Below are 55,827 nucleotides of genomic sequence, written 5' to 3'. Positions count from 1 at the left end.
GCGCGAGCGCTGACGGACCTGGAACTGGAGTACCTGGATTACGTCGCGTTGCACTACATGGAGCTCGCGGTGAAGTATCGCGCTACGGCCGGCTGATCGGGCCTGGACCGTCGCGGCACCGGCGCGCGCTGAATCCCCGGCCACCGCCCCAGGAAACCGCCCCAGGAACCAGAACCTTGTCGCCCTCGCGCCCGCGCATCCGGCCTCGAATCGCTCTGCCGCTGCTTTTGGTGGTGGCGCTGGCGGTGCTGCTGGCGTGGCTGCTCTGGTTCTGGCAGCCACCGGACGATGGCGCCGACGCAATCGTGCAACGCGGGCCGGATGTCGCTGATGCCCCCACCGGTGGTGACTTCGCGCTGGAGGGGCGCGATGGCTCGGTGGCGCTGTCGGACTTTCGCGGCAAGGTGGTGCTGCTTTACTTCGGCTACACCTCGTGCCCGGACATTTGTCCGACGAACCTCGCAATCATGGCCTATGCACTGAAGCAGCTCACGCCGGCGGAGCGTGCGCGGGTGCAGGTGCTCTTCGTCAGCGTGGATCCGGCGCGGGACACCCCGGAGCGCCTCGCCGAATATGCCGCGTACTTCGACCCGGGCATCCTCGGCATCACCGGCAGTGACGCCGAGGTCGCCGCCGCGGCGGCGCGCTACGGCGCCGCCTATCGGCGCGTCGAGGAGCCCGACTCGGCGATGGGCTACCTGGTGGACCACTCCGCGTTCACTTACGTGATCGACCAGCAGGGCCGCTGGGTGGAGACGCTGCCGCACGCCACGGCGTCAGAGGAGATCCTTCGCATCGTGCGCCGGCTGTTGCGCGGCGAGGGTTGACATGCCGGCCCCGGGCGGCAGTCGGGTCCGTCACCGCTCGAACAGGAACTTCCCGTTGCCGGATCGATCCATATCGGCAGCCACCGACCGGCGCATGACATTGACCCATATCGCTATTTACTGATATACATGAAAGGCTTTAACCATCGGTCAGTTTCGGCATCCAGCCGAGCACGGGCCAGACGACACACAACGACTATCGACTCGGAAGGTGCCATGAAGATTTCGCTGATTTCAGCACTCGCCGCCACCGCGCTGTTCGCGGGCGGAACCACGCTCGCAGCAGAAGAGATCGGCGGCGTTGGCGGCAACGCGGAAAAAGGCAAAGAGAAGGCCAACCAGATCTGTCAGGCCTGCCACGGCATGGACGGCAACGGCATCCCCGGCCAACCGGTGTGGCCGAAGCTCGCCGGTCAGCATCCGCGCTACATCTACAAGCAGCTCATGAACTTCAAGAACAATGAGCGCTACAACATCCAGATGACGCCGATGGCCATGCCGCTCACCGAGGACGACGTCAAGAACGTCGCTGTCTACTTCGCGTCGCTGCCGCAGAAGCCCGGCACCGCCGATGCGGATCTGGTGCAGAAGGGCGAGCAGATCTACCGTTCCGGCAACCCCGCCACCGGCGTGCCCGCGTGCAGCGGCTGCCACGGCCCCACCGGCGTGGGCAGTGACCTGGCCAGGTTCCCGCGCATCTCCGGGCAGTACTCGGAGTACATCGCGCAGACGCTGAAGCTCTTCCGCGCGTCGGAGCGCGCGAACGATCCCAACGGCATGATGCGCGGCGTCGCCGCCCACATGACCGACGACGAGATCGCCGCGGTGGCTTCCTACGTGGAAGGTCTGAGCCGCTGAGGACCGCCCGGGGCGGGCGCCAGATAGACGGCGAAAGAATGCTGTGTGGATCGGGCTGAGGAACGAAGCCCGACACCGCACGCGACTTCGTGGTAGCGGCATGCTCGGTGCCGCGACCGGCGCTAAGGCGGCACACCATGCCCCGAGTCACTGCCAGGCGGCAGGCAACCTCGCGGCCGTCGTCGCGCCACAAAAGGCAGTGGTGCTCCCACGCCAGCTCGAAATCGGTATCGGCATCGCAATCGATCCCAAACCCGACGCCTTGCTCATGGCATCGCGCCGGGGCTGCTAGTCCTGCACATAGAAATAGTCCCAGGTCCCGGCACCGAGTTGCTCCAGCGCCTGCAATAGCGCTGACAGCGGCCGCGCCTCGCCAGGAAAGACCTCCTCGATCAGCACGAAGCTGCGTCCGGCCCCGGCATGGCGCCCCCAGCGCCACCGGTGCGTGGGCTGTGCCGAGCCGCAGGTATCGCAGCGCAACGGCAGGTCTGCATCGCAGCACAGCCCGCGCGGGTCGTCTGCCCCCGGCTCGGGCGCCGGCAGATGCTCGCGCCAGGCATGCAGCGCCGCGGAGCAGGTCGGGCAGCGTGGTGGCCGGGTATTGCGGCCCCAACGCAGCCGCGGCTCCATGGTGGCCGGCGGCACGTGCAGCCAGGGACCGTGCGTGGCCTCGGGCGCACCGGCGCCGTCGAACTGCACCGCGCAACCGGTAAAGCCCACCAGAGCTCCCAGCGCCGGGCCTGCGTCGAAGCTGGCCACGGCGTCACGCCGTGGGCCGACCAGGCCGAGCTCCGTCAATAGCCCTACGATTGTCGGTTGAGCCACCGCCTGTAGCGGATCGACGGTCGTCAGCACCAGCCGTCCCGTGTGCAGGGAACCTAGAGCAGGTATCATCTCATCCTCGCAAGGTCTTGACGTCGCTACGACGATCCACCGCGGCCATTGCCTGGTCGCTGGCGTTCGCCGAACACGGAGGCGTGCGCTGGCCAGGTCTTCCCGAGTGGCGGTGTGCGGCGGAGGCCCCGACTCCGTCGTGCGCTCGGCAGTGGAGGCTGGCGTCGCCGCTCGCCACAGCCGCAGGAGCCCCGGATGCGCGCGTCCGAAGCATTCCCGATTGTTGCCGCCCTGTTCCGGTCCGCGCTCCGGTCCGCGCTCCGGTCCGCGCTCCGGTCCGCGCTTTGGGCCGGTCTGCTGGTCGCCGCCACCGGCGCGTTGGTCCCCGTCGCGCACGCCGAGTCGTTCGCGTCGGTGATCAAGGGCAACGATGCCCGTGACCTCGCGACCTGGGGGCGGCGCTTCGAGCACGGCGAGGGCGTGGAGCAGGACATCGATTACGCCATCCGCCTGTATTGCAAGGCTGCCGCAAAGGGCGATGCCGCTGCACAATACTACCTGGGCTGGATCTACGCGATGGGGCGCGCCGGCGAGCGCGACGACGACCTGGCCGCGGCCTGGTTCTATCGGGCCGCGCAGAAGAACGACTTGCACGCCAAGCGCATGCTCGATCGCCTCGGCTACAAGGGCAGGCCCCGGCAGGAGGCCGTCTGTTTGCTCTCCGACGGCGGTCGCGCCGGCGCCAACGGCGCCGTCGTCGGTGGCTCGGGCCGCCATGCCGGCCGCGGCGGCGTGCGTCATGTCGCCATCACCCGCGAGTATCCTGCCAGGGGCCGCGTTGTGCGCATGGTTAGGCGGCTGGCGCCGCAATATCGGCTGAACCCCAACCTGGTGCTGGCGCTGATCGAGGTGGAGTCCGACTTCGATCCGCACGCGCGCTCGCCGAAAAACGGCCAGGGGCTCATGCAACTCGTGCCGGAGACCGCCGAGCGCTTCGGCGTGCGTGATGTCTGGGACCCGGAGCAGAACCTCCGCGGCGGCATGGCCTACCTGCACTGGCTGATGCGCTATTTCGATGGCGATCTGGAACTCGTGCTCGCTGCCTATAACGCCGGTGAAGGCGCCGTGGAGCGCCATGGCGGCGTCCCACCTTATGCGGAGACGCAGCGCTACGTTCGGCGTATCATCAAGCGCTTGAACTGAGCACTCCCGGGACCCGCCGGCCGTCGCCGGCGATGTATCCGGCATCCACTGAAGGCAGGTGTCCTCCAGGCACATGTCCGCATTCGCGAGTCATCTCAGGCACTTCCACTTGCCGCGCGCTATGCCGTTGCTGCTGGCCGGCCTGCTCTGCGGCGGGCAGGTCGCCGGCGTGGTGGATGCGCCCGCGCCTCTGAGCCAACCGGCAGAAGCGCCCGCGGTGCCACGCAGCATGAACGCCCACTACCTGGACGCCGACGTCCAGCAGTGGCGCAGCATCTTCGAGAGCTCCGGGCGGGAGGTGTTCGACCGGCGCTTTCAGGTGGTGGCGGCGCTGGACGTGCGCCCCGGCATGCGAGTGGCCGATGTCGGCGCGGGCACCGGGCTCTACACGATGCTCTTCGCCCGTGCCGTCGGCGCGTCCGGCAAGGTGTACGCAGTGGACATCTCGCCCACCTTCGTGGCCTCCATTAAGGACCGCGCCGCCGAATATCACGTGGACAACGTGGTGGGCATCGTCAACGACGAGCACAGCACCGAACTGCCGCCGGGCAGTGTGGACCTCGTGTTCCTCGCGGACACCTACCACCATTTCGCCTATCCGCGCAGCATGCTCACCTCCATCCACACCGCACTCGTGCCCGGCGGTGTGCTGGCCATCGTCGACTTCCGCCGTCAGCCGGGCCTGAGCAATCCCTGGGTGCTGGGCCATGTGCGCGCCGGTCGCGAGCAGGTGATCGAAGAGGTGCAGCATGCGGGCTTCGAGTACCTGGATGAGCCGGTGAAGCTGCGCGCCAACTACTTTCTGCGCTTCCGCAAGTTGGGAGACTGACCACCGGTATGACACCCGAGTTCTGGCATCAGCGCTGGCAGCAGGGCGAAATCGGCTGGCACAGCGACGACATCAATCGCCACTTGGCCGAGCACTGGCCCGCGCTCGGTGTCCCCGCGACGGGACGGGTGCTGGTGCCGCTCTGCGGCAAAAGCCTGGACATGCTCTGGCTCGCGGGCCGTGGTCACCAGGTGCTCGGCGTGGAGCTGAGCCCTATTGCCGTTGCCGCGTTCTTCGAGGACAACGGCCTCAGTGCGCAGGTGACGGACCTGGCGCCATGGCCTTTCGTGCGCTGGGCGGTGGACGAGCTGGAGCTGTTGGCTGGCGACTTCTTCGACCTGTCCCCCGAGCTATTGCAGGGTGCCGGCGGTGCCGGCGGTGCCGGCATCGATGCCGTCTATGATCGCGCGTCGCTCATCGCCTTGCCGCCGGCGCTGCGCCCGGCCTACGCCAGGAACCTCGCCGCGCTGTTGCGTGCAGCAGGCGGCACCGCGGCGGTGCCGGTGTCGTTGTTGATCACGCTGGATTACGATCAAGCGTGCATGCCCGGGCCGCCTTTTGCGGTGGCGGAAGCGGAGGTGCAGACCCTGTTCGGGGCTGATTTCCGCATCGAGCTGGTCGCGGATTTTGACGCGCTGGCTGAGAACCCCAGATTCGGGGAGCGTGGCCTCGATCGGCTTAGGGAGCATGTCTATCGCCTGGAACTGCACGATCACCTGTCCGTGAGTCCAGGGTGATGGATCGGGGCGATAAGGAACGGTTCAAAAAGGAACTGAAACGTCGCGGAAGTAGGGTGGATGAAGCGAAGCGCATCCACCACTGAAACTGAAGCGTCACTAAGTCTTGCCAAGGGCACGCTTCTCCCCGGCAAGTGCACGCCGACAAGCACCCGGCCAAACCCACCAGCCGGAGCCACCAGCATGAAACCACTCCCGAAGCCGCCTCGCAGGTCCGCTCGCTCGTCGATAATCCGGTGCGTTGTCCCGGTGCCGAGCATCGCTTTGACCTTGGCGCTTATGTTGATCCTCGGTCTCGGCGGGTGCGCGTCCGACCGCGGCGCGCGCACGGCGCACGATGACGACGATGCGGCGGCATCCGGCCCGACCGTCTACGGGCAGGTGGGTGCATCGGTGGACAGCGTCACAGTGCACGACATTCGGGTGCATTGAGCCGCGCCGCGATCCAGGGCACCTGGCGAGCTCGCCGCGGTGTCGGGCCTCCTGGCGTCGGCCCGACCTACGGGCGCCGGGTGGGTCGGCGGAGCGCAGGGCGGTCGCTACTGCGGCAACCCGCGCAGGCCGGGCAGCAGCTTGTTCTCGATGAGTCGGGTGCCCAGCCCCCCGACGGAGCCACGCAGCAGCGGATTGTCCGTGACCGCGGTGGCATGCCAGCGCTCCGCGGCCTCGGCGAAGGTCGTGACACGAAAGCGTTCCGGGTGGGCCGCCAGGAAGGCGCAGAGCCGCTCCAGCCGTGACTGCCGGACGCTGTCCGGCCGGTAGCGCAGGCAGCAATCGTGGCCATTGGGCAGCGCCATGCGGAAGTCGTGGGGATGCAGCAACACCACGACCGGCCCGATGCGGCGGCGATGGGCGGCGTTCAGCACTGCCCGCATCTCCGCGAACGCCGAGCCGGTGGCGGTGAGTAACAGCAGGCGATTGCCGGGTAGGGGGGCGCGGTAGGTGGTGACGGGCACCTCCGTGACGCCGTCAATGCGCTGCAAGCCGGCGTAGAAGCGCAGCTCCGGCTCCGCCGGGTCGCTGAGGCCGACACCGATGTTGGAGGCAAGCCGGATGCCGGCGCGGCGCATGCCCGCGTACAGCACGCGGCCCACGTTCAGGTTGCCGGAGCGAAAGGCGATGGGGCGTTTGCCCGCGAGCCGTTCCAGGATGCCGGCGCCGTCTTCGAGCCAGGCACCGATTTCCTTCTCCGCACGGTCCGTGAAGATGTCCCGTGGCTGCGGCTCGCGGGAAAGCGCCTCTCGCCACGCGGAAAACTTGAAATACAGCCAGACCGGATGGAGGTGTAGTTGCACATCCTGTCCACGGGCCTGTATGCGGCGGATGATGTCCGCCATGGGCTCGTCGCCGAAGTGATAGGTATTGAATACCTCGGTGAAGAAGGTGCCCTTGAGCCCGTGGCGGTCGAGGCAGTCGAGCAGGAAGCCCAAGCCGTGGGAGTGGCCGCCGGCGACACCGTCGATCCATTCAGTGCCGAGCGGTGCACGGTCGGGATGCGTGAGTGAATTGTTGACCGTGAACTCGACGTCCACGGTGAGGCAAACATCGATGGGTTGATCCGTCACCAGGGCTTTCTGCGGCAAATAGGAATACGACAGCGCGCGCTGCGGCATCGCAATGACAAGCAGCTATGCTAACGCAAAGCACTCGGACTTGCCGCGCTCCGGCAGGGGTGCGGTGCGCAGTTGCTCGTGGTTGCCGAGGCTTGATGCCCCGGGTCCCCGGATCCGGGGGCGGGCGGCGGCAGGCCCGATGAGTGACGCGCGGGCGGTGCGCCGCCATCTGGTGCGGCGTGACTCAGGCCAAGGCGCCCTCGCGTGCCTGCACGATGCAGCCCGTTCTGCGCCTGCGCTGCGGCAGTGGACCCGGGCGAGCCGCCGCTCTCAGCGCTTCCGGAGTTGTCGGCTGCATCGGCGCGCAGCGACGGCGATCCGGCACCAGGCGTTGCTCGAAGGCCTGTCGTTTCAGCTCCTGCTCGTCGGCGACCCCGGTGCGGCGCAGAATGTCGTGGCGCTGCGCGTGGACGTCTGCCGCGCTGATGTTTAGGGTCTCGCAGATGACCGAGATGGGCTTGCCAAGCGCCAGCAATTGCACCACGCGCAGTTGCTCCGGCGACGCGACGGCATCGCGCAGCCGAATCTCCTCGGGCGTGCCGCCGGCAATGACGTGTGCCACCACATGTTCTGCCAGGGCCTGGCTCAGGTGGCGTCGGCCCGCGAGCGTCTGCGCCAACGCCGTGGCGATTGCTTCCGGCGACGCCTTGGCACTGATGACGCTATGTGCCCCCGACCGCAGCAGGCGCACACCATAGACGCTCTCGCAGGGCGCACACACGGCCAACACCGGCGGTGCGGCGGGCCGCCTTGCGAGACACCGCAGGGCGGTGGTGGCGGGGTCGTCGGGCGCGGCGATGCCGATGACGACAGCATCGAAAGTGTCGTCCGCCAACACGGCTTCCCAGTTGTCCGTGCGCGCGTGGACGATGCCGGCGAGCTCGAGGCCGGCATCTGTGGCAACGCGCGCGATGCCGTGGGCGAAGATGGGCCGGTCGTCGATAATCAGGAGCCTGTGCATGGGGGGAGCACCTCAGAGTCGAACAGCATCGTCAAGGTTGGATCTATTCGGGGGCGCCTTGCGCAGTGGGTACGCCGCGTCGTTGATACGCCGAGCCGGACAGGCCGCCGCAAGCCGTCAAGTCGCTGCATCCGTATGTCGGCCTGCGGCGTGGGTGTCAGCCTCTTGCTGGCAGTATGTCGCGTCGGCAAAAAGTCGGACACGGCCGCCGTTGGTAGTTCAGGGTAAGAACTCGGCGGTGTCCCAACTAGGAATCCGGCTGACGCACAGATATGCGCGGCGTTCCGGATTGTGGCCGGGCGCCGGCTCGGTGCGGAGTGGCCTGCGTCAGCCTTTGCGGCGCACGAAGTCCTTGAGACGCTGGCGTTTGCGGACCTGGCGCGCTGTCAATGGGTTGCGGCGGCCCTCGTAGGGGTTCTCCCCGGAGCGCAGCTCCAGGCGCAGCGGTGTGCCCGCGAGGTCCAGCGCTCCGCGGAAGCGATTGACCAGGTAACGCCGATAGGCCGCCGGCAGGGCGTCGGTCTGATTACCGTGGATGACGATGATGGGCGGATTGCGGCCGCCTTGGTGGGCGTAGCGCAGCTTGATGCGGCGCCCGCGCACCAGCGGCGGCTGGTGCGCCTGCACCGCCTGCTCCAGCAGCCGCGTCAGCAGCGGTGTCGGCAAGTCACGCATGGCGTTGGCGTAGGCGCTGTCAGCGGCGTCCAGCAGCAGGCCCACGCCGCTGCCGTGCAGGGCCGAAATGCGATGCACCGCGGCGAAGTCCAGGAAGCCGAGCCGGCGCCGGTAGTCGTCGTTGATACGGCTGCGCTGCTCCGGGTCCAGTCCATCCCACTTGTTGACTGCCACCACCAGGGCGCGGCCGGCCTCCACTACGTGGCCGGCGAGCGTGGCGTCCTGCTCGCCGATGCCGAGCCGGGCATCCAGCACCAGGATGACCACGTTGCATGCCTCGATGGCCTGCAGGGTCTTGATGACGCTGAACTTCTCCACGGCGTCCGTGACCCTCGCCCGGCGCCGCACGCCGGCGGTGTCGATGAGGGTGTAGCGGCGCTCGCCGAGGTCGAAGGGGATGGACACGCTGTCGCGCGTGGTGCCGGGGCTGTCGAAGGTCACCACGCGCTCCTCGCCGAGGATGCGATTGATGAGCGTGGACTTCCCGGCGTTGGGGCGGCCCACCACCGCGATGCGCACGCGGTCCTCGTCGGCTTCTCCCGCCGCCTCCGCGGCCGGTGGCAGTAGTTTGCAGACCCGATCCATCAGCGCCTTGACGCCGCGGCCCTGGGCGGCGGCGATGAGCCGCGGCTCACCGAGACCCAGGCTGTGGAACTCGGCGCCGGCCAGATCCTCCGCCAGGTGATCGATCTTGTTCACCACCGCCGTCAGGGGCTTGCCGGTGCGACGCAGCGCGGCCGCGATATCCAGATCGCCCGCGGTGACGCCGTCGTGGGCATCGAGCAGGAACAACAGGTGGTCCGCCTCGTCGATGGCTTGCTGCACCTGGCGTTCCATGAGCGCCTCGACGCCGTCGCCGCCGCTGATGCCGCCGGTGTCCACCACTACGTAGCGGGCCGGGCCGACTCTGCCGATGCCGTACTGGCGATCGCGGGTCAGGCCCGGGAAGTCCGCCACCAGGGCGTCGCGGGTGCGCGTGAGGCGGTTGAACAGCGTCGACTTGCCGACGTTGGGTCGGCCGACCAGCGCAATGACCGGCAGCATAGCGGCGTGCTCAGGGGGAGGTCGGGTAGGGCGGTTCCGCGTCGGCCGGCGGCGCTTCGCTCGATGGCGCCGGCGGCGGCAGACCCGGGTTCACCACCGGCGAGAGGTCCGGCAACTGATCGGCACCGAGCTGCGGTGCCCGCTGCGCGGCCGCCCCGCCGGCGGCAGAGCCGGTTGGGCGCAGCGCCGCGACGACACCGTTGTTGGCGTAGACGTAGACGACACCGCCGGACACCACCGGCTGATGCCCGATCTGGGCCTTGGTGACGCGCGTGAAGCCCAGCAGCGCCCCGTCGCGGCGTGAGAGCAGATGCACATAGCCGTCCAGGTCGGCGACGACCAGGAAGTCGCCCACCAGCGCGGGCGCGGTCACCTTGCGATACCGGAGCTTCTCCTGACGCCAGAGACCAGCGCCGTCCGCCGGGTTGGCGGCCCAGATGTTGTCGTCGGAATCGGTGATGTAGAGCGCGTCCCGGTCGGCGGCGAGACCCGCTTGCGCGGAGAGCTCGCGGCGCCACAGCACATCGCCAGTGGTGACATCGACGGCGGCCAGGTCGCCGTTGTAGGTGGCGACATAGGCGGTGTTGCCCTCCACGACCGGATCGGCGTCCAGGTCCGCGATGCGGTCCAGCTCGCTGCGCCCGCGCGGTGGCGTGATGACGGCCTCCCACAGCGGCAGCCCGCGCTCCAGCTCCAACTCCGCGAGCCGGCCGCCGGAGACGCCGACGATGGCCCCGTCGGGTGTGGCGACCGGCGAGCTGGCGCCGTGCAGGGTCAGCACCGGGGCCGGGAAATTGTAGCGCCAGCGCTCCTCGCCGCTCGCGAGGTCGAAGCCGTAGACGGTGTCGTCCACGGTGTGCACTAAAACCAGGTCGCGGATGATACGCGGGATGGACACCACCTCGCTGTCGAGCCGGGCGTGCCATTTCTGGGCGCCGTCACGGGTGGACAGCGCCAGCAGGTCGCCGTCGGTGGAGCCGACTACCAAGGTGTCACCCTGCACGTCGGGGCCGCCGCTCAAGGGCAAGCGGGTCTTGCGCTCCCACACCACCCGTCCGTCCGCGGGCGACAGCGCCGCGACGACGCCTGAGGGGTCCGCCGCGAACACGCGGCCGTTCGCCACCGCCGGCTGCAGGCGCAGCTCGCGACCGTCGGTGCCCTTGCCGATGCGCGTCGTCCATAGCACCCGTGGCGTGGCGCGCTGGACCAGCTTCTTGTCGAGGCGGGTGGGTGGCGTCGGGTCGCGCTCGCCGCCGAGCCCGGGCAGGCTGCCGCAGCCGCCGAGCAGGAGGGTCGCCGTGGTCAGCGCCATGGCGGCGGCAAGTGCCAGTGCCCGACCGCGCCCCGGACGCCGGGCCTGTTGCGGGATGCTGTCCCGGTGCACGCGCGACTGCCTCATGATGCCCCGTCCGCCGGCAGATCCTGGAGCTTCAGCTCGATGAGGCGGACATTGCCGGCGCCCTCGCTCAGCGCCTGCCGATAAGCCGCGCGAGCGTCCTCGACACGGCCCTCGGCGGCGGCGATGTCGCCGCGCAGCGCCGCGAAGTCGCCGGCGAAGGCCTTGTCTCCGGCATGCTTGTCAATGGTGGCGGCGGCGGCCTTGAGGTCGCCCTGATCCAGTTGCACGCGCGCCAGCCGCAGCGCCGCCAGGCTCGCCAGTGCCGGGACGGGTGCATCGTCGATGGCCGCCTTCAGGGTCTTGGCGGCGGCGGCTTCATCGCCTGCGTCCACGGCCAGCCTGGCGGCGGTGAGTTGGGCGAACATGGCGTAGGGCGTGGAGCCATAGTCATCGACGATGGCCTTCACCTCTTTCTCTGCCTGCTCGGTCTTGCCGGCGTTGGCGGACATCTGCAACTGCTCGAAGGCCATGCTCGCATGCTGGCCGACCGCGGTGCGATGCTGCACCCAGGTGCGCCAGCCGAGCACGGCGCCGAGACCGATGACGACGCCGGCGACCACCGACACGCCGTTGGTCTTCCACCATTTCTTGATGGCTTCGACCTTTTCTTCGTCTGTGTCCAGATCTGCCATGACTGCTCCGTCGTGGTTGGGTGCTGTCGGTGCTGTTGCCGGTGCAGGGTGCCCGGCTGACCTGATTGCCCGTTTGACCAGCGCGGGCGTGCGTGGAACGCGGCGGCTGGAGAAGTATTCGGTGCCGGTCGGGTTGGCAATAGCGTACCGCGACTTTCGGTGGGTTACGCGAGCGACCCGTCGGGTTACGCTGCGCTAACCCGACCTACCGCTGGCCGTATCCGTGCGCAATACGCCGATATTTGGGCCGTCGCGCAAGGTCGTGACCAGCTCGTCGAAGCTGAGCGCGCGCTGCTCGCCCTGGCCGCGCAGTGGCTTGCAGCCGAGGGTGCCGCCCGCCAGCTCCTCGTCGCCGAGGATCAACGCCAGCCGCGCGCCGCTCTTGTCCGCTTTCTTGAACTGGCTCTTGAAGCTGCCACCGCCGCAGTGGGTGACGAGCTTGAGTCCGGGCACCGCGTCGCGCAATCGCTCGGCGATGGCCGGCGCCGCGGCCGCGGCGGCATCGCCGAGGGCAACCAGGTAGGCATCCGGACCCGTCTCCACGGTGCTGGTGTCGATGAGGTCGAGCAGCCGCTCGACCCCGAGCGCGAAGCCCACGGCCGGGGTGTCGCGCCCGCCGAGCTGCGCCACGAGCCCGTCGTAGCGGCCGCCGGCACAGACCGTGCCCTGGGCGCCGAGGGCGTCGGTGATCCACTCGAACACGGTGCGATTGTAATAGTCCAGCCCGCGCACCAGGCGCGGATTGACGCTGTAGCCGATGCCGGCCGCGTCGAGCCCGGCGCACAGTTGCTCGAAGTGTGCGCGGCTCGCCTCACCGAGGTAATCCAGCAGGCTCGGGGCGGCGGCGATGATCTCTGCCAGGTCCGGGTTCTTGGAGTCCAGCACCCGCAGCGGGTTGGTGTCGAGCCGGCGGCGGCTGTCGGCGTCCAGTTGTGCCTCGTGGGCGCGCAGGTGCGCCACCAGGGCGGATCGATAGCGCGCGCGCTCGTCGGCGTCGCCGAGGCTGTTCAGCTCCAGGCGCAGGCCGGTGAGGCCGAGCGCCTGCCACAGCCGGCGGGTCATGGCGATGACCTCGAGGTCGATGTCCGGCCCGGTGAGACCGAAGACCTCGACGCCGATCTGGTGGAACTGCCGGTAGCGGCCGCGCTGCGGGCGCTCGCGCCGGAACATGGGCCCGCGATACCAGATGCGCTGCGGCTGGTCCAGCAGGCCGTGCTCGATAGCCGCACGCACGCAGCTCGCGGTGCCTTCCGGGCGCAGCGCCAGCCGGTCGCCGCCGCGGTCCTCGAAGGCGTACATCTCCTTCTCGACGATGTCCGTGACCTCGCCGATGGAGCGCTTGAAGAGCTCGACGGGCTCCAGCAGCGGCGTACGCATTTCGCGATAGCCGTAGCCCTCGACGACCGCGCGGGCGTGGTCTTCCAGGTGCTGCCAGAACGGGGCGCGCTCGGGCAGTACATCGTGCATGCCGCGGATGGCTTGCAGTCGCTCGGCCATGGGTTATCGGGTTCCGTGGTCAGTCAGAAGGCGGGTGTTCGTCGGGGCCTGTGCTCGGGGCCGCGGGTCAGAGCTCCATCACCTGTGGCGCATCCGGAAACCGCTTGCGCAGGACATCGGCGAGGGTCTTGGCCGCGGCCTTGTCGCCGAGCTTGCGCTCGACGCGATAGGCCAGCAGCAGCGCCGCGGGCGTCGGCTGCGCGACGCGGCCGTAGCGCGCTAGGTAGTCACGCGCCGTCTGCGCGTCATCGCGCTCGTAGCTGAGCCGGGCCATGGCCAGCAGCGCGGGTGGATAGTTGGCGTTGCGTGACAGCGACTCACGCAGGTAGCGCTCGGCGTCGGTGGGGTGGTTGGCGCGCTGCGAGCAGTCGGAGGCGTTCATCAGGGCCACCTCCGGCGTCTTATACAGCGGGTTGGCGACCGCCCGCTGGAACAGGTCGATGGCCGCCTTGTAGCGCTGGTCCGCGCACAGCATCGTGCCCTGTGCATTCAGGAACTCGGGGTTGTCGGGCTCCAGGGCCAGCGCCTCGCCGAAGTGGTGCTCGGCTTCCACCTGCTTGCCGAGGCGGCGGTAAATGATCGCAAGCATATAGTGTGCGTTCGCGCTGTGCCTGTCCTCGTCCAGCGCCCGCAGGCCACGCTCCAGGGCCGCGTCGAGCTGGCCCCGCTGATAGTAGGCAGCGGCCATGTTCACGTACAGGTCGGCGGGGCTGCTCTTCGGCTCCACGCCCATGCCCGTCGCCTCGCGCTTGGCCTCGCCGGCTGCACAGCCGGCCAGCAGGACCGCGCAGAGCGCCAGACAGACCAATGGGCCGAGCAGTGGGCGGGCGCCGCGGGTGAGGGCGATCATGGTCGTGCCGGTTGCACTGCCGTGCCGCGCGGAGTTTTCGCCCCTGCCACGATGGGCCCCGGCGGTGCGACGAGCCGCCGGCTGCGGTCCTGCACGCGGCCCACGAGCTGCCCGCAGGCGGCGGCGATCTCCTCACCACGGGTCTTGCGCGTGGTGGCCACCAGGCCGGCGCGCAGCAGGCGCTGGCGGAAGGCCTCCACGCGCTCGGGCGGGGTGGTGTCGAACCCGCTGCCGGGGAAAGGGTTGAACGGAATCAGGTTGACCTTGGAGGGCGTGCCTTCCAGCAGGCGGATCAGGGCCTTGGCCTGGGCGATGCTGTCGTTGACGCCGTCCAGCATCACGTACTCCCAGGTGATGCGCCGGCGCGAGTCCCCGCGCAGATAGGCGCGGCAGGCCGGGATCAGCTCCTCGAGCGGGTACTTACGGTTGATGGGCACCAGCTCGTCGCGCAGCGCGTTGTCCGGCGCGTGCAGGGAAACCGCCAGCGAGATGTCGCTGACTTCCGCGAGGCGATAGATATTCGGCACGATGCCGGAGGTGGACAGGGTCACGCGGTACTTCGACAGCATGTAGGCGAGGTCGTCGCGCATGACATCGGTGGCGGCGACCACGGCATCGAAGTTGGCGAGCGGCTCGCCCATGCCCATCAGCACGATGTTGCTCGGGGTCTTGCCCAGCCGCTGCATCGCGTGGCGCACCTGGGCCACGATCTCGCCGGTGCCGAGGTTGCGGTTGAAGCCCTGCCGGGCGGTGGCGCAGAAGCGGCAGTCCAGCGCACAGCCCACCTGCGAGGAGACGCAGAGCGTGGTGCGCCGCTCCTCGGGGATGAACACGGTCTCCACGCGCTGGCCGTCGTCCAGCTCCAGCAGCCACTTGACCGTGCCGTCGGCGGACGGCTGCTCGGCGGCGACGGCGAGCTTGCCGATGCGCACGGTCTCGGCGAGCTGCGTGCGCAGTGCCTTCGGCAGGTCCGTCATGGCATCGAAGTCGTCGACGCCATGCTTGTGCACCCACTTGAACAGGTTGCGGCCGTGGAACGGCTTGCAGCCGAGCGACTGCGCCAGGGCTTCGCAGCCGCGCAGGTCGAGGTTCAGCAGATCGAGGCGCGCATGGGCGGCCATTGGGTGCTCCGAAGGATCGAAGGAATCGAGCGTGGACTGACACGGCCGCGTCGGATGCGCAGACCGCCGCCGTGGTCACCGGGCTGCCCATGGTGCGCGGGAGGGTTGCCGTGCGTCAGCTCACGTAAACGATACAGTATAAAGTTGGGTGGAGATCGGCGTCCATCTGCCGACGATGTCGCCGTGTTGCGAGCGGCGGGCCTGAGCCGATCCATGCCCGATCCATGCCCGATCCATTCGCCTTTTTCCGTGGACGCGGGTAACCTGCGCCGCCCGCGCCCACGACACTGTGTGGAGTCAAGTTTCATGGCCGTCTTCGATGTCTTCAACGGTGATGCCGACGGCATCTGCGCATTGCAGCAACTGCATCTGAGCGAGCCGCGGGAATCGGTGCTGGTCACCGGTGTGAAGCGCGACATCGCCCTGGTGCAGCGGGTGGACGCCGCGCCCGGCGACGCCGTCACGGTGCTCGACATCTCCTTCGACAAGAACCGCGCCGCCTGCGTCGCGCTGCTGGAGCGGGGCGTGTCCGTGCGCTACTTCGACCATCACTTCGCGGGCGAGATCCCGGCGCACCCGAACCTCGAGGTGCACATCGAGACCTTGCCCGACAAGGGCACCAGCCTACTCGTGGACGACGATCTGGGCGGTGCCCACCGCGCCTGGGCCGTGGTCGGCACCTATGGCGACAATTTCGACGAGGCCGCGGCTCGTGCCGCGGCGCCCTTGGGGCTCGCCGACGCCGACCTCGCCCTGCTGCGCGAGCTGGGCATCCTGATCAACTACAACGGCTATGGCGCCACAGTGGCGGACCTGCATTTCCCGCCGGCGGAGCTGTTCCGCAGCCTCGCGCCCTACGCCGATCCGCTGGTATTCGCCCGCGAGGACCCGGCCTTCGCGCGTCTGCGCGAAGGCTACCGCGACGACATGGCCCGCGCCGAGGCGGCCGAGATCGTCCAGCCCGGGCCGCGCCACCGTTACGTGATCCTGCCCGCGGAGCCCTGGGCGCGCCGCGTCGGTGGCGTCTATGCCAATGCGCTGGCGCAGGCACAGCCCGAGCTCGCCCATGCCTTGCTGACCCGGCTGCCGGCGGGCGGCTTCGTCATCAGCGTGCGCGCGCCGCTGGTGACGCGCGATGGCGCCGACGCGCTGTGCCGGCAGTTCGAGACCGGCGGCGGACGCAAAGCCGCTGCCGGCATCAATCACCTGCCGGAGTCGGCGCTCGATGACTTCATTGCGGCCTTCGTTGCCGCGTTCTAGGGCCATGCCGGCGCGGTCAGCGCCCGCTGCACCGCGGGTATCACGGCCATGAGCGCAGGCGTGCCGAGGCCACGCTCGCCGCTGCGCCGGCTCGCGGCGAAATTCCTGGACGCCCTGGCGGGCTCGTATCGCTTCAACGCCGCCTGGCGTGAGGCCAACCGCGACCTCGTCTGCGGCCAGCAGACGCCGCGTCTGCGCGGGCTCGCCTACGCGCCGCCACCGGCGCGCTACGGCTGCCCCGACGCGGGCGGCGTCGAGGCCCTGCACGCGGCCCGTGCCGACGGTGCCCGGCCCCTGTTCATCACGGCGCGCTTTCGCTCCGGTTCCACGCTGTTGTGGAACATCTTTCGGCACACGCCGGGTGTCACCGCCTTCTATGAGCCGTTGAACGAGCGACAGTGGTTCCGGGGCGGCGGCGCGCGGCCGGATGCCACCGACCCGACGCACCTGCACGCCGAGCGCTATGGGGCCGAATACGCGGGATTCGACGACCTGGCGCGCTGGTTCGACCCCGACTGGACCTGGCAGGAGCTGCACATGGATGCGCAGAGCTGCGACCGGCGCCTGGCGCGCTACCTGGCGGAGCTGATCCGCCGCGCGCCGCGGCGGCCGGTGCTGCAGTGCAACCGGCTGGACTTCCGACTGCCCTGGCTGCGCCGGGTCTTTCTGCACGCCGACATCCTGCACCTGTACCGCAATCCGCGCGAGCAGTGGCTGTCCGTGCAGCGCAGCTCCACCGGCTGCCCGCCCGGCAAGCGGCTCGTCCCGGACGAGCCGGATGACTACTTCTATACCCTGGAATGGGCGCGCGACCTGCGCCGCGTGTTTCCCTGCGTCGATCCGGCCCAGCACGAGCACGCATACGCGGTGCACTATCTGCTCTGGCGGCTCTCCTACCTGTTCGGGCTGTGCCACGCGGACGTCAGCATCGCCTACGAGGACCTCATGTACGACGTCGCCGCGACACTGGGGCCCGTGTTCGCGCGCTTCGGCATCGACGACGCCCGACTGGCCGGCGACGGCTACGCCGATCTGGTCAAGGCGCCGGAGCCCGTGCGCTGGCCACGCTATGCCGATGCCGCCTGGTTCGAGGCCATCGAGTCCGACTGCGAGCGCGAGCTGGCGCGGTTCCTGAGCGATTGAAGCCCGGGCCTGAAGCCCGCGCGGGGCGCTCCGGTGCTGGGCACGGCGGCCCCGCAACCACTCCTGGTTGCGGCACCGTCGCGGCACCGGAAGTCCTGCTGCCACCCGGTGCCGGGAGAGGACCGAGTTTTCGGCTGGACGCAATGCCGGCTCGCGGTCAGAATGACGCGCACATCCGGATTGACGCATCGCATCGTGAACCCAGGCCCCCGCATCGTCCTCGGGAGACGCCGAGCATTGGCCGGCCCCGGCCGAAATCGGCACGGCGTTCGAGAACGCGTTTTCCGAACGCCTGCATGTTCAGCGGCTGATGCCGCCGACCGTAGTGGGGCATCCCGCCCCGCGGTGGTGAGCGTCTTCGCGCCCATCGCTGAACCGGAGTCTGTTGCGCGATGAAGTGCCTGCTGGTGGCGAACATCTTCCCGCCCATCAACGGCGGCTCCGCCGTCGTCTACGAAAGCCTGTGTCAGTTCGCCCCCGCCGGCACCATGCACGTGCTGGCGCCGTGGCGTCACTACCTGAGCGGCGAGGAAGTGGCGGGCTGGCGCGAGCACGATGCCGGGGTGGGCTTTCCCATCGAGCGCATCGAGCTGTTGCGCCCGCCGGCGGTGAGCCCCGGCTCGCTGCTGCATTCGGCGTGGCTGCAACTCGCGGTCGACCTGCCGCTCAAGGCCAAGGTGCTGCGCAAGACGCTCTCGTTGATCCGCCGCGAGGGGATCGACGTCATTTGCGTCTGCGAGCTGAGCTCCGGCTCCTGGCTCGGACTGCTGCTCAAGCGCCTCTTAGGCCTCCCGTACATCAATTATATCCACGGTGAAGAGATCACGACCCAGGTGCCCTATCGGCTGTTCGGGCGCCGGCGGCGGCAGTATCTGCACAAGGCGGATGCCGTGGTGGCCGTGAGCGAGTTCACCCGCGGCGCGCTGATCGAGCAGATGGGCGTGACACCGGAGCGCATCGCGCTGATCGTCAACGGTGTCGACGCCGAGCGCTTCCATCCCGGGCCCAAGCCCCGGGCGCTGCTGGAACGCTACGGCCTCGCCGGCAAGCGCGTGCTGCTGACCGTGGGCCGGCTGGTGGAGCGCAAGGGCATCGACACCACCATCCGCGCCTTGCCACGCATCCTGGAGCGCTGCCCGGACGCGCGCTATCTCATCGTCGGCACCGGCGAGTACCGCACCGAGCTGGAGGCGCTGGTGGCGGCGCAGGGGGTCGAGGAACAGGTCATCTTCGCCGGCCGCGTGCCGCACGACGAACTCGTCGCCCACTACCAGCTCTGCGACCTCTTCGTGATGCCCAACCGCGAACTCGCCAACCACGACACCGAGGGCTTCGGCCTCGTCTTCCTGGAGGCGAACGCCTGCGGCAAGGCGGTGGTGGCGGGCCGTGCCGGCGGCGTGGTGGAGGCCGTGCGCCACGGCGAGACCGGGCTCAACGTGGACGGCGACGACGTCAATGCCGTGGCCGACGCCATCGCCGGGCTGCTGCTCGATGACGCCGGCCGCAACGCCATGGGCGAGCGTGGTCTCGAGATCGCCCGCCAGTCCAGCTCCGCCGCCCGCGCGCGGCTGTTCCAGGCGCTTTGCGAGCGAGTAGTGGCGGGCCGAAGCCGCTAGTCCACAGGCGCGGAAATCCCGCGACCGCGCCGACCGCAGTGTCGCCCGGAGTGTCGGCCGGAGTGTCGGCCTCCAGGTCAACACCAATTCATACCCCTAGCGCTCGCACTACCGCCCCGCGGTGCCGCGCATCGCCGGGCGCTCCGCGCCATGGCGTGCTTCCCGGGAGCGGCTTGCAGGCAGCGCGCGCGGCCGAACGAGCACGGCGCATCCGCCAGGATCTACGCACGGTGGCCCGTGATCTTCCGGGTCGCCTCCCGCAACGTTCGGCGGATGACTTGCCCCGCGGTTCCCCGCAGGAGATTCGAGGTACCCGGGATGCTGCCCAGCGTGTCTTGCGTGCGCTGGAACCAGCCATCTTTCGCCATCCCGCGTTCCAACTGCTTTTGGTGCGCCTCCGGCAGCACGTCCAGCATGGCCTGCTGGAGAGCCTCCGCGTTCCAGATCGGCTCGCCGGGTCTGACGGCGACGAGCACGCAATGCCGGTGCTGCATACCCAGTTGCTCGCAGGCAGCCTGCCGTGCCTCACGCATCTGTTGCTCTTTGCCGCGCTGGCCGTGCTCGATGTCGTACGGAGGCGCCCATTCCATCGGCGGGTCCAGTTGATCCGCGTGCGTCAGGACCAGCAGACGCGGAACCGGGCGCAGGTTCGCTTTCTGCTCGGCCAGCGCATCGAGCGCAGCCAGCGCGCGCTGGTCCGCGGCACGGTCGGCACGGTTCGCGGCCGCGATCCACAGCACCAGGTCGCTTTGGGCCGCCTGCGTGAGCCAAGGCTCCCTGGCTTTGCCGGTGCCCTCGGTGCCGGGACAATCCACCAGCATGAGCGCGCCGACGCCCTCGGCCTGGAATTCGTAAGCCCGGCAGTCCTCGGCCGGCGCGGTGAGCAGACCGACAGGCTCGCGGGCCCGACCCAGCAGGGCATTGAGCAGCGCCGACTTGCCGGCGTTGCGCTGTCCCGCGAGCAAGACGGTGAGCGGTTCGGGTGCCGCATCCGGGATTGGCGTCGGCGCGGTGGGCAGTAACTCGTCGGCACGGCGCCGGTAGCCGCCGGAGTACAGCTTGATGGCGGTTTCACCCGCCTGTTCCACCAGCAGCACGCCCATCTGCGCCTTGGCGCCGTCTCCAACGCTGCCCAGCGCCTGAGTGGCGACACTGCCGCGCAGCTCGGCCGCGAGTGCACTGCTCGGGTCGATCCAGCGCAGTATCCGAAACAGGCTGAGGATCTTCGCCGCTGGTCCGCTCAGTCCGATCAGGGTGACGACCCACGACAGTTCGATATGGCGCAGCACCGGAAAGTCGGCCAGCACGGTAGCGCGCAGGCGTTGGGCGAAGTCCTCCACCATCAATAGCAGTTCCGGCAGGGTGAAGCGCCATAGCGCCACCGGATCATCTGGCGAATAGGCCCGTGCGACGTCGTGAAAGGCGCCGCGAATCAGGTTGGATGCGGCGTCGGGGTCGCGCAGATCGGCCGCGGCGATGGCCGCGGCGCGTTGCGCGAGTGCCTGGCGTGCCCGCTGCTCGGCCGCCGAGGCGCTCGGGTCCAGGTCGAAGAACGGGCTGGGAGCGGATTTCCTCGGTCGGGGCCATCGACGCAGCAAGGCGAAGGCCAACGCCAGCAGCACGACCGTCGCGGCCCACCAATACCAGGCCCAGCCCTGCTGGGCCATGAACCAGATGCCGGCAGCCAGGCCGACCAGCCAGGGAATCAGGATTAGCAGGCCGATCAGCGCCAAGGCGCCGAGCTCCCGGCGGAGTTGGCGCCATAGCAGACCTGAGCCGGATGTCATGACTCTGCCTCCTGCGCCTGGGCGCGGTCCCGCGCTTGCTTCGCCTGCCGGTACTTGCCGCGCGCCTCGCGCAGCGCCTGTTTGTAGCGGGCGCGCAGTGCAGCCCGATTCGGTGTGTGTCCGGCGGCCTTTTCGCTGAAGTAGTACAACGCCGCCTCGCCGATGGCCCAGGTGGCGGTAAAGGTCCAGGATGCGACGATGGCCGTGCCCCAGCCGGGCTCGAGCTTGAGCAACTGCTGCACCGACCACCTGCCGCCGAACCCCACCAGGAAGCCGACACCCAGCGCACTGGCCAACTCGCCCGAGAGTTGCTTGTAACTCCCCTGGAAGCCGAACCGACGGGCGATGTGCACCACCATCGCCGACTGCATGCCGGCCGACGCAACGCCGCCGGCGACGGGAACGGGGACCGCATTCGCGGCCGCCGCCATCATGGCCCAGGGCAGAAGGAGCTTGGTCCGAATCGCCGTCGGCGCCGTGGGGTTGCCGCGCAGTCGCTCGGCGGCCTCGGGCAGGACCTCGTCGAGCGCGTCCCACAGCCGCTCTGCCCCGTAGTCCGCCGGCGCGATGCCCTGTTCCGGCCGTGTGAAGTCCAATGGTACGAACACCGGCGGCGGGCCTTTGAGCTGAATGAAGCGTTGGCGCTGCGCCAGCATCGCGACGCCCAGTGCAGCGGGCACGCCGGGACGAGCGCGGTCACCATCAGTGCCATCGAACGGGTAGGGCTCGACATGCCGGTCATGCGCGCGGTAGGCGCGATGCAAGCCGGTCTGGGCGACAATCACCGGGAGCTGTTTGTTGCGGCGCCTCGCGTCCGCGGTGACATCGACGATCTCCTCGATGGCGAGGTCATCCACCCGCAGCACCACCAACAACAGGTGCGCCTGCTCGCGGGCCTGGGCAACCTCGGCCACGGCATCGTGGTCAGCGCGGTCAGCCAAGCCTCGGGTGTCGAGGAAGCGCAGCACGGGTTGGTCGGGCGGGAAGGCGTAGATCCGACTCTCACTTGTCATGGGCCGGAAGCCGCGGCCGACATCGTCGTGCGCTTGCCCGGTGAGCTCGGCGACGATGCTGGTCTTGCCCGACTGCGTCTTGCCGAGCAGCCAGATGACGGGCGCATCGGCGGCAATCCAGGCCCCAGCAGATCCCACCGCCGCGTCATGTTGCATGGGCCTGCTTGCTCCTGGGGGTCACAGGGTTGGTATGGCCCGCCTGATCCGCGCCCATCGTGCTGCCCTCGTGCGCCTGATCTGGCTCGCCGAAGCGCGCGAAGTCGTGGCGCGGGTCGAGCGCGGCGAAGAAGAGACCGTTACCCGGGAACAGGTGAAGGTGGAACTTGGCCTATAACCTCATATTTGCCAAGGCCGCACAACGCCAATTTGGCAAGCTGCCGAGGCAAGCCCAATAGAGCCTCGGTGCGGCGATTGGTCGCCTCGCAGAAGAGCCCCGAGCGCGGATATTCGAATCGCTCCAATTCGCTAAGTAAATCCGAGGTGCTAGCTAAAGATCATTAAGTCACGCGAGAGGTATCTTAGCTAAGTTACTGATTCTTTATTTTTCGATAATTTGGGAACTTTCTGCCAAAATCCTGCCTTTGGTTTTCCACGTCAAGACCCACTTCTTGTCGTGTGAGTCGATGCTGGCGTTTTACCCTAATAAGCATTTTTTCGGTGTAGTCCCGGCATCTCGTCAAATTGTGTCCGCCTCGTAAGTCTGCGTTGTCGGCTCTGCTGCCGGCGCGGGCTCTAGCCGAGTGCGGCGCATCGTCTGAAGGTTTTTCAATATGATGAAGCTGCTGATCCCGGCGCCGGCCGCGGCGCTGTTGGCGTTGCTGTCGTTGCCGTTCGGTGCCGCCGATGCCGGTCAGGTGCAAACGGGCATCGCGTCGTACTATCACGACAGCTTGAACGGCAATCGGACCGCCAGTGGCCAGATTTACGACAAGAACAAGATGAGCGCGGCGCACAAGAGCCTCCCTCTGGGCAGTCGTGTGCGGGTAACCGATAAGCGCACCGGCAAGAGCATCGTGGTGCGCATCAACGACCGCGGCCCCTTCGTCAAAGGTCGCATCATCGATCTGTCTCACCGTGCTGCCGAGAAGCTCGGCATCATCCGGCGCGGCATCACACGGGTGCAGGTCGAGGTCCTCAGTGAGGCAGGGGGGAGCGGGGCCTGACGACAGGCCACCGCGGGAACCGATGGCATGCGGCCGGTGCTTCGCAGCCGAAATTCCGAGACCGGGCTTCCTCGTTGTCGTTGTCGTAATCGGAGTCGTTATCGAATGTCCGCAGGGTTGAGACCACGATTACGATCACGACAACGACAACGATAGCGACAACGACCTGAGACGCTCTCGGGACTTGCGCACTGTCGCAGTAGTGCAACGGCGACAAGCTGTCGACGTTGTGACGGGACTTGTTGACGTTCTCTCAGTCGAACAGCGACAACTGCCGCGGGTCGGCCGCGGGCGGGTGGAAGGCGTCCGCCGACAGGTTCCAGCCGCTGTCCTGTCTTTCCAGCCCATGCCGGCGCAGGGCCAGCCCGAAGCGCTGCTGCAGCAGCTCAGCCAACGGCCCCGTGCCGGTCATGCGCTGACCAAACTCGGCAACGTTGAGCGCACCGCCGCGGCACTGGCGGATCAGCGACAGCACCTTGTCGGCGCGCTCCGGGTAGTGGGCGCGTAGCCATTCCTCGAACAGCGCCTTCAGCTCCAGCGGTAGGCGGATCAGCAGTGCGCCGGCACGCTCGGCGCCGACCTCGGCGGCTGCGGCGACGATGCGCTCCAGGTCGTGATCGGTGAGTCCGGGGATCAGCGGCGAGACGAGCACGCCGGTGGGGATGCCGGCGGCCGCGAGCTCGGCGACCGCCCGCAGGCGCCCGCGCGGTGCCGTGGCGCGGGGCTCCAGGCGCCGGGCGAGGTCGTCGTCGAGGGTCGTCACGGACATCTGCACGGCCACCAGCCGCCGCGCCGCGAGCTCGCGCAGCAGCGGCAGGTCGCGCAGCACCAGCGCGGACTTGGTGGTGATGGCCAGCGGGTGGCGGGCCTCCGACAGCACCTCGAGCATCGCCCGGGTGCTGCCGAGCCGGCGCTCGATGGGCTGGTAGGGGTCGGTGTTGGCTCCGAGCACCAGGGTGGCGGGCCGATAGCCGGGCTGCGCCAAGGCGCGGCGAAGCTGTGCCGCGGCGTCGGGCTTGTGGAACAGCCGACGCTCGAAATCGAGTCCGGGGGAGAGCCCGAGCCAGGCATGGGTGGGCCGGGCGTAACAGTAGATGCAGCCGTGCTCGCAGCCGCGGTAAGGGTTGACGCTGCGGTCGAACGGGATGTCGGGCGAGTCGTTGTAGCTGATGATGCTGCGGCTGCTGTCGACGCCGAGCTCGGTGCGCGGATTGCCGTCGGTGTCCTCCTGCCACCAGCCGTCGTCGACGGCCTCGCGGCTGTGCGCGGCGTAGCGGCTGTCGGGGTTGCTCAGGCTGCCGCGTCCGCGCTTCGCGTTTGCGGCGGTCGTGTGGTGGTCCAGCGGCTCGGCGGGGCGATCGGACATGCGGATGCCTCTGGGCTGGGCTTTGGTATAGTCGCCGGCGTCCTGGAAGCGGAACCGGGACGCTGGATTGGGATACTGAAGCGGGGCGCCGATGGCCTCACTCTATTGCTCGCCCTTGAACCAAAGATGATGGAGGCAGAGACGATGGCAGCCAAACAGATCCTGATGCTGGTCGGCGACTATGTCGAAGACTACGAGGTCATGGTGCCGTACCAGATCCTGATCATGGTGGGGCACACCGTGCACGCCGTCTGCCCGGAGAAGGCCGCGGGAGAGCAGGTGCGCACGGCGGTGCACGACTTCGACGGTGCTCAGACGTACAGCGAGAAGCCCGGCCACAACTTCACGCTCAACGCCAGCTTCGCGGATGTCGACGTCGATGACTACGATGCTCTGGTGATCCCGGGCGGCCGTGCGCCGGAGTACCTGCGGCTGAACCCGCGCGTGATCGAGATGGTGCGCCACTTTTCGGCGGAGGCGAAGCCCATCGCGTCCATTTGTCACGGCCAGCAGATCCTGGTGGCGGCGGGCGTGCTGGAAGGGGTCACCTGCACCGCCTATCCCGCGCTGCAGCCCGACATCGAGATGGCGGGCGGCAGTTGGCACGAGGTGGCGGAGACCTTCTGCAACGCGCACACCCACGGCACGCTGGTGACCGCGCCGGCGTGGCCGGCGCATCCGGAGTGGATGCGCCAGTTCCTGGCCGTGCTCGGCAGCCGCATCGAGCCCTGAGCCCGACGAGCCCGAGCGCGCCAATCGCCGCCGCGCCTCATGGAGCACCGCGTCTTCGTCTACGGCACCTTGCTGCGCGGCGAGGTGAATCATCACCTGCTAACTGATGCCCGTTTCCTCGGTGCCCACCGCACCGAGCCCCGGTTCACGCTGCTGGTGCTGGGGGCCTATCCGGGTCTCATCGCCGGTGGCGAGACGCCGGTGCACGGCGAGGTCTATGCCGTCGACGCCGCCGGCCTGCGCCGCCTCGACCAACTGGAAGACTATCCCAGGCTCTACGACCGCCGGCTGATCGCCACTGATCACGGTAGCGCCTGGGTCTACCTCTATCGCGGCCCGCGCCGCGACCGCGTTCGACTGGCGCACGGGGACTGGCGCAGTTACAGCCGCGGTGGCCTGCGCGGCAACGCGGTGCGCACCCGCCGCGACCCCAAGAACCCGAGCCATCGCCGCCGCGCGGCGGGAGGCACTGACTGACGGCTCCGGACAATGCCCAGTACGCTTGCGCGAAAATTGCCGCTGCCACTCGCGAAAGATGTTTCGGCATCGCAGTTGGTCCCGATCCGACAAGCACAACCCGAGAGGATTGCACTCACCCATGTCCGAGCAAGGCCGATTCACGATTCACCTGGATCAGCAGGAGGGCTACCAGTTCAATGTGCGCTTCGATTGGAAGCGGGCGGCCGATCTGCTCATGGACGAGCCACCGCCCCTCGGTGAGACGGCGGGTCCCAACGCATCGCGCCTGCTCGCCGCCGCCGCGGCCAACTGCCTGTCCGCCAGTCTGCTGTATTGCCTAGCCAAGGAGGAGCCGCCGGACGGCAGCCTGCGGGCCGAGGCGACCTGCATCCTGGTCCGCAACGAGCAGAAGCGCCTGCGCATCGGCGGCCTGGAGATCAAGCTCATCGTCAGCGACGAGCTGAGCGGGTCGAAGCGCTTCGAACGCTGCAAGACGTTGTTCGAGGACTTCTGCATCGTTTCCGCCAGCATTCGCCAGGGCATACCCATGGCCGTCTCCGTCGTCGACGAGGCAGGTCAACTGCTGCATGCCTCCGACTGAGCGCGCGGGCCGGCGGGGCGGCTGATGCGCATCGGCGCGCGCGATGCGGTGCTGGTGGCCGGCGACGCGCCGCTGCTCGCGGCGGCGGGCGACGTGCTCGCGGCGGATGGCGTGCAAGTTTGGCGCCGCCCGGACCTGACCCGCACCGGCATTCCGCGCCAGGTGAGCCTGGTACTGCTGGCCGAGGGCGACGACCTGGAGCGGCAATTGGCGCAGGTGCAGGCGGCCGGCCGGGGCCGGTCGCGGCCGCTGCGCGTGGTCGTGGTGCGGCAGCCGGCGGCTGCGGGCGTGCCTGGCGCCGACGGCAGCATTGCGGACCGTATCGATCAGGCGGCGGCACAGACCGATCTGCGCCTGGAGTGGCTCGACCCGGATCGCGCCGCCGCGCGGCTGCTGCTCGCCCGCTGGCCGCTGCATCGGGCCATGGACCCGCCGGCGGAGCAGCGCCCGCATGTGCTGGTCGCGGGCTTCGGCCCCTTCGCGCGGGTTTTCTTTCTGCATACTCTGCGCATTGGCCAGTACGGGGAGCGCCCGCCGCTGGTGACGCTCGCCGCCGAGCAGCCGGACCTTTGGGGGGAGTGGATCGCGACGAATCATCCCCAGGCCGACGCCTGTGCCGAGTTGCGCTACACGGGGCTGCCGACCCCGGACTTCGGGGCCGAGTGGCCGCTCACGACCGTCGCGGTGTGCGGCCGGCCGCCCGAGCCCGCGCTGGCGCTGGCGCGCTCGCTGATCGCGCAGGCGGCGGAACAGGGCGCCTCGCCGCCGGTGCTGCTGGTGGCCGACGGTGTCGGGCCCGACGGCTGGCCGCAGGGGGCGCTGTCGGACTGGGATGGTCAGCTGGTGCCGGTGGCGCCACGCAGGCTCGCCTTCTCGCGGGAGGTGTTGCTGGAGGGCCGCGACGACGCCCTGGCCGAGGTCGTCCACGAACACTACCGCGATACCTCCGCGGCCCAGGGTCGGGACCCTGCGGCGGCGCCCTCGGGCCGCCCCTGGCCGATGCTGGGGACCTCCTATCGGGACGCGAACCGCCATCAGGCGGATCACCTGTGGGCCAAGCTCGCGGTCACCGACTGCCGCGCCGTGCCCGAGGAATTGGTGGAGTCTTTCGCCTTTGCGCCCGCGGAGGTGGAGCGTCTGGCGATCATCGAGCACCGCCGTTGGGCGGTGGAGCGCTGGCTCGACGGCTGGCGCTACGGCCCGCAGCGCGACAATGCGCAGAAGCTGCATCCGCAGTTGATCCCGTACGCGGATCTGACCGACGCGATGCAGGACCTGGACCGTTTTGCCGTGCGGCTGGTGCCCGCGCTGTTGGCCCGCTCGGGGCTGGCCGTGGTGCGCCGGCTCGTCGTCGGCGTGTGTGGCGGCGGTGCCGAAATGTCGCAGACGGTGTTGCGCGACGGGGCACGGCTGGTGCTGCGGCGGCTGATGGCCCGCTACCCGGACCGTGGTCTGACGCTGGCCGTCGATCCGTCAGACGCCGCGGCGCGTGACATCGCGGCTGACGCGGTGAAGCGCTTCGGGGTCGGGCTGTTCTTGTTGTTGCCGGTGCCGTTGCCGCGGCTGTTGGCGGCACAGCCGCCCGCCGGCAGGCTTGCGGTGCTGGATCTGCTCGGCGCCGCGGAGCGCCGTATCCAGCTCGCCGGCGATGCCGCGGTGGCGCAGTGGCGGGCACGCCGCGCCGAGGTGCTGTTCGCACTCGGCGAGGACGGGGCGGTGCCAGCCGGCGGGGTTGAGCCGCCGGCGAAGCGCGTCCACCTAAGTGAGCACGGACAAGCGCACTGGAACTTCGAATACTGAGCCCTTCCGGGGACCTGGCGCAAAGCCCGTGCCCGAGGGGCGGGAAACTGCGGGGGGAGGATCGATCTGTTATCCTGCCCGACCACGTGAATTTTGACCCGCGAGCAGACACCATGGCCGTCGTAAATCTGACGCAAGAGAATTTCGAAACCACCGTTGCTGACAACGCGTTTGTCGTGGTCGACTTCTGGGCGCCCTGGTGTGGGCCCTGCCGGACCTTCGGGCCGGTGTTCGAGAAGGTGTCCGAAGATCACGACGACATCGTCTTTGCGAAGGTGAACACCGAGGACGAGCAACAAATCGCCGCGCATTTCCAGATTCGGTCCATTCCGACGCTGATGATCTTCCGCGACCAGATCATCATCTTCTCGCAGCCGGGCGCGCTGCCCGAGGGCTCCTTCCGCGAACTGCTTGGCAAGGCGGGCGAGCTGGACATGGACAAGGTGCGCGCCGACATCGCCGCCCAGCAGGGTGGTACCGCCTGACACCGCGGCCCGATCTCGCGTCCGCTCACAGCCCGGCCACGCAATCCCAGGCGGAGCTCGGTCCTGCGCCGCCCACGGCGTGCATCGGCTCCAGCAATCTCTTCCAGACGCCCGATGCAAGCCCCGAGCCCGCTCCTCGCCAGACTCGACCTGACCGGTGACCGGCCCACCGTCGGGGCGCTCATGGCGCTGTGCGAGGAAAATTACCGGGCGCTGATGCAACTCGCGCCGCGGCTGGCGAGCCTGAGCGGCGTGCACGCATCGCAGCGTCCGGGCCATGCCAGCCTGGAGCTTCAGATCATCGACCAGGCGCCTTACACGACCACCCTGAGGCTCACCCACGTGTTCCCCGCCACCGGCGGCTGTTCCGAGTGGCTGCCTGAGCCGGATGCAACGCTCAAGGCCTATCACGACGCGGGCCAGGTGGAGGTGCTGGACCTGCGCCAGACCGCCCTGCCGATCTTCAGCCACTATCAGTCGCCGGCGCTGTACGCTAAGTGGAAGGCCAACCTCTTCCTGTCCAAGTGGCTCGGCTGGTGTCTGCGTGACGGTCACCGCGTCGGTCCCCCGCTCGCGGCCGAGTCCGGCCACTGCGGCAATCGGCTTGCCCTGCCTTCGACCTCCATCGCCTGAACCGAGCCCCGACGGGGCTGATCCGATGGCCTCATCCCCGCGCTGATCGACAACCAGCGCGGCTTCGTTCCCGCCGCCTGCGCACGCCCTACATTTCCCTCTCGCGCTGCGCTCGGCCATGGCGCCGGGTGTCCTGCCCGCCCTGATCCAGTCCCGGTCCCGCCCCGGTCCGCCCCCGTCGCGCCCTGATCAGCGCAGGTCCGCAGCGGACGGACCGCCCATCTCCACGCAGCGCCGCACGTCACGCGGCCCAGCCACCGTCTGCCCAAGACCGACAATGAGCACGCTTTGTCGGGGAACCATCGGCCGCTGCGCCTGCCAAACGGGCCAGTATCCAGGTTTTGTCCAGGCGTTGGCGCGTACGTCATCGGAAAATCTTTGGCCAAGCCTTGACAATCACTAGCCCATAACCAAGTTCCGAGCTAGGATATTCGCCACGGATCAGCGACGGCACTCTCGCCTCGGCGACCGTCGCTGAAGAGATCACGGCCCAGCGCCCCAACCCTTTCAAGGCATCGCACCATGAGACTCTCGACGAAAGGTAGGTATGCGGTCACCGCTATGTTGGACCTGGCCCTGCACTCGGGCAAAGGACCGGTGACCTTGTCCGACATCTCTGTGAATCAGGGGATTTCACTGTCGTACCTGGAGCAGTTGTTCGCATCGCTGCGCGCCAAGCAACTGGTGCGCGGTATCCGTGGTCCAGGCGGCGGTTACTACCTCGGCAAGCCCGCCGGCGACATCTCCATCGCCGACATCATCTGTGCCGTGGACGAGTGGGTGGAGTTCACGCGCTGTGGCGGCCGCGAGAACTGCCGCGACGGTCAGCGTTGTCTGACCCACTCGCTCTGGGACCAACTCAGCGACGAGATCTTCACCTTCCTCAGCCAGATCAGCCTTGCCGATCTCGTCGAGCGTGGTCAGCGCGAGGCCACCATCGACAGCAAGCGGTTGCTGAGCGACAGCAAGCAGCGGGCCGCCTGAGGCGCCAACCCACCACCCTCGAGCTTCCCCCTGAGTTCTCCCCCTCGAACCCCCGGTTGTGGCATCGTCCGGTAGGCGCAGGGCGCCCCGGACGCTTGCCGGCTTCTCTTGGCCGGCGGAGGCGGCGGTCTGCAAGGAGACCGTGAACGTGTTGTTCGCAACTCCGAAAACGAGCAGATCGTAGGTCGGATTAGCGATAGCGTAACCCGACAATCTGCAGCCCTCTGGGAGCGGCACTCTCGGTGCCGCGACCGGCGCCAAGGCAACATACAACGCCCCGAGTAACCGCCAAGCAGCAACCAGTAGCGCGGCCGCCATCGCGCCACAAAAGCAGTGGCGCTCCCACGCCGGCGCGCCTGGCGCAGCGGTCATGGGGGTCGGGTTAGCGCAGCCTAAGCCGAACAGCGCGCGATCGGCAGCACAAAGGCGGTGCCGACATGAAAGCGGACGCTGGTGTGATGATGGGGCGGTGCAAGATGACGCCCGTCAACGGCGCTGTGACTGTCTGAAGACCATGCGATTTTGGTGCTATGCTTCGATTTCGGCGGCGCCGGGGCGTGCGTCGTGCCTCGAGGCCCACGGTCCCAGAGCTCACGGGTCCAGAGTCTGCGGTCCCGGAGCGCACGGTCCCAAAGCCAAGCATCCCGGAGCTGAGTTTCGGAGCTGAGTGTCCCGGAGCCGAGTGTCCGCAAACCCGGCCAGTCCGCCGTCGCCCCACCGTCCGGCCAGCCAGCATCCACGATGATTCCATGCCCGCCGACACCGACGCGCTGACCACCATCGATGATCTCGTGCGCTGGGGTGCGAGCCGGTTTGCGGCCGCGGGCCTGTACTTCGGCCATGGTACCGACAACGCGCGCGACGAGGCCCATTGGCTCGTCGCCCACGCGCTGCATCTGCCCTTCGAGCTGGCGGCGGAATACGGTGGCTGCCACGTGACAGCCACGGAGCGTGATGCCGTGCTGGCGCTGCTGGCAAGGCGCATCGACGAGCGTCGCCCGGTGGCCTATCTGACCGGCAGCATCCGCTTTGCCGGCCTGGACTTCGACGTGGACGAGGCGGTCATGATTCCGCGCTCGCCGCTGGCGGAGCTCATCGAGCAGGGCTTCGCGCCCTGGGCCGATCCGGAGCGAGTGCGGCGGGTGCTGGATCTGTGCTGCGGCAGCGGCTGTCTCGGCATTGCTGCCGCGGTGTATCTGCCGGATACGGCCGTGGACTTGGCGGACATCTCTCCCGCGGCGCTCGCGGTTGCGCGGCGCAATTGGCGGCGCCACGGGCTCGGGGAGCGGGTGCGGGTGCTGGAGTCGGACCTGTTCGCGGGTATCGGTAGTGACGATGACGACGGCTACGACGTGATCATCTCCAATCCGCCGTATGTGAGCGCCGCGGAGATGGAGACACTGCCCGCGGAGTATCGGCACGAGCCGGGACTGGCGCTGGCTGCCGGCGAGACCGGGCTGGATCTCGTGCTGCGCATCCTGCGGGATGCTCCGGACTATCTCGCCGATGACGGCATCCTGGTGGTGGAGGTCGGCAACAGCGCGGCGGCGCTGGCGGCGCTCCTGCCGGAGGTGGCGTTCACCTGGCTGGAATTCGAGCGGGGCGGCGAGGGCGCGTTCACGTTGGACAGCGACACGCTCGCCGCCCATCATGACCAATTCGCAGAGGCGGTTGCGGCACTATGAGCTTGCGCCGGGCAATACTGAAACAGATCAACGAGACCCACCGCCGCGGGCTCGAGCTGGAGGAAAACGATGCTTGACAATAACCGACCCACAGCTGGAGACCAGGCCGACCCACAGGCGGCGCGGCCGGCCACGTCCGCCGGCGACGATCAGCGCACGGTCTTCGACCTCGATCTGATCAAGCGCTACGACCAGAGCGGCCCGCGCTATACCTCCTATCCCACCGCGGTGGAGTTCGACCCGGCCTTTGATGCCGCCCGCTATGCCGAGGTGTGCCGGGAGACCAATTCGAGCGGCCGGCCGCTGTCGCTCTACTTCCACATTCCGTTCTGCGACACGGTCTGCTTCTACTGTGCCTGCAACAAGATCGCTACCAAGGACCGCTCGCTGGTGCAGCCCTATCTGGATCGGGTGTACCAGGAACTCGCCATGCAGTCGGCGCTGTTCGACGACGACCGTGTGGTGGAGCAACTGCACTGGGGCGGCGGCACGCCGACCTTCATCAGCCACGACCAGATGCGCGAGCTGATGGCGCAGACGCGCAAGCACTTCAAGCTCGCCGACGATGAGACGGGCGAGTTCTCCATCGAGATCGACCCGCGCGAGGCTCACGGCGACACCGTCGAGCTGCTGCGCGAGCTCGGCTTCAACCGCATGAGCCTGGGTGTGCAGGACTTCGATCCGAGGGTGCAGAAGGCCGTCAACCGCATCCAGACCGAAGACGAGACCATGGCGGTGCTGGAGGCGGCGCGTAGCGCGGGCTTCCGCTCCATCAGCATCGATCTCATCTACGGTCTGCCGCACCAGACCGCGGAGAGCTTCATGCAGACCGTGGAGCGCATCATCGCCGTGGGGCCGGACCGGCTGTCGGTGTTCAACTATGCGCACCTGCCCACGCGCTTCATGCCGCAGCGGCGCATCAAAGACGACGACCTGCCGCCGCCGGAGGTGAAGCTCGAAATCCTCCAAGCCACCACCGAGCGCCTGGGCGAGGCCGGCTGGCTCTACATCGGCATGGACCATTTCGCCAGGCCCGACGACGAGCTCGCCCGCGCCCAGCGTGACGGCACCCTGTACCGCAACTTCCAGGGCTACTCGACCCATGCCGACTGCGACCTGATCGGCCTCGGTGTCACTTCCATCGGCAAGGTGGGCACGACCTACGGCCAGAACCGCCGCGAGCTGGACGCCTACTACGAGGACATCGACGCCGGCCGCCTGCCCGTGTTCCGCGGCATCGAGCTGAACCGTGACGACGAGATCCGCCGCGACGTCATCACCCGGCTCATCTGCCATTTCCGGCTCGACTTCGCCGACGTGGAGCGGCGCTGGGACATCGATTTCGCCGACTACTTCGGCCGCAGCCTGGCGAAGCTCGAAGGCATGCAGCAGGACGACCTGCTGGTGGTGGACCGCAACGGCATTGGCGTGCTGCCCAAGGGGCGTCTGCTGATCCGCAACATCTGCATGGCTTTCGACGCCTACCTGGAAGCGAAGCAGGGGCCGGTGGGTTTCTCCAAGGTCATCTGACGGTCTCCCTGCCGTGGGTGGCGAAGACGCGGCACCGCAGCAGTCCGGTGCCGGAGACGATCTGCTGAGCCTGTTCCGGGCAACGGCGCGAGCCCATCCGGAGCGGGGTGCGGTATTCGCCGACGCCCCGGTCTGGACCTACGCGGCGCTGGACATTGCCAGCGATGGCATCGCTGGCTCGCTGGCCGAGCGTGGCATTCGTCCGGGCGAGCGCATCGCGCTGTATTGCCCCAACGGCGCCGACTTCGTCGTCGTCTACCTGGGCTGCCTCAAGGCCGGCGCCGTCGTGGTGCCCGTCAACCTGCTACTGAACCCGCGCGAGATCGCCTTCATGTTGCGGGACTCCGGTGCCCGCGCGCTGTTCTTCCACGCCTCGCTGGTCGAAGGTGCCGCCGCCGCGCTGGCGGAAGCGCCCGACGTGCGCCTGCGGGTCGGCATCGCCTTCGACGACGATGCCCCTGTACTCGATTGTCACCTGCATCAATTGGTGCAACCCAGAACCGCACCGCAGGTGCAGCGCGGCGGCGGGGACGACGCCGTGATCCTCTACACCTCCGGCACCACCGGGCGGCCCAAGGGGGCGGTGCTGACCCACGGCAATCTTGCCGCCAATGCCCGGGCCGTCGCCCATGCGCTGGGGGTCAAGCCCGGCGTGGATCGCGTCCTGGTCGTGCTGCCGATGTTCCATGCCTTTGCCGGCACCGTGGGTATGTTGATGCCTCTGCTGGCGGGCGCTGCGATGGTGCCGGTGACGCGCTTCGATCCGCAGGCCGTCACGCAGGCCATCGCGATGCATCACGCCAGCATCTTCCTCGGCGTGCCGAGCCTGTACGCGGTGCTGATGCGCCTCGGCGACGAGCAGGTGAATGCCTGGAAGCCGGTGCGGCTGGCCATTTCCGGTGGTGCCGCCATGCCGGTGGCGCTGCTGGACGCCTTCGAGCAGCGCTTCGGCGTGCCCATCCTCGAGGGCGACGGTCCCACGGAATGCGGCCCCGTCACCGCCGTGAACCCGCCGCAGGGTCCGCGCAAGCGCGGCTCAATCGGCCCGCCGCTGCCCGGCGTCGAAATGCGTATCGCCGACGCCGAGGGCAACACCCTGCCGGACGGCGACTACGGCGAGGTCTGCGTGCGCAGCCCCGGCGTGATGCGCGGCTACTGGCAGTTGCCGGACGAGACCGCGCAGGCATTCTTCGATGGCTGGTTTCGCACCGGTGACCTCGGCTGGCGCGATGCCGACGGGTATTTCTACCTGGTGGACCGGATCAAGGACCTCATCATCAGCAACGGCATCAACGTCTACCCGCGCATTATCGAGGAGGTTCTCGCGCGCCACCCGAGCGTCGCCGAGGTGGCTGTGGTCGGCGAGCCGCACCGCACCCATGGCGAGATTCCCGTCGCCTTCGTCACGACCGCGCCCGGGCAGAGCGCCGACCCCGGCGTGTTGAAGGCGTGGTGTCGGGAGCACTTGGGCAGCCACGAGATTCCGCGCCGCATCGAGGTGGTGTCAGGTCTGCCGAAGAACGCCGCTGGCAAGATCCTCAAGCGGGAACTGCGCCGCGCCGGTGAGGTGGAGCGCGGCGTCAACTGACCGGGCGCCGCGTCCGGCGGCGCGGCCATGTCACGGTCGACAGCGCCCTCAGCGCTGTGGTTGTGCCTTGCGGAGGCGCTCCGCTTCTTCCTCGCTCAGGGCGCGCGCGTCGCCTTCGATCAGCGCTGGAATGTCGTCGACGACCGGATAGGCGAGCCGGGCGGCGACGGAGATGAGCTCGTTTGCCTCGCGATCGTAGATCAACGGTCCTTTGGTGACGGGGCAGACGAGGATGTCCAGGAGCTTCTTGTTCAGCATCGGTCTCTCCGGGCTGGGGTAGGGACGGTGAGCTCGCGTCGGCCGACTCGTCCGCGCGGAACCTGCCGTCTTGAAAAAGGGTCTTTATTCTACGGCCTGCCTTGGTAGCCGTCGTCTCCGGCGGCGAGCGGGCGCGGGGCGTGTTGCTGGGCTATGGGCCGAGCGTATTTGGAGGCACCGGCGGGCGTATCGGCGGCGTTGCCGTCTGGGCCGCCGCCCAGGACGCGAATGGGCAACTTGTTCCCCGCGCGGACACAATTCGCAGGATATGCGATGCGGTTTGCTTTGCAAGTTGCAAATGGCGCCCTGCAAAGGGTCGATGATCTTGCCTAAGTTTTTGAAATTAAAAAATGCCGGAGTCTTGGTCCGGTTTCTGCTTAAGACATTGCAGGCAGGCTCCGCTGCGGTAGCCTGCCGCCCAGGGCGTAACGCCGGTGCCATTGGCACAGAGTGGCACCGCGCAAGGTCCTGAACAGGGACGAAGAAACAGGGTCATCGGCGAGGTCGCAGCACCGAAAGAGGCTAGGCCGCCAAGTGACGCACTAAGGGACTCGCCAGATGACCGCAAAGGCGCGGACGGCCGCTACGGCCGGCGCCTGGCCCGTAAGGTGCGGCGGAGCACATCCGCCAACCGCGGGCGCTTGGAATCGGATCGGCTATGGGACCGGGACAGCGCCTGGCGCGCTGAAGTAACTGACAATAATGAAATGACAAGGCCGGCGTGCGATGCATGCCGGCCTTCTTTTTTGCGTGCTCCCTCTACCAGCGCCCACCGCGGCCGCCGCCGCTGCCACCACCACGGTCGCTGCGGGGCTTCGCTTGGTTGACGCGCAGCGGCCGACCCTTCAGCGGCTGGTCGTTGAGTGCCTTGATGGCGGCATCCGCCTCGCTGTTGTCGGGCATCTCGACGAAGCCGAAGCCCTTCGATTGGCCAGTGAACTTGTCCGTGATCAGGTTAGCGCTGTCCACCTGCCCGAAGGCTGCAAAGGTCTCGCGCAAGTCCTCCTGAGTCACGCTATAGGGCAGGTTGCCGACATAGATATTCATTAATCTCGTCTCGTTCGCAGACACGCATCGTAGGAAAGAGAGAACCGCCGCTCGGCCGATGCGTAAATCGCGCTGCGGTTCCCGCCCGGCAGGCGCATGGGCGGTAGAGCTTGAAGCGAGGCGCTCGGCCATTCGTCCTGGTCGCAATGCGAGGGAAAGCCGGTCAGGGATGTGGCCAGCGTGTCAGAGCGGGACAAGCGGGAGGCGCCTGGCGTCAACTTCGGCGGAGCATACACCCGCGCGGGCGGTGAAGAAAGCGGGGGAATGTGCTAGCCAAGGTGCGGGCGCGCTAGATAACGCCGCGTTTGCATCTCTATCAGGCGGCTCGCGGTGCGGCGAAAGTCGAAGGCCATGTCACGACCGGTGTACAGACCGGCCGGGGCGGTGTCGGCGCTGCAGATGAGCTTGCAGCAGCGGTCGTAGAGGGCGTCGATCAGCGTGACCAGGCGATGGACACGGTCGCTCTGCTCGTCGTCCAGGACCCGCAGGTTGGCGAGCAGCACGGTGTGGAAGGCGCGGGCCAGTTCCAGATAGTCGTTCTTGGAGCGCGGAATGTTGCAGACGACATCGAAGTCCAGCCAGACGACGCCGTCGTCGCGGGCGATGCAGGGAATTGGTCGGTTGTTGACCACGACAGGGTCGGTACTGGGAGCGGCGTCCGCGGTCAGCGCGGCGAAGTGGCGGCGCAGGGCAGCATCTGCCGCCACACCCGTGGGCTCGAGGTAGACCGTAGCTCGATTCAGCGCGCGCAGCCGATAGTCCATGCCGCCGTCCAACTCCAGCACCCGGCAGTGGCGCTGCAGCAGTTCGATGGCCGGCAGGAAGCGCTGGCGTTGCAGCCCGCCGCGGTAGAGCTGTTCCGGTGGCACGTTGGCGGTGGTCACCAGCGTAACATCGTAACGGAAGAGCGTGTCCAGCAGGCCCGCCATCAGCATGGCGTCGGCGATGTCGTTCACCTGCATCTCGTCGAGGCACAGCACTCGCACCTGCGCCGCGAGGTCTGCGCCGAGGTGCTCCAGTGGGTTCCGACGACCGGCCAGCCGGCGCAGCTCGCCATGCACGTCCTGCATGAAGCGATGGAAATGCACGCGCCGTTTGGCTGCGAAGGGCAGGGTGTCGTGGAACAGGTCCATGAGTCGGGTCTTGCCGCGGCCGACACCGCCCCAGAGGTAGAGCCCGCGCACCGGCGCGCCTGTGCCGGTGCGGCCGAGCAGACGCCGGGCCCAGCGGCCGAGGGGCGCGCTTGTGCCGGAGTGCCCGGCCACATCGGCCTGTCGCTTCGCGAGGTCGTCGTGGAGTGCCTCCAGCGCGGCGATGACGCGCCGCTGCGCCGGGTCCGCTTCCAGATGGCCGGTCGCGACGGCTTCCCGATAGGCGGCTGTCGGCGTCATGCGTTGGTGCTCATTCCCCGGCCGGCGCTCGCGGGGCCGCGCCCGGCGGTGTCGGGGCGTCCGAGCAGTCTGGCGGCAGTCCGTTGCTCTGGCGCTCGGCGCGCGCCACTTGCAGGAAGAGGTCGATATCGCGCTCGCGCCGCGCGTCGGTGAGGGTGCGGCCCTTGGCTGTCTGCCAGGCGTCCGCAATCTTCGGGTACAGGGCTTCGGCGCCCTTGGTGTCGCCGCGGTCGCGCAGGATCGCCGCCTTCAGCGTCCAGGCGCGGTGCACGTTCTGCGCCGTCCCGCGGGCGATGGCGTTGTCGGTGAGTTGCAGCGCCTGGCTATAGCGGCACTTGCCCAGCGCCATGAGCGCGAGGCGGTTGTCGGGACCCATGGGGTCCTTGCCGCAGCCGCTGAGCAGCAAGCCCGTCAGCGCGATCAGGATGGTCAGGCGCGCGCCACGGGCGCGGGTCTCGGTCTTCTCGTGCATCGTCTCTCCAAGTGGTTTCATGGCAGCGAGCCGCCGGCGGCCATGTGCGGTGCGCCGGTATCGGCTGCGTCGGGCTCGAGCAGGGTTTCGGCGAGGCGCCGCGCCGCCGCGAAATCCGTCTTGCCGCTGCCGAGCTTGGGCACGGACGCGACACGCAGGACGGCCGATGGCAACAGCAGCGGATTGACGCCAGCAGCCAGGAGCTTCGCGCGCAGCGCACCTGGGTCCTGATCGCCGGTGAGGAGCAGCGCGATTCGCTCACCCTTCCGGGCGTCGGGCAGGGTGACGGCACAGAGCTCGAGCTCCGGCTCGCCTAAGGTGCGGCGTGCCTGATCCTCGACGGTGGCCAGGCTCACCATCTCGCCCCCGAGCTTGGCGAAGCGCGAGTAGCGGTCGACGACGGTCAGGAAGCCGTCGGCGTCCAGGTGGCCCTTGTCGCCGGTTTTGTACCAGCGCTGGTCGTCCAGCTCAACGACGGCCTCGCGGGTGCGCTCGGGGTCGTTCAGGTAGCCCTTCATGACCTGTACGCCGCCGATGAGAATCAGCCCGTCCTCGCCCGTGGGCAGCGCCTCCAGGCTCACCGGATCCACGATACGGAAGCTGGTGCCCGGCAGCGGCATGCCAACGGTGCCGGGCTTGCTGCCGGTCTGCACCTTCCAGTTGGTGATCTCGATGGCGTCCGGCACGTTGACGCTCGCCACCGGCGTGGTCTCGGTGGCGCCGTAGCCTTCGTAGATGCGCTTGCCGAACTTGACCGCGAAGGCGTCGCGCACGTCCGGGCTCAGGCGTTCTGCGCCGGCGACCACCGCGCGCAGGCTCTCCAGCATCAGCGGGTGCACCTTGCGGTTGCGCGCGTAGAGGCGCAGGAAGCTGGAGGTGCTGCACAGCACTGTGGCCCGGTAGCGGGCGATGGCCTTGGCGCTGCCCAGCGCGTCCGTGGGGTCCGGATGGCACACCATCGGGATGCCCTCCAGCAGCGGCAGTGCCGTGGTCGCCGTGAGGCCGAAGGCGTGGAACAGCGGCAGGTTGGAGAGCATCAGGTCGTCGCTCTCGGTGTTCAGCACGTCCGCGATCTGGCGCACGTTGGCGAGGATATTGCGGTGGGTCAGCTCGACGCCCTTGGGCGCCCCCTCGCTGCCGGAGGAGAACAGGATGGCCGCGGTGTCCTCCGGCTGGGCGCGGTGACAGTACAGCAGCCGGAGGAAGGAGGCCGGCAGCGCGATGGCGGCGGCAAGCGCCACGAACCCCCGCGTCTTGCCGATGCCGGCACGGATCGCTTCCATCCGATGCAGGGTGGCGCCGGCCAGCAGGGCCTCGACGTCGATTCCGCGTTGGCCGAGCTTGCGCAGGAATCGATCGGCGGTGATGACGTTGCGGATGCCGGCGCCGGTCAGTGCGGCTGCCAGCGCCTCGGGACTCGCGGTGTAGTTGAGGTTGACCACCGTCTTGCCGGCGAGCCAGCCAGCCAGGTTGGCGATGACTCCGGCGCTGGACGCCGGCAGCAGAATCCCCAGGTTGCGCTCCGGGCAGCGTCGGCGGATGGCTTGTGCAAACAGCAGTACCGCGGCGATGAGCCGGCGGTTGGTGAGCGTGGTGCCGGCGGAGTCGAGCACGGTTGGCACATCGAGCCTGCGCTTGGCCACGGCGAGCCATGCGGCCGGCAATGTCGGCAGGGTCTGCACGTGCTCGGTCCAAGAGCTCACCGACAACTCGAACACCGCCTGCTTCACCTGCTGTGCATTGCTGGTGATGGGCAGGGTTGGGCCGAAGGCGACGATGACGTCCCGGGCGCGGCCGTCGCGGCGGCTTTCCTTGAGCTTCTCGCTGGCGTTGGAGAAGCGGCTGCCCCACAGGCCGCGCAGGTAGAAGGGCAGGATCACGCCGTCGGCACCCTCGGCCGCGAGCTCGAAGCCGCGCTTGAACTCGCCGAGCTGGGCATTCTTGCTGAGCGTGCCCTCGGGAAACAGGCAGACCACCTGGCCCTGGTTGATGAGGTCTGTCACGGCGCGCAGGGCATTGCGGCTGCCGGCGCGGCTGATGGGAACGACGCCAAAGAAGTCCAGGAACCACTTGAGCCACCAGCGCTCATACAGGATGCGCTCCATGACGAAGCGCACCGGCCTGGGGCTTGCCATTTGCACCATGGCCCAGTCGATCCAGCTGATGTGGTTGCCGAGCATCAGCACGCCGCCTTGGGCCGGCATGTTGTGCAGCCCGATCACCTGCAACCGGTAGTGCACCGCCATGAGCCGACCGATGAAGAAGCGCACCAGCGACTGCGGTAGCTGCCAGACGGTGTAGATGGCGCCACCCAGCGCCACGACGGCCAGCGCCACCATGATGGCCCGGCTGCCGGCGTCCGCCAGGGCCGAGATGACCGTGATGATGAGCCCGGCCAGCATGATCCAGTTGAGGATGAAGTTCTTGGCCGCCAGCACCCGGCCCAGCTCGCGCTCACCGGCGTTGAACTGGATCAGGGCGTTGAGTGGCACGATGAACATGCCCGCCAGCAGCCCCAGCGCCATGAAATTGAGTCCGTGCAGCCAGGTGTGGCCGATGGCGGGGAGGATGAACAGGGTGGCGGCGATGCCGAGCGCGCTGAACGGGATCAGGCCCGTCTCCACGTGATCGCGGGCGATGCGTCCGGCAATGGCCGCGCCGGCGATGATGCCGATGCCGGCGAAGGCCATGACGCCCTGGATGACCACCGTGTTGGTCTCGCCGAGGCTGTCCTCGACATAGGCAGGAAAGGCTGCCAGCAACACCTGGGAGATGCCCCAGAACACCCCGAGCCCGATGATCGACAGCCAAATGACCTTGTTGTCCCAGGCTGCGTGCAGGTTGTGCTTGAGGTAGCGCCCACTCAGGTACTGGCGCCAGTCGAAGTGCATGGCCGCGTCGCCGGCACGCTTGTCCGGCAGGCAGTAGGTCATGGACACCTCCAGCAGCGAGCCCAGCACCAGGAACCAGCCCACCGGTGCGATGCGGCGCATGATCTCGTCCGGCGGCAGGCCGCTGCCGCCGACGGCGCCGCCCGGCGTCGCGAGCATCAGCTCGAAGAGCACCGAGAAGCTGAAAATCCCGGCGAGGATGGCGATGCTGGAGCTCGCCTGCACCCAGGCGTTGGCAGGGGTCAGGGCGTCGGTGCCGCAGAGCTCCTTGATGTAGCCGAACTTGGCCGGCGAGTAGATGGCGCTCTGCACCGCCAGCACGAAGGTCATGGCGAACGCTGGCCAGAACAGTCCCAGGTAGTAGCAGGCGGTGATGCCGAGCGTGATGCTCACGGCCACCCAGGCCGCGGTGCGCATAACCCGGTTCTTGGGCCAGCGGTCGGCGAGCCAGCCCGAGGGCGTGAACAACAGAATAAACGGCAGCAGGATCAGCGCGTTGACGACCGCCGTGAGCCAGATCTGCTGTGCGCCGTCATAGGCTTTGAACAGGGTGTTCTGGATGATGATCTTGTGGCCCAGGTCGACGAAGCTGTTCAGGAAGACCACCAGCACGAACGGCAGGAAGCCGGGGATGCGGGTCAGCTTGGTCATCAGGGGGCTCCGTCGGCACGGCGGCGGGTATGGCCGCCGGAGCTGGCATTCTAGCCGGGCCACGTCACGTAGTCGGCACCCCGCTTGCGCTAAGGTTTGGGCAACGGCAGCCAATCTCCGGAGCAATCCCTTGAGCGAATCCCTGGTTTGGCGCGAGTCCTACGCGCTCGGCGTCGAGCTCCTCGACGCCCAGCATCGCGAGATGGTGCGCCTGATCAACCTGGTGCTGGACCCGGCGGCGGGCGACGAGGCCGGCGCGCGGCTGGACGCGCTGATCGCGCAACTGCGCCGGCACTTCGAGACCGAAGAGGTCTTCCTGCGCGCCATCGACTATCCGCTCACCGAGGAGCACGCTCGCGAGCATACCCTGCAGCTTGCCGAATTCGTGGACCTGCGCCGCAGCATCGGACGTGGCGGAGGTGCCATCGGTGCCGAGAGCCGCACCGAGATCCGCCAATGGTTCTTCAACCACGTCGTGGCCGAGGACCGCCGCTTCGGCGCTTACTATCGCCGCGTCGTCTGCGGCGCGGCAGAATAGGGGCCGCCGCGCATCCGGACGGGGCACCTTCGAAGGAGTCAAACCATGTTCAGAGCTCTCTGGGGCGATATCCAGAACGGGCGCCTCGAGCGTCTGCCTTTTCTCGGCTGGTACCTGCTGGTGAGCCTGCTCGCGTTGCTGCTGGCCTTCGGCATCGGCGCGGTCATCGGTGCCGCCGAGCGCATGGCCGGCGGCGATCCGGTGGCGCACCAGCTCTCGCTCGCCGATAGCCTGGGTACCACGGGCGTGCTTGCTGTCGCCGTGGTCTTCGCGCTGCTGCTGATGGCCCAACTCAATCTCATGGCCAAGCGCGCGCGCGACATGGGCCTGCCGGTGCCCTGGCTGCTGGTGCTGGGCTGGCTGTTGTTGTCGGGTCTCGTCTCGTCGGGTGGCGGTGCGGCTCTCGGCGGCCTGCTGAGCCTGGTTGTGCTGCTGGCGCTGCTGTTCGTGCCGACGGGGGCATTCGGCCGGACTTGATGTATCTCCTTCCACGTGGCCTCGGGTGCGCCCCCCGCCAGGCAACACCTGGGCGCGGGTATGTTGGCTGTCCATCGGCGATAGCCCTCAGCGCTGGCCGGAGAGAATGACCGACAGTCGCTCCGCGATGGCCGCGGCGAGCCCGTGCCGCGGGAACGCCGGTACCCGGGCCGGCGCATAGCCGAGCCGCCGGTAGGCCCGCAGGATGGCCTCGCCGATGGCTGCTGCATCGCGCGCGTCCTCGAACCTGAGCCCATCGGTCTGAAGCGGCAGCCCCTCCAGATAGAACACCCGCCGGTAGCGCCTGCGCGCGCCGGCGAAGAGGTGGTCGGTGGTGAGCGCCAGTTGCTCGAAGTAGGCGATGCTGTCCGGCAGCGCCCGGTCCAGAAACAGCGGCTCGGCCGGGTCGAGGGCCTGCTCGATGTGGTGCTGGCGCTTGGCGATGCCGTGCTGGATGCGGGCCTGGAGCGCCGCGTCGGCGGCGATCTCCGCGGGGGAGTGACCGAGCCCGGCGATGTGGGCGCGGGCGGTCTCCGGCACGATGCGGTGGCCGCGGGCGGCGAGCGCCTCGATGATGGTGGTCTTGCCCGCCGACGGCGGCCCGGTGATCACGCACCAGGCGGTGTCGATGGTCGCAATTGAGACGTTACCTGTCATATCGCGGATTGCTCCGATTTCGATAGCGATATCGATGAACAGAAGGGCCGTCTCGTGATCGATGTGCCGATGTGGGGCATTGAGGCACCACCGGCCACTGCTCCATCATGCGGACTCTGGTCGCAGCGAGTCGCGAGGTGATCAATGGAGGCGATTCAACTGAGCACGGTGCATGATCTCCTGACGTCGCCCGAGGAGCGCGTCGAGCTGATCGGCGGCGAAATCGTCCGTCGGCCTATGACGCGGGCGCGCCACGCCCAGGCACAGGGCCAAGTCAGAGACGACCTGGGGTGCTTCGTCGGCGGCTCCGGTCCCGGCGGCTGGTGGATACTCACCGAGATCAGCGTCGCCTACGAGCCTCACGAATGCCCCAGCCACGACCTCGCGGGATGGCGCCGCGAGCGTCTGCCGCGGCCGCCCGACGGCCCCATCGAGCTGCCGCCGGACTGGGTCTGCGAGATCGTCTCGCCGGGGCACGAGAAGAGGGACACGCTCCAGATTCCGCTGCTGCTGCGCCGGCACCGTGTGCCCTACTACTGGATCATCTGGCCCGAGGATCGGACGCTGGTCGCCCATTCTCTCGATGGCGACGAGTGGCGCGTCATCGCGACGCTGAAAGGCCAGGAGCGTTGACTGCGTGCCGCCGTTCGAGGCCGTAGAGCTCGACCTGGGCGTCGTGCTAGGCGACGCCTAGCAGCTTCGCTGCGGAAATTCCGAAACCGGGCTCCCTCGTGGTCGTGGTCGTAATCGAATATCCGGACGGTTGAGATCACGATTGCGACCACGACGACGACCACGACCACGATCTGAGATGGTCTCGGGACTTGTGCGCTGGTGCACGAGGGCCACAGCCCAGCGGCGCGCCCAACGCCCGATCCGTCGGCGTTGGCACAGACCGCCGCGGTACTCCAGGGCAGGGCGGTGCGCCAGATCGAAGCGTGCAGTACTGCTGTCCTTGGCTGCGCGCAGCAGAGGTCGGCCACCGCGGCGGTCATGGCGACCAGGGGTGTAGCACGATCGCGCCGGTGGGTGCAAAGTCCGCGACGTTGCGGGTGACCACCGTCATGCCGTGGACGCGTGCGATCGCCGCAATCATGGCATCGCGTACCGGCCGGGGGGCTGGCACATGCAGCTTGGCGCCGGCGCGTGCGACGGCGACATCGACGGGCAGAATGCGTCACGAATGTAGAAACGTTACTACCTTCAGTCGGGCGGTCCAATCACATCGCGGCGAACGTGCGTCGCCCGCAGCTCGACCTGCAGCGGCCGCGCCGCATCCAGGTGCAGATCGCGCTGCGGGAAGGCGATGACGATACCCGCCTTGGCGAACTTGCGGTAGACCGCCTTGTGCAGCGCGGTGATGGTCGCGACGCGGTCGTCGATGGAGCCCAGATAGGCGCGCAGGATGAGTGTCAGCGAATTGTCGCCGAAGCCCTCGAAGCTGAGCACGGGGGCCGGGTCATCGAGGATCTTCGGATGCTCCCGCGCTGCCTCGCGCATCAGATCGAGGGCGGCATCGACGTCACTCTCATAAGCGACGCCGGCGACGACTACGACCCGGGTCATCTTGTCCGACAGCGACCAGTTGAGCACGCGCCCGGTGACCAGGTCCTTGTTCGGCACGAGCAGCTCTTTGCGGTCCCAGTTCCGAATGGTGGTGGCGCGGATGCGGATTCGGGTGACCACCCCGTCGGTGTCGCCGACGGTGACGATATCCCCGACCCGAACCGGCCGCTCGAACAGGATGATCAGGCCGCTGACGAAGTTGGCGACGATCTCCTGGAGCCCAAAGCCGATGCCGACGCCGAGCGCCGCCACCAGCCACTGCAACTGGGACCATTGAACACCAAGACTCGCGAACACCAGCACGAGGCCCAGCGTGACGACGGCGTACGCGGTGAGGGTGGTGGCCGCATAGCGGGTCCCGGCCGGCATGTCGGCGCGGCGCAGCAGGAGCATCTCCAGCACCGCGGGCAGCTGTTTCGCGAGGATGACGGTCGCAATGGCGATCACGAAGGCAAGACCGAGGTCGGCCAGGCTGATCGGATCGACCCGCTGCGCGCCGCCGGCGGTGACGGTCTGGTGCCACAGAACGACGTCGTCCAGCACCTGCAACGCCGGGAAGACATCGGCCCAGATGATCCAGAGGCCGATGATTCCCGCGGTGGTGGCCGTGGTCCGGATCAGGGCACTGCTCGTGTCGCTGAGGGAGCTGAGGTCCGCCTCGGGCTCGTTGACTTCCGGTCGATCTGGCTTGTCGTCGGCGCTGCCCGGCTGCGGTTCCTGTGGTTGGGCTTCCTGTGCCGCCTGCCGGCGCCGCAGAGCCGTCTCGTAGGCGATGCGCCGATGCGCGACCTTGAGCCCACGCCGCGCGAGCGCCGACAGCAGCACCAGCGCGACCACCAGCCAGAGGCTGTTGACGAAGCGATTCAGCAGGATGCCTGCCGTATCGATGTACCCGAGCAAATCCAGCACCCCGAGCGCCAAGGGGGCCATGACGAGCAGCGGATACCAAAACGGGTGCAGCAATGGCAGCGTGAGCTGCTCGGGTTGGCGCCCCGCGTGCGCCAGGATCCCCGTGCGCGGATGCAGCAAGCGAAATAGGCTGAACGACAGGGAGGCGACTAGGATCACGAAGGCGACACGCCCCGCCGCCCAACCGGCGTTGAGGGGATCGAGGTGGACGATGACCAGCAACACGCCGGCCGCCGGTAGGTAGGTCCACGACAGCCGTTCAAGCTCGAGTCGCAGCAGCCGGAGTTTGGGCTCGGGCCAGCGAAAGTGCGCCGCCGCGAGCCCGCGCGGCATGCAGATGAGGCGCAGCGCGCGCAGCAAATAGAACTGCATCGCCAGCGCGAGCAGGGCCTGGCCGACGGCGCCGGAGAAGTCGGTGGCGCGGGACGAGACCTGGAGCTGCCAGCCCACGACCGCTGTTACCAGGGGCCAGGCGCCGGCGGCGACCAGCGTGACGACGAGCGCCTGCAGCGTGTAGACGAACTGATCGGTGGTCGGTTTGCCGAGCCCGGCGGCGCGCGACTCGATGAGCTGGATCAGGTGCTTGCGGCCCCAGAGGAAGCCGGCGAGGGCAACGGCGAGCAGGATGAAGGCCGCCGAGTGCGTGACCTGATAGGCGAGCACCCCGGCGACGCCATACCAACCCGTCGGCGAGACGATACGCCACACCTGCTCGGGCAGCGCACCGAGGGCCGCGAGCTGGGTTCGGGAGGCGCTGCGCACCCATAGCAGGTGCACATCGAGCAGCTCATCGAACCGTTTGATCGTCGCCAGCAGGTCAGTCTGCGCGGCTTCCAGCTCACCGAGCTTGCGCAGCAGCAGGTCTTCGGAGTCAATGGCCTGCGCCAACAGCGCCTTGCGCTCGTCGACGAGCTCCACCAGCCGCGCGCGCATGGCCTTGGAGCGAGCCTTGGCACCCGCCGCGCCGATCAGGTCGGTCACGTAGGCTTCGGTATCGGTGAGGCGCTCCTGCTCGCGGCGATGCAGCACCCGCTGCACCCCGATCTGCCCGACCTTCTCCTCACGCGCCCGCGCCTCGCGCTCGAACGAGCGCGAGTCGGGCAAGGATTGGCGCTGCTGTCGCAGCAGGTTCCCGAGCTGGTCGTTGAGGTTGGAGCCGCCGAGGGCGATGATGTCCTTTGCGCTCTTGTAGTCGCCTTGGAGCTGGCGCTCCAGCCGGTTGGCCGCGTCGGTCTGCTGCCCGATCACGTCCAATTGGGCGACCGTCTTCGCGACCGCCTTCGACAGTGCGGCATTCTGCTCGGCCAGATGCACCACCGCCGGTGGCTGACCCTCGGCGTCGAGGCGCTTCACCTCCGCCGCGTCCTTTAACCGTTCCGCCTCTGCTTGCCGTTTCGCCGTGACCAGCGCCTCCAGCAGCGTGACGCGCTGGCCGATCGCGGTAGCGTCCGCGGCCGCCTTGTCCTGCTGCGCCTCCAACAGGTCGATCCGCGCCGGCTGGCTCAGCCGTTCCTGATTGAGCATCTCGATCTCGGCGCTCAGGGCGTCGGCACGGGTCTGCAGCGCCCATCGCCTCGCTTGCGCCTCCGCCGGCGATTCGTCCGCGGCCGTCGCCAGCTGCTGCTGCGCCTGGTTATCGCTCTGCTCCCCTGCGGCCTCTTGCAGGCGCTTGCGGATGGCCGCCGGGCGTCCGGCCTCCGCGTCCAGGCGGCTGGAGAGGTCGGCGCGTTGCGCATCGGCGGCGGCGAAGTCCGCCTTCTCCCGCTGCAGCCGGGTTTCCAGTTCGTCGAGTGGGGTCGAGCGCTTCACCGCCGCAGGCTTCCGCGCCTGCGCGAGGGTCGCCGCGGCCATGGCCTCGCGGATCTTCCTGGCTTCGGCAGGCGCTGTCTGCAGGGCTTGGCGGAAGGCCTGAGCAGAAGATCGGTCCGATGCAGCCTCGTTGAGATTGCCTAGCGCCTGGCGGTAGAGCGAAAGCAGCGGGCTCTTGGTCGCGTCCGGCAGGTCGGTCGCGGACTCGGTCTCGGCGATCTTGGCTTCGAGCAAGTCCTTCGTGACCGGTGCTGGCTCCGTGTCCGCCGGTCCCTGCGCGAAACCAGCCGGAGCGAGAAGCGCCAGCAGCCAGAGGCAGATGGCGAGGATGAGCCGGTACCGATACGCTGACATGTCTCTGTCCCGCCGACGCTTACCACTGATAACCGAGCTTGAGCCGCAGCGTCGTATCCGTGGTCTTGGTCGCCACCGCCGGGTTGCTGTCGTAGTCGTATTCGAACTCGACGGCGCCGGTGAAACCGCTGGCGAGGGGCACCCGCAGACCGGTCCACGATTGCCAGAGGAACTTGTCCTTGTCATCCAGGGCAACATAGCCGAATTGCCGGTGATAGGGTTGCAGGGACCCCTGCCAAAGCAGTTGGTCGTAGTGCAGGGACCACGCCATGCCCAGGGAGTCCTGGTCGACGTGGTCGTAGAAGTCGTCCTGCAGGGCCGCGGGACCTGCCTCGATGCTCAGATTCATGGCCTCGCTCTCGACGGCGAGATAACCGATGGCCGGCCCGCCGAGGGTGCGCAGGCGCAGGTCCGCGAAGCGATCATGCTTGAGCGCGAACCAGGCCGCACCATACCAGCGCGAGGGAAACAGCCGGCTATATTGGTTGTACGTGGACCACTTGTCGGTCGTCTTCTCCCCGTCATTGGTATCGAATTCCAACGCGCCGAGGCTCGTGAGACGATTCCAGCCCCGGCGGTATTCCACCTGGTAGTCCACATCGATCTCGTTCTTGTCGGTATTGCCCTTGTCGTCGCTAAGCGCGAAGTCGACGCGTCCAGTGAGATTATTGCCGGGCGTGAAGGGAGATGAACGGGCCGACGTCGTCACCGTCGGCCCGGCCGAATCATCCGCAGGCGGCTGCGCCGAACCTTGCGGCTGGTTCGGGTTCGATCCGTCTGCGACCGCGCCCGGGCCGGCATCGGAGTGCGCCGAGACCTCGGTACCCGCCTGCACTGGATCGCGTCGCAGGGACTGCACCTTGTTGCGCTCGATCGTCAGGGTGCCCACGTAATCCGTCTCCAGCACGACGGTGTCCTGATCGGCCTGAAGAATCCTGCCGCTGAGTCGGTCGCCATTGACGAGCACGACCTCAGCGCCGACCGCCGCTTGAAACCATGACAAACCAAGAAAAAAAAGCGTCGAAGCCGAAACGGCGGCTCGTGGAGGTCTTGCCGTCAATTGCTGCTCCCGGTGCTGTCAGCGCTAGGCGATCGCGTCGTCGTCGAGCATGCCGACCGGTTGAGCTTCGGCGTGGGCGCGACATTCAGCCGTATGCGATGGGTCTCGCGGTTTGCCTGGGTGAGCACCTTGTTGATGGAAATACCCTGAAGCCACTGGTCCAGGCCCCCGGAGTAGAGGGTATCGAAGCGCTCGTAACGGCTCGTATTTGGATCATCGCCAGAGAAGGAGGCGAAACGGTAGGAGATGCGTTCAGGATCACCTGCAGGTAGCGTCCACCGCGGCGGTAGAGCACCGGGAAGTCGGCCAGGTCTCTCGACACCAGGATGCCGCGCGCGGGCTCTTCCACGGCGGCCATCGCAGGCCACACCGTCACCACGAGCTGGCGGCCGACCCCGCCGCCCACGATACGTCCAGCGAAGTCGATGGTCCGAATTTTGGGTAGGGCCTTGAGTCTGGCGCGGATCGCCGCCCCGAGCATCGGGTCCCACACGTCGCCGGGCCTCAAGCTCAGCGCGTCGCGCACCGTCGCCCTGAGCGCGTCGGCACCCGGGGCGTCCGGTGGCTCCACCTCGACGACGATCGACGTGATAGTCGCGCCACCGTGCAGGGGCTCGAGGGCCTCGTAGCCGGGACCGCCGCTGACACCTGCACCTGAGCCGGTCTGCGCCAGCGCGGCACCGGCGGCGAACGCCAGGGCCAGCGCGAGCGCAGTAGTCTGAAGCACACCGTTACTCGTCGGGAATCAGCCGCACGCGCTTGCCGCCGCCCGAGACCTGGATTGTCTGCCCGGACACCCAACTGCCCGCGGGGGAGGCGAGCCAGAGGAAGGCGTTGGCGACGTCCTCGGGACGGCCTGCCCGCCCCGTCAGGTTGTCGGGGTGCGACAGCGCGTCCACCACCTTTTGGTCGAGGCCCGCCTCCGCGTAGCCGGGTGTGATCACGGTGCCGATGAGCACCGTGTTGACGCGAACTTTCTTTGCGAAGTAGTGCGCGAGCCCGAGCATCGCGTGGTTGAGCGCCGCCTTCGCCGCCGAGTAGGCGATGAAATCGAACGCCGGCAGCGCGCCCACCAGCGAGCCGGAGTTGGTTACGGTGGCGTTGGCCGCCTGCTCGAGGTGCGGTCGGCAGGCCGCGGTCATGTTTAGTGCCGCCAAAGTATTGAGCTTGTAGCTCTCCACCATCTCTTCGGCGGAGACGGCGAGCGGGTCTGGATAGGCCTTGCCCCAGCCGACGTTGTTCACGAGCGTCGAGATACCGCCGAAAGCCTCGGCAGTCGTTGCGACGCACGCGTCGATCTGTTCGCCCTTGGTGACGTCGCAGGCCATGCCGAGGACCTCGTTGCCGGTGTCGTTGGCGATCTTCTCGGCGGTTGCCTTGGCCTTGTCGCCGTTGAGATCGGCGATCATCACCTTGGCCCCGGCGCCGGAGAAGCTGCGCGCGATGGCCTCACCGATGTTCTGCGCGCCGCCGGTGACGATGGCCGAATGACCGTGCATGCGAAAATCTGTGAACGCGTCGAATTGGGACATGTCTTGCTCCTAACCCGGCAGAGCCGGAACACAAAGAAGTGATCTCAGGCTTTGGTAGTTGTCGTCATCGAGCATGCACACGACTATGACGACGAAAGCGGAGTCTCAAGCGTGCTCAATCGAGTTCTTGGACCCCGCCGCCGGACACCGTCAGGATTTGCCCGCTGATCCAGGACGCGGCGGGTGAACAAAGGAAAAGCGCGGCATTGGCCATGTCGGCGGGCTCGCCGAGGCGCTTGATCGGCGTGTGCTCGAGCATCGTCGCCTCGATCTCGGGGGTGAGCACCGTCTGCAGCGCATGGGTGCGGGTGGCGCCCGGGGCGATCCCGTTGACCCGGATATTCATCGGCCCGAGGTCGAAGGCAATGTTGCGCGTCAGGTGGTTCTCGGCGGCCTTGGACGAGGCATAGGAGGCCATCCGGTGGTTAGTGTTGGTGCCGGCCATCGAGGTGATATTCACAATCGCACCACCGCCGGCCTTCTCCATGTGCGGAGCGGCGAGCTGGCAGAGCCGGAAGACCGAGAACAGGTTCAGCTCGAAGGCGAAACGCATGTCCGACATCGGCATGTCGAACGGTTTTGGCCCGCCGCCACCGGCGTTGTTCACCAGGATGGTCAGCCCACCGAAGGCATTGACGGCGAGGTCCAGCGCGGCAACCAGGTCCTCCTCCTTGGTGACGTCGCAGGCGCCACCAGTTGCCTTGCCGCCGGCAGCGTTGATGGCGTCTGCAACCTGTTGGGCAGTGGCGGCGTCGCGGTCCGTTACGGCAACGGACGCGCCGGCCTCGGCGAAGGTCTCGGCGATGGCGCGGCCGATGCCGGCACCGGCACCGGTCACCAGGGCAATGGCGTCATCGAGCCGAAAAACGCTTGGATCGTACATGGTTAACCCACCGAGTTGAGCTTCAGGCGGGCCGATTGAAGCCGATCGACGGAGCCGCGACAAGCCGCGGTGCGCCCAGATTGGGTGCCCACGACTCGTCACGCGTGACCGCAAGAGGCATTCGGTCGCGACGGTCGAACAGGCGCCAGCGACCGGGCCGACTTCTTGTTTCCAAGCGGGCCTTGTCGTGCTTAGCCGGCCATCGCCTCGTTGCAGGCGGTCACGACAGTGAGCAGATAGTGCATGGTCGCCTCGGTCGCGGGGGCCAGGTCCGCCGCGGCCTTGGCGGAGGCGACCAGATAGCCCTTGTCGCGCCGAATGATCCAGCCCAACCGCGTCAGCTCGTTGACCTTGCGGCGAACGGTTTCCCGCGGGATGCCGCTGTAGTCCGCGATGGACTGGACATTGATCGGCGCGGGCTCGCCGGGGCGCTCGAATGCCTTGAAGCGGTCATAGCCGAGGCCCTCGATGCGGCCACGCGCCAGCGTGCGCGAGCCGATGACGGCAAGCACCAGCATACGGTCGAGGTCACCATCGAAGTGCCGCCGGAGCGTCACCAGCAGATCGCAAAAGGCGTTGTTGTGAACGGGCCAGATTTGGCCGAAGCATGCTTCTAGGGTGTCTTGGTCGAGGTCCATGGCCGCTGCGCCCGGTTCGGTCTGTGCGATGGCAGAGACGCCGATCGGCCGCCTCGATGCACGAAAGACTGCTCATTGTGCCCATATTGGGCAGTTTGCGCCTTGCCCCAAGCGCGGCATCTCCCGATGCTGACACCCGGTTCAATTTTCGACCTGGTCTGCGCGACGCCCCCATGGTTGGCCCCCTGTGTTGCCCCTGTGTTGCGGTGGTCGTCGTTCCGCGATTCGATGTCCCACGGTTTCGGATACCTGATGATGTCCCTGCCTGAACGCCGGTCCGACACCGTCCCCGCCGGATATGCGGCCTCTTATGGCCATTCCGCCCGCTGCGGCACACTGCTCTGGGCGGCCGACAACCTGCGGGTTGGGTCGGCGTGGCCGCGGGGCCTGGTATGCGCGCTTGCGCTGCTCTGGATCATGCTGCTGGCCGGCTGCGCGTCGCCATCCCAACGCGAGCAACCGCTGCCGGCAACCCTCGCCGCGGAGGCCACCATTCCCGGCATCCCGGGTGCCCGCCGCTGGGGTGACGTGCGACCGGCCAATCTGGACGCCTGGCTCACCCTGCCGCGGCAGACGCTGCGTGCGCGCTACGGCGGCATCATGGATCAGCCTCACAACTATCTGGTCATCTCGGGTGGTGGCGGCGACGGGGCCTTCGGTGCGGGCTTGCTGACGGGCTGGAGCGAGACGGGCACGCGGCCGGAGTTCCAGATCGTCACGGGCATCAGCACCGGCGCGCTGATCGCGCCCTTCGCCTTCCTCGGCCCCGAATACGATCCAGCGTTGCGGGAGGTCTATACCGAATTCGGCACCAAAGACCTGCTGGCGTCGCGGGGGCCGCTCCAGATCATCCGTGGCGACGCTGTCGCCAGTACGCGCCCTCTGCGCCGCAAGATCGCGGAATACATCGATGACAAGGTGGTTGCGCAGATCGCCGCGGAAGGCCGCAAGGGGCGCAGTTTGTTCGTGGGCACCACGAACCTGGACGCCGGGCGGCCAATGGTCTGGGACATCACCCGCATCGCCGCAAGCGGCTCTCCAAGGGCGGCGGAGCTGATCCACGACGTGATCCTGGCCTCGGCGTCCATCCCGGGAGTCTTCCCGCCGGTGCTCATCGAGGTGGAGGCCGCCGGCCGGCGCTACGATGAGCTGCACGTAGACGGCGGCGTCACCGCGCAGCTGTTCTTTTCGCCCGCGAGCGCGGACTGGCGGCGCATCGCCCGGCGGCTCGGCGTGCAGGGCGAGCCACGGCTCTACGTCATCCGCAACGCCAAGCTGCGCCCGGACTGGCGGACGGTCAAGCGGCGGCTTTTCCCCATCATGAGCCGCTCCATCGACACCCTGATCCGTACGCAGGGCATCGGCGATCTCGCGGAGCTGTACATCGACGCCCGTGACCAGGGGCTCGACTACCGGCTCACGTACATCCCCGCCAGCTTCTACGCCGTCTCCGACGAGCCTTTCGACACGGACTACATGAAGAAGCTCTTCGCGCTGGGTGAGCGACGGGCGCGCGAGGGCGATCCGTGGCTGCGAATCCATTAAACGAAAATGTTGCTCGCAACGCCGAGAACGCGCGGATCGTACACCGGATACCTTCACGGTCTCGTCGCTTGTCCAACCCCCGATGGACGCATGGTCGGTGGTGAGGCGCGATGGATCATCGGTAGCCTCGTGTCGGACGCGGCCGCGCTCAGTCGCTGTCGCGCCGCGCGCCGATGCCGCGCTCGCGGGCGAAGTCGAGCATGCGCTGGATGGGCACCACGGCACGCTGGCGGATGGCCTCGTCGATGTGGATTTCCTGGTCGTGGCTGCGTAGTACCTGCTCTAAGTTCTGGAGCGCGTTCATGGCCATCCAGGGGCAGTGGGCGCAGCTCTCGCAGGTGGCGCCTTCGCCGGCGGTGGGCGCGGCGATCAGGGTCTTCTCGGGCGCGAGCTGGTGCATCTTCCAGAAGATGCCGGCGTCGGTGGCGACGATGAATTCCTGGTTCGGCATGCTCTGCACGGCCTTGATGAGCTGGGTGGTGGAGCCGACGACGTCGGCCTGGTCCACGACCTCGTCCGGGGATTCGGGGTGTACCAGCACCGCGGCGTCCGGGTGCAGGCGGCGTACCCGGTCCAGCGCGAAGCCCTTGAACTCCTCGTGCACGACGCAGGCGCCGTCCCAGAGCAGCATGTCCGCGCCCGTCATGCGCTGGACGTAGTGACCCAGGTGCTTGTCCGGCGCCCAGATGATCTTCTCGCCCTTGGCATGCAGGTACTCGACGATGGGCAGTGCGATGCTGGAGGTCACCACCCAGTCGGAGCGGGCCTTCACCTCGGCGCTGGTGTTGGCGTAGACGACGACGGTGTGGTCCGGGTGGGCATCGCAGAAGGCGCTGAAGGCGCCTGCCGGGCAGCCCTCGTCCAGCGAGCAGGTGGCCGCGAGCGTCGGCATCAGCACCCGCTTTTCCGGATTGAGGATCTTCGCCGTCTCGCCCATGAAGCGCACGCCGCAGACGACCAGGGTGTCGGCGTCCGATTCGGTGCCGAAGCGGGCCATCTCCAGCGAGTCTGCCACGTAGCCACCGGTCTCCTCGGCCAGGGCCTGGAGGTCGCCGTCGACGTAGTAGTGCGCCACCAGCATGGCGTTCTGCTCGCGCAGCAATTGCTTGATGCGATCCTTGAGCGCTGTCTTTTCAGCGTCGCCGAGCGCGGGCCACTCGGGTTGCTTGGGCACCTGCATGCGGTCCCGGGCCCGGGTCTCGAGGTCCGGCGTGTCGATGGCGGCGGTGGTCATGATTCGTCTCCGTCTGCGGCAGGGCCGCGGGGTCACTTCAGGTAGGTCACGCGCTCGCGGTCGGTGAGCCGGTAGAGCCGGGCGGGGCGATGGTTGCCGTGCCGGCGCGTCTCGCCGGTGGCCTCGATCTGCTCCAAGGCCAGCGCCCACTTGCGGAAGTTGCGCTTGTCGATCTCGGCGTCAACCAGGATCTCGTAGACCCGTTGCAATTCGCCGAGGGTGAAGGTCTCCGGCAGGAACTGGAACGCGATGGTGGAGTAGTCGAGCTTGCCCACCAGCCGGCGCTGGGCGGTCGCGATGATCTCGGCGTGGTCGAAGGCCAGCGCGGGCAGGGCGTCGAGCCGGAACCAGCGCGCATCCGCGGCGTCATCGCCGGCCTGGACGCTGCGCTCGCCGGCGGGTGCCAGCGCGAGATAGGCGACGCTGATGACCCGCTCGCGCGGGTCGCGGCCGACGGCGCCGAAGGTGCAGAGCTGTTCCAGGTAGAGCCCACTGAGCCCCGTTTCTTCGGCCAGCTCACGGGCGGCGCAGGTCTCGAGGTCTTCATCGATATCCAGGAACCCCCCCGGCAGCGCCCAGGCACCCTCGAAGGGCGGATTGCCGCGTCGAATCAGCAGCAGGTGCAGCGCATCGTCGCGGATGGCGAACACGGCGATGTCCGTGGTCACGGCCGGATGCGGGTGGGTGTAGCAGTGGGGTTTGGCTTGGGACATCGGCAGGTCCGACTGAGCGCGGGTTGCGAGCGAGTCTTGTGCTTCAGAACATAGTGTAGTGGATACACCTTAGCAAGGGGGGCGCGGATCCGGCTGGACGGTTCTGTGGTGAACATCGAGGTTGGGCTTGAGGTTGCGATCGAGCTCGAGCCCGAGCCCGATTCCGGTGCCGATGTCGGTGGACCGCCAATCCACTGGTGACCCCAGATTGCTTGACGGCGCCAAATGCTTGGAGTTGAGTCAAGGTGGTCGTTGTCGTTGTCGTTGTCGTTGTCGT

Annotated in this window: 53 protein-coding genes (1 of these 53 only partly in view); 26 read left to right on the top strand and 27 right to left on the bottom strand. The window is 68.0% G+C overall.

What is annotated here, in order from left to right; genetic code table 11:
- From LJE69_RS05820 to LJE69_RS05810, 3 genes are all read left to right on the top strand, one after another.
- Positions 1-96 carry the 3' end of a gamma carbonic anhydrase family protein gene (locus tag LJE69_RS05820; RefSeq protein ID WP_296922507.1) on the top strand. The gene continues 444 nt to the left of window position 1, outside the view, so the window shows 96 of its 540 coding nt (coding positions 445-540); the start codon falls outside the window, past its left edge; its stop codon occupies positions 94-96.
- Between the two features lie 80 nt (positions 97-176).
- Positions 177-827 (top strand): SCO family protein, encoded by a 651-nt coding sequence (locus LJE69_RS05815; RefSeq protein WP_296922505.1) that lies wholly within the window; start codon positions 177-179, stop codon positions 825-827.
- Between the two features lie 216 nt (positions 828-1,043).
- Positions 1,044-1,685, top strand: a complete 642-nt coding sequence (locus LJE69_RS05810; RefSeq protein ID WP_296922502.1) for a c-type cytochrome — start codon at positions 1,044-1,046, stop codon at positions 1,683-1,685.
- Positions 1,686-1,973: 288 nt separating this feature from the next.
- Here LJE69_RS05810 and LJE69_RS05805 read toward each other — a convergent pair whose 3' ends face one another.
- Positions 1,974-2,540, bottom strand: coding sequence for a hypothetical protein (locus LJE69_RS05805; protein WP_296922499.1), 567 nt, complete (start codon positions 2,538-2,540; stop codon positions 1,974-1,976).
- A 234-nt stretch (positions 2,541-2,774) separates the two neighbouring features.
- Here LJE69_RS05805 and LJE69_RS05800 point away from each other — a divergent pair, with 234 nt between their 5' ends.
- The 4 genes from LJE69_RS05800 to LJE69_RS05785 all read left to right on the top strand — a co-directional run bounded on the left by LJE69_RS05800 (position 2,775) and on the right by LJE69_RS05785 (position 5,720).
- The gene (locus tag LJE69_RS05800; RefSeq protein ID WP_296922497.1) at positions 2,775-3,722 is read left to right on the top strand and encodes a transglycosylase SLT domain-containing protein; all 948 of its coding nucleotides are present in this window, start codon (positions 2,775-2,777) and stop codon (positions 3,720-3,722) included.
- Between the two features lie 73 nt (positions 3,723-3,795).
- Positions 3,796-4,551 carry a class I SAM-dependent methyltransferase gene (locus LJE69_RS05795; protein WP_296922496.1) on the top strand — a complete coding sequence of 252 codons (756 nt, stop codon included), beginning with the start codon at positions 3,796-3,798 and terminating at the stop codon, positions 4,549-4,551.
- Positions 4,552-4,559: 8 nt separating this feature from the next.
- Entirely contained in the window at positions 4,560-5,288 is a 729-nt protein-coding gene (locus tag LJE69_RS05790; RefSeq protein ID WP_296922494.1) for a thiopurine S-methyltransferase, read from the top strand.
- A gap of 264 nt (positions 5,289-5,552) precedes the next feature.
- Positions 5,553-5,720: a hypothetical protein gene (locus LJE69_RS05785; protein ID WP_296922491.1), complete on the top strand. Its 168-nt coding sequence runs from the start codon at positions 5,553-5,555 to the stop codon at positions 5,718-5,720.
- Between the two features lie 107 nt (positions 5,721-5,827).
- Here the strand turns inward: LJE69_RS05785 and LJE69_RS05780 are convergent, their stop codons facing one another.
- The 8 genes from LJE69_RS05780 to rlmN all read right to left on the bottom strand — a co-directional run bounded on the left by LJE69_RS05780 (position 5,828) and on the right by rlmN (position 15,080).
- The gene (locus LJE69_RS05780) at positions 5,828-6,853 is read right to left on the bottom strand and encodes a polysaccharide deacetylase (RefSeq protein WP_296922489.1); all 1,026 of its coding nucleotides are present in this window, start codon (positions 6,851-6,853) and stop codon (positions 5,828-5,830) included.
- Between the two features lie 232 nt (positions 6,854-7,085).
- Complete coding sequence (locus tag LJE69_RS05775) at positions 7,086-7,862, bottom strand: response regulator transcription factor (protein WP_296922487.1); 777 nt, start codon at positions 7,860-7,862, stop codon at positions 7,086-7,088.
- Between the two features lie 327 nt (positions 7,863-8,189).
- A complete protein-coding gene (gene der / locus LJE69_RS05770; RefSeq protein ID WP_296922485.1) occupies positions 8,190-9,581 on the bottom strand; it encodes a ribosome biogenesis GTPase Der in 1,392 nt (463 codons plus the stop codon).
- A 10-nt stretch (positions 9,582-9,591) separates the two neighbouring features.
- Positions 9,592-10,980 carry an outer membrane protein assembly factor BamB gene (gene bamB, locus LJE69_RS05765; protein ID WP_296922482.1) on the bottom strand — a complete coding sequence of 463 codons (1,389 nt, stop codon included), beginning with the start codon at positions 10,978-10,980 and terminating at the stop codon, positions 9,592-9,594.
- Entirely contained in the window at positions 10,977-11,612 is a 636-nt protein-coding gene (locus LJE69_RS05760) for a tetratricopeptide repeat protein (protein WP_296922480.1), read from the bottom strand. The genes bamB and LJE69_RS05760 overlap by 4 nt, the downstream gene beginning before the upstream one ends.
- Before the next feature lie 195 nt (positions 11,613-11,807).
- On the bottom strand, positions 11,808-13,109 hold the full coding sequence (hisS, locus tag LJE69_RS05755; protein WP_296922477.1) for a histidine--tRNA ligase: 1,302 nt from the start codon (positions 13,107-13,109) through the stop codon (positions 11,808-11,810).
- A gap of 67 nt (positions 13,110-13,176) precedes the next feature.
- Positions 13,177-13,959 (bottom strand): type IV pilus biogenesis/stability protein PilW, encoded by a 783-nt coding sequence (gene pilW, locus LJE69_RS05750; protein WP_296922474.1) that lies wholly within the window; start codon positions 13,957-13,959, stop codon positions 13,177-13,179.
- The gene (gene rlmN, locus LJE69_RS05745; protein WP_296922471.1) at positions 13,956-15,080 is read right to left on the bottom strand and encodes a 23S rRNA (adenine(2503)-C(2))-methyltransferase RlmN; all 1,125 of its coding nucleotides are present in this window, start codon (positions 15,078-15,080) and stop codon (positions 13,956-13,958) included. Before rlmN ends, pilW begins: the two co-directional genes overlap by 4 nt.
- A gap of 306 nt (positions 15,081-15,386) precedes the next feature.
- Between rlmN and LJE69_RS05740 the strand changes: the two genes are divergently transcribed.
- The 3 genes from LJE69_RS05740 to LJE69_RS05730 all read left to right on the top strand — a co-directional run bounded on the left by LJE69_RS05740 (position 15,387) and on the right by LJE69_RS05730 (position 19,099).
- Positions 15,387-16,340, top strand: a complete 954-nt coding sequence (locus LJE69_RS05740) for an acetyltransferase (protein ID WP_296922468.1) — start codon at positions 15,387-15,389, stop codon at positions 16,338-16,340.
- A gap of 48 nt (positions 16,341-16,388) precedes the next feature.
- Positions 16,389-17,483 carry a sulfotransferase gene (locus LJE69_RS05735; RefSeq protein ID WP_296922466.1) on the top strand — a complete coding sequence of 365 codons (1,095 nt, stop codon included), beginning with the start codon at positions 16,389-16,391 and terminating at the stop codon, positions 17,481-17,483.
- 392 nt (positions 17,484-17,875) lie between these two features.
- Entirely contained in the window at positions 17,876-19,099 is a 1,224-nt protein-coding gene (locus LJE69_RS05730) for a glycosyltransferase family 4 protein (protein WP_296922463.1), read from the top strand.
- Between the two features lie 221 nt (positions 19,100-19,320).
- On the opposite strand, the gene LJE69_RS05725 is transcribed toward LJE69_RS05730, so the two are convergent.
- Both LJE69_RS05725 and LJE69_RS05720 read right to left on the bottom strand, forming a co-directional pair.
- Positions 19,321-20,886, bottom strand: coding sequence for a GTPase domain-containing protein (locus LJE69_RS05725; RefSeq protein ID WP_296922460.1), 1,566 nt, complete (start codon positions 20,884-20,886; stop codon positions 19,321-19,323).
- Positions 20,883-22,055, bottom strand: coding sequence for a GTPase domain-containing protein (locus LJE69_RS05720; protein ID WP_296922457.1), 1,173 nt, complete (start codon positions 22,053-22,055; stop codon positions 20,883-20,885). Before LJE69_RS05720 ends, LJE69_RS05725 begins: the two co-directional genes overlap by 4 nt.
- Positions 22,056-22,089: 34 nt before the next feature.
- Here LJE69_RS05720 and LJE69_RS05715 point away from each other — a divergent pair, with 34 nt between their 5' ends.
- On the top strand, positions 22,090-22,233 hold the full coding sequence (locus tag LJE69_RS05715; protein WP_296922454.1) for a hypothetical protein: 144 nt from the start codon (positions 22,090-22,092) through the stop codon (positions 22,231-22,233).
- 436 nt (positions 22,234-22,669) lie between these two features.
- Entirely contained in the window at positions 22,670-23,062 is a 393-nt protein-coding gene (locus LJE69_RS05710; protein WP_296922451.1) for a septal ring lytic transglycosylase RlpA family protein, read from the top strand.
- Between the two features lie 253 nt (positions 23,063-23,315).
- On the opposite strand, the gene LJE69_RS05705 is transcribed toward LJE69_RS05710, so the two are convergent.
- Positions 23,316-24,428 (bottom strand): PA0069 family radical SAM protein, encoded by a 1,113-nt coding sequence (locus LJE69_RS05705; protein ID WP_296922448.1) that lies wholly within the window; start codon positions 24,426-24,428, stop codon positions 23,316-23,318.
- Between the two features lie 144 nt (positions 24,429-24,572).
- Here LJE69_RS05705 and LJE69_RS05700 point away from each other — a divergent pair, with 144 nt between their 5' ends.
- The 10 genes from LJE69_RS05700 (at position 24,573) to LJE69_RS05655 (ending at position 34,925) form a co-directional block, all read left to right on the top strand.
- A complete protein-coding gene (locus LJE69_RS05700) occupies positions 24,573-25,160 on the top strand; it encodes a DJ-1/PfpI family protein (protein ID WP_296922446.1) in 588 nt (195 codons plus the stop codon).
- A 39-nt stretch (positions 25,161-25,199) separates the two neighbouring features.
- Positions 25,200-25,637, top strand: a complete 438-nt coding sequence (locus LJE69_RS05695) for a gamma-glutamylcyclotransferase (RefSeq protein WP_296922443.1) — start codon at positions 25,200-25,202, stop codon at positions 25,635-25,637.
- A gap of 121 nt (positions 25,638-25,758) precedes the next feature.
- Complete coding sequence (locus tag LJE69_RS05690; protein ID WP_296922440.1) at positions 25,759-26,220, top strand: OsmC family protein; 462 nt, start codon at positions 25,759-25,761, stop codon at positions 26,218-26,220.
- Positions 26,221-26,244: 24 nt separating this feature from the next.
- Positions 26,245-28,020 (top strand): RyR domain-containing protein, encoded by a 1,776-nt coding sequence (locus LJE69_RS05685; RefSeq protein WP_296922439.1) that lies wholly within the window; start codon positions 26,245-26,247, stop codon positions 28,018-28,020.
- A 113-nt stretch (positions 28,021-28,133) separates the two neighbouring features.
- Positions 28,134-28,505, top strand: a complete 372-nt coding sequence (trxA, locus tag LJE69_RS05680; RefSeq protein ID WP_296922437.1) for a thioredoxin — start codon at positions 28,134-28,136, stop codon at positions 28,503-28,505.
- Positions 28,506-28,619: 114 nt separating this feature from the next.
- On the top strand, positions 28,620-29,138 hold the full coding sequence (locus LJE69_RS05675; RefSeq protein WP_296922434.1) for a DUF1249 domain-containing protein: 519 nt from the start codon (positions 28,620-28,622) through the stop codon (positions 29,136-29,138).
- Between the two features lie 522 nt (positions 29,139-29,660).
- Complete coding sequence (locus tag LJE69_RS05670; RefSeq protein ID WP_296922431.1) at positions 29,661-30,122, top strand: Rrf2 family transcriptional regulator; 462 nt, start codon at positions 29,661-29,663, stop codon at positions 30,120-30,122.
- Positions 30,123-30,871: 749 nt separating this feature from the next.
- On the top strand, positions 30,872-31,807 hold the full coding sequence (gene prmB / locus LJE69_RS05665; RefSeq protein WP_296922428.1) for a 50S ribosomal protein L3 N(5)-glutamine methyltransferase: 936 nt from the start codon (positions 30,872-30,874) through the stop codon (positions 31,805-31,807).
- A gap of 69 nt (positions 31,808-31,876) precedes the next feature.
- The gene (hemN, locus tag LJE69_RS05660) at positions 31,877-33,337 is read left to right on the top strand and encodes an oxygen-independent coproporphyrinogen III oxidase (RefSeq protein ID WP_296922424.1); all 1,461 of its coding nucleotides are present in this window, start codon (positions 31,877-31,879) and stop codon (positions 33,335-33,337) included.
- Positions 33,338-33,350: 13 nt separating this feature from the next.
- Positions 33,351-34,925 carry a long-chain fatty acid--CoA ligase gene (locus LJE69_RS05655; protein WP_296922421.1) on the top strand — a complete coding sequence of 525 codons (1,575 nt, stop codon included), beginning with the start codon at positions 33,351-33,353 and terminating at the stop codon, positions 34,923-34,925.
- 48 nt (positions 34,926-34,973) lie between these two features.
- Here the strand turns inward: LJE69_RS05655 and LJE69_RS05650 are convergent, their stop codons facing one another.
- From LJE69_RS05650 to LJE69_RS05630, 5 genes are all read right to left on the bottom strand, one after another.
- Complete coding sequence (locus LJE69_RS05650) at positions 34,974-35,180, bottom strand: Trm112 family protein (protein WP_296922523.1); 207 nt, start codon at positions 35,178-35,180, stop codon at positions 34,974-34,976.
- A gap of 762 nt (positions 35,181-35,942) precedes the next feature.
- A complete protein-coding gene (locus tag LJE69_RS05645) occupies positions 35,943-36,230 on the bottom strand; it encodes an RNA-binding protein (RefSeq protein ID WP_296922419.1) in 288 nt (95 codons plus the stop codon).
- Between the two features lie 269 nt (positions 36,231-36,499).
- On the bottom strand, positions 36,500-37,621 hold the full coding sequence (gene zapE, locus LJE69_RS05640; protein WP_296922416.1) for a cell division protein ZapE: 1,122 nt from the start codon (positions 37,619-37,621) through the stop codon (positions 36,500-36,502).
- A 10-nt stretch (positions 37,622-37,631) separates the two neighbouring features.
- Positions 37,632-38,093, bottom strand: a complete 462-nt coding sequence (locus tag LJE69_RS05635) for a hypothetical protein (protein ID WP_296922413.1) — start codon at positions 38,091-38,093, stop codon at positions 37,632-37,634.
- Between the two features lie 17 nt (positions 38,094-38,110).
- On the bottom strand, positions 38,111-41,635 hold the full coding sequence (locus tag LJE69_RS05630; RefSeq protein WP_296922410.1) for an acyl-[ACP]--phospholipid O-acyltransferase: 3,525 nt from the start codon (positions 41,633-41,635) through the stop codon (positions 38,111-38,113).
- Between the two features lie 130 nt (positions 41,636-41,765).
- Here LJE69_RS05630 and LJE69_RS05625 point away from each other — a divergent pair, with 130 nt between their 5' ends.
- The gene (locus LJE69_RS05625; RefSeq protein WP_296922407.1) at positions 41,766-42,173 is read left to right on the top strand and encodes a hemerythrin domain-containing protein; all 408 of its coding nucleotides are present in this window, start codon (positions 41,766-41,768) and stop codon (positions 42,171-42,173) included.
- A 45-nt stretch (positions 42,174-42,218) separates the two neighbouring features.
- Complete coding sequence (locus LJE69_RS05620; protein ID WP_296922404.1) at positions 42,219-42,650, top strand: DUF805 domain-containing protein; 432 nt, start codon at positions 42,219-42,221, stop codon at positions 42,648-42,650.
- An 87-nt stretch (positions 42,651-42,737) separates the two neighbouring features.
- On the opposite strand, the gene LJE69_RS05615 is transcribed toward LJE69_RS05620, so the two are convergent.
- Positions 42,738-43,307, bottom strand: a complete 570-nt coding sequence (locus tag LJE69_RS05615) for an ATP-binding protein (RefSeq protein ID WP_296922400.1) — start codon at positions 43,305-43,307, stop codon at positions 42,738-42,740.
- 144 nt (positions 43,308-43,451) lie between these two features.
- Here LJE69_RS05615 and LJE69_RS05610 point away from each other — a divergent pair, with 144 nt between their 5' ends.
- On the top strand, positions 43,452-43,940 hold the full coding sequence (locus LJE69_RS05610; RefSeq protein ID WP_367114633.1) for a Uma2 family endonuclease: 489 nt from the start codon (positions 43,452-43,454) through the stop codon (positions 43,938-43,940).
- A 358-nt stretch (positions 43,941-44,298) separates the two neighbouring features.
- Here LJE69_RS05610 and LJE69_RS05605 read toward each other — a convergent pair whose 3' ends face one another.
- The 7 genes from LJE69_RS05605 to LJE69_RS05575 all read right to left on the bottom strand — a co-directional run bounded on the left by LJE69_RS05605 (position 44,299) and on the right by LJE69_RS05575 (position 52,058).
- Positions 44,299-44,478, bottom strand: a complete 180-nt coding sequence (locus LJE69_RS05605; RefSeq protein WP_296922521.1) for a PIN domain-containing protein — start codon at positions 44,476-44,478, stop codon at positions 44,299-44,301.
- Between the two features lie 32 nt (positions 44,479-44,510).
- On the bottom strand, positions 44,511-47,945 hold the full coding sequence (locus tag LJE69_RS05600) for a mechanosensitive ion channel domain-containing protein (protein WP_296922398.1): 3,435 nt from the start codon (positions 47,943-47,945) through the stop codon (positions 44,511-44,513).
- A 19-nt stretch (positions 47,946-47,964) separates the two neighbouring features.
- Entirely contained in the window at positions 47,965-49,005 is a 1,041-nt protein-coding gene (locus LJE69_RS05595; protein ID WP_296922395.1) for a DUF481 domain-containing protein, read from the bottom strand.
- Positions 49,006-49,090: 85 nt separating this feature from the next.
- Positions 49,091-49,732, bottom strand: coding sequence for a hypothetical protein (locus LJE69_RS05590; RefSeq protein WP_296922392.1), 642 nt, complete (start codon positions 49,730-49,732; stop codon positions 49,091-49,093).
- Positions 49,733-49,736: 4 nt separating this feature from the next.
- Positions 49,737-50,537 carry an SDR family oxidoreductase gene (locus tag LJE69_RS05585; protein WP_296922389.1) on the bottom strand — a complete coding sequence of 267 codons (801 nt, stop codon included), beginning with the start codon at positions 50,535-50,537 and terminating at the stop codon, positions 49,737-49,739.
- Positions 50,538-50,652: 115 nt separating this feature from the next.
- Positions 50,653-51,483, bottom strand: a complete 831-nt coding sequence (gene hdhA, locus LJE69_RS05580; RefSeq protein ID WP_296922387.1) for a 7-alpha-hydroxysteroid dehydrogenase — start codon at positions 51,481-51,483, stop codon at positions 50,653-50,655.
- A gap of 128 nt (positions 51,484-51,611) precedes the next feature.
- Positions 51,612-52,058, bottom strand: coding sequence for a hypothetical protein (locus LJE69_RS05575; RefSeq protein WP_296922384.1), 447 nt, complete (start codon positions 52,056-52,058; stop codon positions 51,612-51,614).
- A 255-nt stretch (positions 52,059-52,313) separates the two neighbouring features.
- On the opposite strand from LJE69_RS05575, the gene LJE69_RS05570 reads away from it, so the two are divergent.
- Complete coding sequence (locus tag LJE69_RS05570) at positions 52,314-53,603, top strand: patatin-like phospholipase family protein (RefSeq protein ID WP_296922382.1); 1,290 nt, start codon at positions 52,314-52,316, stop codon at positions 53,601-53,603.
- Between the two features lie 148 nt (positions 53,604-53,751).
- On the opposite strand, the gene nadA is transcribed toward LJE69_RS05570, so the two are convergent.
- Together nadA and LJE69_RS05560 are read right to left on the bottom strand one after the other, a co-directional pair.
- Positions 53,752-54,837: a quinolinate synthase NadA gene (gene nadA, locus LJE69_RS05565; RefSeq protein ID WP_296922379.1), complete on the bottom strand. Its 1,086-nt coding sequence runs from the start codon at positions 54,835-54,837 to the stop codon at positions 53,752-53,754.
- Positions 54,838-54,869: 32 nt separating this feature from the next.
- On the bottom strand, positions 54,870-55,550 hold the full coding sequence (locus LJE69_RS05560) for an NUDIX domain-containing protein (protein WP_296922376.1): 681 nt from the start codon (positions 55,548-55,550) through the stop codon (positions 54,870-54,872).
- Positions 55,551-55,827 lie beyond the last annotated feature (277 nt).

Origin of the sequence: Thiohalocapsa sp., from assembly GCF_022340605.1 — a bacterium.
Taxonomy (GTDB): domain Bacteria; phylum Pseudomonadota; class Gammaproteobacteria; order Chromatiales; family Chromatiaceae; genus Thiohalocapsa.
This window is presented reverse-complemented; position numbering and strand designations above follow the sequence as displayed.

What these genes read in the sequence shown, in the direction of transcription:
- hisS (WP_296922477.1), bottom strand. Translation starts at nt 13,109, where the DNA reads ATGGCCGAGCGACTGCAAGCCATCCGCGGCATGCACGATGTACTGCCC.
- LJE69_RS05700 (WP_296922446.1), top strand. Translation starts at nt 24,573, where the DNA reads ATGGCAGCCAAACAGATCCTGATGCTGGTCGGCGACTATGTCGAAGAC.
- LJE69_RS05685 (WP_296922439.1), top strand. Translation starts at nt 26,245, where the DNA reads ATGCGCATCGGCGCGCGCGATGCGGTGCTGGTGGCCGGCGACGCGCCG.
- LJE69_RS05600 (WP_296922398.1), bottom strand. Translation starts at nt 47,945, where the DNA reads ATGTCAGCGTATCGGTACCGGCTCATCCTCGCCATCTGCCTCTGGCTG.
- LJE69_RS05690 (WP_296922440.1), top strand. Translation starts at nt 25,759, where the DNA reads ATGTCCGAGCAAGGCCGATTCACGATTCACCTGGATCAGCAGGAGGGC.
- LJE69_RS05795 (WP_296922496.1), top strand. Translation starts at nt 3,796, where the DNA reads ATGTCCGCATTCGCGAGTCATCTCAGGCACTTCCACTTGCCGCGCGCT.
- hemN (WP_296922424.1), top strand. Translation starts at nt 31,877, where the DNA reads ATGCTTGACAATAACCGACCCACAGCTGGAGACCAGGCCGACCCACAG.
- bamB (WP_296922482.1), bottom strand. Translation starts at nt 10,980, where the DNA reads ATGAGGCAGTCGCGCGTGCACCGGGACAGCATCCCGCAACAGGCCCGG.
- zapE (WP_296922416.1), bottom strand. Translation starts at nt 37,621, where the DNA reads ATGACGCCGACAGCCGCCTATCGGGAAGCCGTCGCGACCGGCCATCTG.
- pilW (WP_296922474.1), bottom strand. Translation starts at nt 13,959, where the DNA reads ATGATCGCCCTCACCCGCGGCGCCCGCCCACTGCTCGGCCCATTGGTC.
- LJE69_RS05620 (WP_296922404.1), top strand. Translation starts at nt 42,219, where the DNA reads ATGTTCAGAGCTCTCTGGGGCGATATCCAGAACGGGCGCCTCGAGCGT.
- LJE69_RS05760 (WP_296922480.1), bottom strand. Translation starts at nt 11,612, where the DNA reads ATGGCAGATCTGGACACAGACGAAGAAAAGGTCGAAGCCATCAAGAAA.
- LJE69_RS05730 (WP_296922463.1), top strand. Translation starts at nt 17,876, where the DNA reads ATGAAGTGCCTGCTGGTGGCGAACATCTTCCCGCCCATCAACGGCGGC.
- LJE69_RS05695 (WP_296922443.1), top strand. Translation starts at nt 25,200, where the DNA reads ATGGAGCACCGCGTCTTCGTCTACGGCACCTTGCTGCGCGGCGAGGTG.
- LJE69_RS05635 (WP_296922413.1), bottom strand. Translation starts at nt 38,093, where the DNA reads ATGCACGAGAAGACCGAGACCCGCGCCCGTGGCGCGCGCCTGACCATC.
- LJE69_RS05575 (WP_296922384.1), bottom strand. Translation starts at nt 52,058, where the DNA reads ATGGACCTCGACCAAGACACCCTAGAAGCATGCTTCGGCCAAATCTGG.
- LJE69_RS05715 (WP_296922454.1), top strand. Translation starts at nt 22,090, where the DNA reads ATGGCCCGCCTGATCCGCGCCCATCGTGCTGCCCTCGTGCGCCTGATC.
- LJE69_RS05610 (WP_367114633.1), top strand. Translation starts at nt 43,452, where the DNA reads ATGGAGGCGATTCAACTGAGCACGGTGCATGATCTCCTGACGTCGCCC.
- LJE69_RS05775 (WP_296922487.1), bottom strand. Translation starts at nt 7,862, where the DNA reads ATGCACAGGCTCCTGATTATCGACGACCGGCCCATCTTCGCCCACGGC.
- LJE69_RS05740 (WP_296922468.1), top strand. Translation starts at nt 15,387, where the DNA reads ATGGCCGTCTTCGATGTCTTCAACGGTGATGCCGACGGCATCTGCGCA.
- LJE69_RS05630 (WP_296922410.1), bottom strand. Translation starts at nt 41,635, where the DNA reads ATGACCAAGCTGACCCGCATCCCCGGCTTCCTGCCGTTCGTGCTGGTG.
- LJE69_RS05615 (WP_296922400.1), bottom strand. Translation starts at nt 43,307, where the DNA reads ATGACAGGTAACGTCTCAATTGCGACCATCGACACCGCCTGGTGCGTG.
- LJE69_RS05800 (WP_296922497.1), top strand. Translation starts at nt 2,775, where the DNA reads ATGCGCGCGTCCGAAGCATTCCCGATTGTTGCCGCCCTGTTCCGGTCC.
- trxA (WP_296922437.1), top strand. Translation starts at nt 28,134, where the DNA reads ATGGCCGTCGTAAATCTGACGCAAGAGAATTTCGAAACCACCGTTGCT.
- LJE69_RS05560 (WP_296922376.1), bottom strand. Translation starts at nt 55,550, where the DNA reads ATGTCCCAAGCCAAACCCCACTGCTACACCCACCCGCATCCGGCCGTG.
- LJE69_RS05790 (WP_296922494.1), top strand. Translation starts at nt 4,560, where the DNA reads ATGACACCCGAGTTCTGGCATCAGCGCTGGCAGCAGGGCGAAATCGGC.
- nadA (WP_296922379.1), bottom strand. Translation starts at nt 54,837, where the DNA reads ATGACCACCGCCGCCATCGACACGCCGGACCTCGAGACCCGGGCCCGG.
- LJE69_RS05725 (WP_296922460.1), bottom strand. Translation starts at nt 20,886, where the DNA reads ATGACATCCGGCTCAGGTCTGCTATGGCGCCAACTCCGCCGGGAGCTC.
- LJE69_RS05585 (WP_296922389.1), bottom strand. Translation starts at nt 50,537, where the DNA reads ATGTCCCAATTCGACGCGTTCACAGATTTTCGCATGCACGGTCATTCG.
- LJE69_RS05670 (WP_296922431.1), top strand. Translation starts at nt 29,661, where the DNA reads ATGAGACTCTCGACGAAAGGTAGGTATGCGGTCACCGCTATGTTGGAC.
- LJE69_RS05720 (WP_296922457.1), bottom strand. Translation starts at nt 22,055, where the DNA reads ATGCAACATGACGCGGCGGTGGGATCTGCTGGGGCCTGGATTGCCGCC.
- LJE69_RS05710 (WP_296922451.1), top strand. Translation starts at nt 22,670, where the DNA reads ATGATGAAGCTGCTGATCCCGGCGCCGGCCGCGGCGCTGTTGGCGTTG.
- rlmN (WP_296922471.1), bottom strand. Translation starts at nt 15,080, where the DNA reads ATGGCCGCCCATGCGCGCCTCGATCTGCTGAACCTCGACCTGCGCGGC.
- LJE69_RS05675 (WP_296922434.1), top strand. Translation starts at nt 28,620, where the DNA reads ATGCAAGCCCCGAGCCCGCTCCTCGCCAGACTCGACCTGACCGGTGAC.
- LJE69_RS05645 (WP_296922419.1), bottom strand. Translation starts at nt 36,230, where the DNA reads ATGAATATCTATGTCGGCAACCTGCCCTATAGCGTGACTCAGGAGGAC.
- LJE69_RS05735 (WP_296922466.1), top strand. Translation starts at nt 16,389, where the DNA reads ATGAGCGCAGGCGTGCCGAGGCCACGCTCGCCGCTGCGCCGGCTCGCG.
- prmB (WP_296922428.1), top strand. Translation starts at nt 30,872, where the DNA reads ATGCCCGCCGACACCGACGCGCTGACCACCATCGATGATCTCGTGCGC.
- der (WP_296922485.1), bottom strand. Translation starts at nt 9,581, where the DNA reads ATGCTGCCGGTCATTGCGCTGGTCGGCCGACCCAACGTCGGCAAGTCG.
- LJE69_RS05570 (WP_296922382.1), top strand. Translation starts at nt 52,314, where the DNA reads ATGTCCCTGCCTGAACGCCGGTCCGACACCGTCCCCGCCGGATATGCG.
- LJE69_RS05705 (WP_296922448.1), bottom strand. Translation starts at nt 24,428, where the DNA reads ATGTCCGATCGCCCCGCCGAGCCGCTGGACCACCACACGACCGCCGCA.
- LJE69_RS05810 (WP_296922502.1), top strand. Translation starts at nt 1,044, where the DNA reads ATGAAGATTTCGCTGATTTCAGCACTCGCCGCCACCGCGCTGTTCGCG.